At 36.2% G+C, this 57,671-nt stretch carries 51 protein-coding genes, 3 tRNA genes, 1 rRNA gene, 1 CRISPR repeat array and 1 riboswitch; of the genes, 16 read left to right on the top strand and 39 right to left on the bottom strand.

The features are described from left to right. Positions 1–307: 307 nt before the first annotated feature. From F5ESL0225_RS00540 to F5ESL0225_RS00530, 3 genes are all read right to left on the bottom strand, one after another. Positions 308–811 carry a hypothetical protein gene (locus tag F5ESL0225_RS00540; RefSeq protein ID WP_122047653.1) on the bottom strand — a complete coding sequence of 168 codons (504 nt, stop codon included), beginning with the start codon at positions 809–811 and terminating at the stop codon, positions 308–310. Continuing rightward, positions 792–1,025: a hypothetical protein gene (locus tag F5ESL0225_RS00535; RefSeq protein WP_122047652.1), complete on the bottom strand. Its 234-nt coding sequence runs from the start codon at positions 1,023–1,025 to the stop codon at positions 792–794. The genes F5ESL0225_RS00540 and F5ESL0225_RS00535 overlap by 20 nt, the downstream gene beginning before the upstream one ends. Before the next feature lie 817 nt (positions 1,026–1,842). Continuing rightward, entirely contained in the window at positions 1,843–2,346 is a 504-nt protein-coding gene (locus tag F5ESL0225_RS00530; RefSeq protein WP_122021158.1) for a thioredoxin family protein, read from the bottom strand. Between the two features lie 151 nt (positions 2,347–2,497). On the opposite strand from F5ESL0225_RS00530, the gene F5ESL0225_RS00525 reads away from it, so the two are divergent. After that, complete coding sequence (locus tag F5ESL0225_RS00525; RefSeq protein ID WP_122047651.1) at positions 2,498–3,028, top strand: hypothetical protein; 531 nt, start codon at positions 2,498–2,500, stop codon at positions 3,026–3,028. A gap of 1,669 nt (positions 3,029–4,697) precedes the next feature. After that, positions 4,698–6,312: a CRISPR direct-repeat array (repeat unit 28 nt; unit sequence GGATCACCCCCACATACGTGGGGAACAC). 29 nt (positions 6,313–6,341) lie between these two features. Here F5ESL0225_RS00525 and cas2e read toward each other — a convergent pair. From cas2e to cas3, 8 genes are read right to left on the bottom strand one after another with little or no spacing between them, the layout of a single operon-like run. Then, on the bottom strand, positions 6,342–7,238 hold the full coding sequence (gene cas2e / locus F5ESL0225_RS00520) for a type I-E CRISPR-associated endoribonuclease Cas2e (RefSeq protein WP_122047650.1): 897 nt from the start codon (positions 7,236–7,238) through the stop codon (positions 6,342–6,344). Beyond that, positions 7,235–8,188, bottom strand: coding sequence for a type I-E CRISPR-associated endonuclease Cas1e (gene cas1e, locus F5ESL0225_RS00515; protein ID WP_122021154.1), 954 nt, complete (start codon positions 8,186–8,188; stop codon positions 7,235–7,237). The genes cas2e and cas1e overlap by 4 nt, the downstream gene beginning before the upstream one ends. Then, positions 8,181–8,837 (bottom strand): type I-E CRISPR-associated protein Cas6/Cse3/CasE, encoded by a 657-nt coding sequence (cas6e, locus tag F5ESL0225_RS00510; protein ID WP_122047649.1) that lies wholly within the window; start codon positions 8,835–8,837, stop codon positions 8,181–8,183. Before cas6e ends, cas1e begins: the two co-directional genes overlap by 8 nt. Positions 8,838–8,849: 12 nt before the next feature. After that, on the bottom strand, positions 8,850–9,548 hold the full coding sequence (gene cas5e, locus F5ESL0225_RS00505) for a type I-E CRISPR-associated protein Cas5/CasD (protein ID WP_122047648.1): 699 nt from the start codon (positions 9,546–9,548) through the stop codon (positions 8,850–8,852). Beyond that, positions 9,529–10,638 (bottom strand): type I-E CRISPR-associated protein Cas7/Cse4/CasC, encoded by a 1,110-nt coding sequence (gene cas7e / locus F5ESL0225_RS00500; RefSeq protein WP_122021151.1) that lies wholly within the window; start codon positions 10,636–10,638, stop codon positions 9,529–9,531. The genes cas5e and cas7e overlap by 20 nt, the downstream gene beginning before the upstream one ends. 5 nt (positions 10,639–10,643) lie before the next feature. Beyond that, positions 10,644–11,240: a type I-E CRISPR-associated protein Cse2/CasB gene (gene casB, locus F5ESL0225_RS00495; RefSeq protein ID WP_122021150.1), complete on the bottom strand. Its 597-nt coding sequence runs from the start codon at positions 11,238–11,240 to the stop codon at positions 10,644–10,646. A gap of 9 nt (positions 11,241–11,249) precedes the next feature. Further along, positions 11,250–12,962 carry a type I-E CRISPR-associated protein Cse1/CasA gene (locus tag F5ESL0225_RS00490; protein WP_122047647.1) on the bottom strand — a complete coding sequence of 571 codons (1,713 nt, stop codon included), beginning with the start codon at positions 12,960–12,962 and terminating at the stop codon, positions 11,250–11,252. Then, positions 12,955–15,693 (bottom strand): CRISPR-associated helicase Cas3', encoded by a 2,739-nt coding sequence (gene cas3 / locus F5ESL0225_RS00485; protein ID WP_122047646.1) that lies wholly within the window; start codon positions 15,691–15,693, stop codon positions 12,955–12,957. The genes F5ESL0225_RS00490 and cas3 overlap by 8 nt, the downstream gene beginning before the upstream one ends. A 648-nt stretch (positions 15,694–16,341) precedes the next feature. Between cas3 and F5ESL0225_RS00480 the strand changes: the two genes are divergently transcribed. Beyond that, the gene (locus F5ESL0225_RS00480; protein ID WP_122047645.1) at positions 16,342–17,829 is read left to right on the top strand and encodes an SLAP domain-containing protein; all 1,488 of its coding nucleotides are present in this window, start codon (positions 16,342–16,344) and stop codon (positions 17,827–17,829) included. Between the two features lie 58 nt (positions 17,830–17,887). Here the strand turns inward: F5ESL0225_RS00480 and F5ESL0225_RS00475 are convergent, their stop codons facing one another. The 4 genes from F5ESL0225_RS00475 to F5ESL0225_RS00460 all read right to left on the bottom strand — a co-directional run bounded on the left by F5ESL0225_RS00475 (position 17,888) and on the right by F5ESL0225_RS00460 (position 21,459). Further along, positions 17,888–19,714, bottom strand: coding sequence for a BspA family leucine-rich repeat surface protein (locus F5ESL0225_RS00475; protein WP_122047644.1), 1,827 nt, complete (start codon positions 19,712–19,714; stop codon positions 17,888–17,890). A 44-nt stretch (positions 19,715–19,758) separates the two neighbouring features. Further along, complete coding sequence (locus tag F5ESL0225_RS00470) at positions 19,759–20,676, bottom strand: HNH endonuclease (RefSeq protein ID WP_122021145.1); 918 nt, start codon at positions 20,674–20,676, stop codon at positions 19,759–19,761. 123 nt (positions 20,677–20,799) lie between these two features. Next, complete coding sequence (locus F5ESL0225_RS00465; RefSeq protein WP_122021144.1) at positions 20,800–20,940, bottom strand: hypothetical protein; 141 nt, start codon at positions 20,938–20,940, stop codon at positions 20,800–20,802. Positions 20,941–21,096: 156 nt separating this feature from the next. Beyond that, positions 21,097–21,459 (bottom strand): iron-sulfur cluster biosynthesis family protein, encoded by a 363-nt coding sequence (locus F5ESL0225_RS00460; protein ID WP_118895811.1) that lies wholly within the window; start codon positions 21,457–21,459, stop codon positions 21,097–21,099. A 184-nt stretch (positions 21,460–21,643) separates the two neighbouring features. On the opposite strand from F5ESL0225_RS00460, the gene F5ESL0225_RS00455 reads away from it, so the two are divergent. The 3 genes from F5ESL0225_RS00455 to htpX all read left to right on the top strand — a co-directional run bounded on the left by F5ESL0225_RS00455 (position 21,644) and on the right by htpX (position 24,310). Beyond that, on the top strand, positions 21,644–22,744 hold the full coding sequence (locus F5ESL0225_RS00455) for an SLC13 family permease (RefSeq protein WP_122047643.1): 1,101 nt from the start codon (positions 21,644–21,646) through the stop codon (positions 22,742–22,744). Between the two features lie 92 nt (positions 22,745–22,836). Continuing rightward, the gene (locus tag F5ESL0225_RS00450; protein WP_122047642.1) at positions 22,837–23,397 is read left to right on the top strand and encodes a LemA family protein; all 561 of its coding nucleotides are present in this window, start codon (positions 22,837–22,839) and stop codon (positions 23,395–23,397) included. Between the two features lie 16 nt (positions 23,398–23,413). Continuing rightward, a complete protein-coding gene (gene htpX / locus F5ESL0225_RS00445) occupies positions 23,414–24,310 on the top strand; it encodes a zinc metalloprotease HtpX (protein WP_090094097.1) in 897 nt (298 codons plus the stop codon). Between the two features lie 61 nt (positions 24,311–24,371). Here the strand turns inward: htpX and F5ESL0225_RS00440 are convergent, their stop codons facing one another. Further along, complete coding sequence (locus F5ESL0225_RS00440; protein WP_122047641.1) at positions 24,372–25,298, bottom strand: MucBP domain-containing protein; 927 nt, start codon at positions 25,296–25,298, stop codon at positions 24,372–24,374. A 166-nt stretch (positions 25,299–25,464) separates the two neighbouring features. Beyond that, on the bottom strand, positions 25,465–26,394 hold the full coding sequence (locus F5ESL0225_RS00435; RefSeq protein ID WP_122047640.1) for a helix-turn-helix transcriptional regulator: 930 nt from the start codon (positions 26,392–26,394) through the stop codon (positions 25,465–25,467). A gap of 138 nt (positions 26,395–26,532) precedes the next feature. Next, positions 26,533–26,622, top strand: a riboswitch (TPP riboswitch). A 51-nt stretch (positions 26,623–26,673) separates the two neighbouring features. Between F5ESL0225_RS00435 and F5ESL0225_RS00430 the strand changes: the two genes are divergently transcribed. Both F5ESL0225_RS00430 and F5ESL0225_RS00425 read left to right on the top strand, forming a co-directional pair. Continuing rightward, positions 26,674–28,029 carry an ATP-binding cassette domain-containing protein gene (locus tag F5ESL0225_RS00430; protein WP_122024324.1) on the top strand — a complete coding sequence of 452 codons (1,356 nt, stop codon included), beginning with the start codon at positions 26,674–26,676 and terminating at the stop codon, positions 28,027–28,029. A 10-nt stretch (positions 28,030–28,039) separates the two neighbouring features. Then, positions 28,040–28,693, top strand: a complete 654-nt coding sequence (locus F5ESL0225_RS00425; RefSeq protein ID WP_122047639.1) for an energy-coupling factor transporter transmembrane protein EcfT — start codon at positions 28,040–28,042, stop codon at positions 28,691–28,693. Between the two features lie 70 nt (positions 28,694–28,763). Here the strand turns inward: F5ESL0225_RS00425 and F5ESL0225_RS00420 are convergent, their stop codons facing one another. The 8 genes from F5ESL0225_RS00420 to yycF form a co-directional block, all read right to left on the bottom strand. Then, positions 28,764–28,898: an IS3 family transposase gene (locus tag F5ESL0225_RS00420; protein ID WP_158592370.1), complete on the bottom strand. Its 135-nt coding sequence runs from the start codon at positions 28,896–28,898 to the stop codon at positions 28,764–28,766. A gap of 258 nt (positions 28,899–29,156) precedes the next feature. Then, positions 29,157–29,636 (bottom strand): 23S rRNA (pseudouridine(1915)-N(3))-methyltransferase RlmH, encoded by a 480-nt coding sequence (gene rlmH, locus F5ESL0225_RS00415; protein WP_122021138.1) that lies wholly within the window; start codon positions 29,634–29,636, stop codon positions 29,157–29,159. Positions 29,637–30,122: 486 nt separating this feature from the next. Then, positions 30,123–31,307, bottom strand: a complete 1,185-nt coding sequence (locus F5ESL0225_RS00410; protein WP_118897563.1) for a S1C family serine protease — start codon at positions 31,305–31,307, stop codon at positions 30,123–30,125. A 68-nt stretch (positions 31,308–31,375) separates the two neighbouring features. Beyond that, the gene (locus F5ESL0225_RS00405; protein ID WP_122047637.1) at positions 31,376–32,173 is read right to left on the bottom strand and encodes an MBL fold metallo-hydrolase; all 798 of its coding nucleotides are present in this window, start codon (positions 32,171–32,173) and stop codon (positions 31,376–31,378) included. Between the two features lie 13 nt (positions 32,174–32,186). Continuing rightward, entirely contained in the window at positions 32,187–33,005 is an 819-nt protein-coding gene (locus F5ESL0225_RS00400; RefSeq protein ID WP_090094107.1) for a two-component system regulatory protein YycI, read from the bottom strand. 1 nt (position 33,006) lies between these two features. Continuing rightward, positions 33,007–34,329 carry a hypothetical protein gene (locus F5ESL0225_RS00395; RefSeq protein WP_122047636.1) on the bottom strand — a complete coding sequence of 441 codons (1,323 nt, stop codon included), beginning with the start codon at positions 34,327–34,329 and terminating at the stop codon, positions 33,007–33,009. Further along, entirely contained in the window at positions 34,319–36,175 is a 1,857-nt protein-coding gene (gene walK / locus F5ESL0225_RS00390) for a cell wall metabolism sensor histidine kinase WalK (RefSeq protein WP_090094114.1), read from the bottom strand. Before walK ends, F5ESL0225_RS00395 begins: the two co-directional genes overlap by 11 nt. Before the next feature lie 60 nt (positions 36,176–36,235). Next, positions 36,236–36,952, bottom strand: a complete 717-nt coding sequence (gene yycF / locus F5ESL0225_RS00385; RefSeq protein ID WP_122024319.1) for a response regulator YycF — start codon at positions 36,950–36,952, stop codon at positions 36,236–36,238. Positions 36,953–37,093: 141 nt separating this feature from the next. Here yycF and F5ESL0225_RS00380 point away from each other — a divergent pair. The 6 genes from F5ESL0225_RS00380 to F5ESL0225_RS00355 all read left to right on the top strand — a co-directional run bounded on the left by F5ESL0225_RS00380 (position 37,094) and on the right by F5ESL0225_RS00355 (position 39,900). Continuing rightward, positions 37,094–37,166 (top strand) — tRNA-Lys (locus F5ESL0225_RS00380). A 147-nt stretch (positions 37,167–37,313) separates the two neighbouring features. After that, positions 37,314–37,386 (top strand) — tRNA-Lys (locus tag F5ESL0225_RS00375). Between the two features lie 360 nt (positions 37,387–37,746). Next, on the top strand, positions 37,747–38,613 hold the full coding sequence (locus tag F5ESL0225_RS00370; protein ID WP_122047635.1) for a DUF4097 family beta strand repeat-containing protein: 867 nt from the start codon (positions 37,747–37,749) through the stop codon (positions 38,611–38,613). Between the two features lie 104 nt (positions 38,614–38,717). Beyond that, positions 38,718–38,939: a hypothetical protein gene (locus F5ESL0225_RS00365; protein WP_122047634.1), complete on the top strand. Its 222-nt coding sequence runs from the start codon at positions 38,718–38,720 to the stop codon at positions 38,937–38,939. Beyond that, positions 38,940–39,497, top strand: coding sequence for a DUF4097 family beta strand repeat-containing protein (locus F5ESL0225_RS00360; protein WP_122047633.1), 558 nt, complete (start codon positions 38,940–38,942; stop codon positions 39,495–39,497). 172 nt (positions 39,498–39,669) lie between these two features. Further along, positions 39,670–39,900, top strand: a complete 231-nt coding sequence (locus F5ESL0225_RS00355) for a cytochrome b5 domain-containing protein (RefSeq protein ID WP_090094244.1) — start codon at positions 39,670–39,672, stop codon at positions 39,898–39,900. A 58-nt stretch (positions 39,901–39,958) separates the two neighbouring features. Here F5ESL0225_RS00355 and aroD read toward each other — a convergent pair whose 3' ends face one another. The 11 genes from aroD to F5ESL0225_RS00300 form a co-directional block, all read right to left on the bottom strand. Then, positions 39,959–40,720: a type I 3-dehydroquinate dehydratase gene (gene aroD, locus F5ESL0225_RS00350; protein ID WP_122047632.1), complete on the bottom strand. Its 762-nt coding sequence runs from the start codon at positions 40,718–40,720 to the stop codon at positions 39,959–39,961. 18 nt (positions 40,721–40,738) lie between these two features. Next, on the bottom strand, positions 40,739–41,647 hold the full coding sequence (locus F5ESL0225_RS00345) for a shikimate dehydrogenase (protein WP_118897567.1): 909 nt from the start codon (positions 41,645–41,647) through the stop codon (positions 40,739–40,741). A 39-nt stretch (positions 41,648–41,686) separates the two neighbouring features. Beyond that, a complete protein-coding gene (locus F5ESL0225_RS00340) occupies positions 41,687–43,453 on the bottom strand; it encodes an FAD-dependent oxidoreductase (protein WP_122047631.1) in 1,767 nt (588 codons plus the stop codon). Between the two features lie 18 nt (positions 43,454–43,471). Further along, positions 43,472–44,668 carry an MFS transporter gene (locus tag F5ESL0225_RS00335; RefSeq protein WP_122047630.1) on the bottom strand — a complete coding sequence of 399 codons (1,197 nt, stop codon included), beginning with the start codon at positions 44,666–44,668 and terminating at the stop codon, positions 43,472–43,474. Positions 44,669–44,954: 286 nt separating this feature from the next. Further along, entirely contained in the window at positions 44,955–45,401 is a 447-nt protein-coding gene (locus F5ESL0225_RS00330; RefSeq protein WP_122047629.1) for an acyl-CoA thioesterase, read from the bottom strand. Then, entirely contained in the window at positions 45,382–46,884 is a 1,503-nt protein-coding gene (locus tag F5ESL0225_RS00325; protein ID WP_158592369.1) for a class I adenylate-forming enzyme family protein, read from the bottom strand. The genes F5ESL0225_RS00330 and F5ESL0225_RS00325 overlap by 20 nt, the downstream gene beginning before the upstream one ends. A 41-nt stretch (positions 46,885–46,925) precedes the next feature. Continuing rightward, positions 46,926–47,858, bottom strand: a complete 933-nt coding sequence (locus F5ESL0225_RS00320) for an electron transfer flavoprotein subunit alpha/FixB family protein (protein ID WP_122021125.1) — start codon at positions 47,856–47,858, stop codon at positions 46,926–46,928. 4 nt (positions 47,859–47,862) lie between these two features. Next, complete coding sequence (locus tag F5ESL0225_RS00315; protein WP_122021124.1) at positions 47,863–48,600, bottom strand: hypothetical protein; 738 nt, start codon at positions 48,598–48,600, stop codon at positions 47,863–47,865. Between the two features lie 14 nt (positions 48,601–48,614). Next, complete coding sequence (locus F5ESL0225_RS00310) at positions 48,615–49,760, bottom strand: acyl-CoA dehydrogenase family protein (RefSeq protein ID WP_122021123.1); 1,146 nt, start codon at positions 49,758–49,760, stop codon at positions 48,615–48,617. Positions 49,761–49,768: 8 nt separating this feature from the next. Then, positions 49,769–51,013 (bottom strand): CaiB/BaiF CoA-transferase family protein, encoded by a 1,245-nt coding sequence (locus F5ESL0225_RS00305; protein WP_122047627.1) that lies wholly within the window; start codon positions 51,011–51,013, stop codon positions 49,769–49,771. Between the two features lie 86 nt (positions 51,014–51,099). Further along, positions 51,100–52,350 carry an acyl-CoA dehydrogenase family protein gene (locus tag F5ESL0225_RS00300; RefSeq protein ID WP_199692491.1) on the bottom strand — a complete coding sequence of 417 codons (1,251 nt, stop codon included), beginning with the start codon at positions 52,348–52,350 and terminating at the stop codon, positions 51,100–51,102. 339 nt (positions 52,351–52,689) lie between these two features. On the opposite strand from F5ESL0225_RS00300, the gene F5ESL0225_RS00295 reads away from it, so the two are divergent. After that, positions 52,690–53,604: a LysR family transcriptional regulator gene (locus tag F5ESL0225_RS00295; RefSeq protein WP_118907216.1), complete on the top strand. Its 915-nt coding sequence runs from the start codon at positions 52,690–52,692 to the stop codon at positions 53,602–53,604. Positions 53,605–53,624: 20 nt separating this feature from the next. Further along, positions 53,625–54,455 (top strand): triphosphoribosyl-dephospho-CoA synthase, encoded by an 831-nt coding sequence (locus F5ESL0225_RS00290; protein WP_122021120.1) that lies wholly within the window; start codon positions 53,625–53,627, stop codon positions 54,453–54,455. Positions 54,456–54,485: 30 nt separating this feature from the next. On the opposite strand, the gene F5ESL0225_RS00285 is transcribed toward F5ESL0225_RS00290, so the two are convergent. Continuing rightward, positions 54,486–56,360, bottom strand: coding sequence for a flavocytochrome c (locus tag F5ESL0225_RS00285; protein WP_122047677.1), 1,875 nt, complete (start codon positions 56,358–56,360; stop codon positions 54,486–54,488). Between the two features lie 119 nt (positions 56,361–56,479). On the opposite strand from F5ESL0225_RS00285, the gene F5ESL0225_RS00280 reads away from it, so the two are divergent. Then, positions 56,480–57,406 carry a LysR family transcriptional regulator gene (locus F5ESL0225_RS00280; protein WP_122021119.1) on the top strand — a complete coding sequence of 309 codons (927 nt, stop codon included), beginning with the start codon at positions 56,480–56,482 and terminating at the stop codon, positions 57,404–57,406. Between the two features lie 55 nt (positions 57,407–57,461). On the opposite strand, the gene F5ESL0225_RS00275 is transcribed toward F5ESL0225_RS00280, so the two are convergent. After that, a tRNA-Asn gene (locus F5ESL0225_RS00275) sits at positions 57,462–57,534 on the bottom strand. A gap of 12 nt (positions 57,535–57,546) precedes the next feature. Beyond that, positions 57,547–57,663, bottom strand: a 5S ribosomal RNA gene (gene rrf, locus F5ESL0225_RS00270). Positions 57,664–57,671 lie beyond the last annotated feature (8 nt).

Below are 57,671 nucleotides of genomic sequence, written 5' to 3'. Positions count from 1 at the left end.
ATAATATGATTTCTTTCACGGAAAAATAATAATGATTGGTAAGCGACGTAACAAATCATCCATGATCGGTAACCTCCTAATTCAATTGCACATTTCTATTCGTTTATGAATTTAGTATATGTTTAAAAAACAAGTAAAATAAAAAATGGCGTACTCGACAATTTTCAGTCAAATAGGTCATTTTTAGTTTTTTGTATAAATTCTTTTAATTGTTCACTATATTCTTCCATACCAATCAAATTAAAAAAATCAATTATAATCTGACAATCTTCCTTCCCATTTTTTTGTGGCTGATAATGACTAGTAATTAAGCTCTTAAAAAAGCTATCGCACCTCGGTAAAATGTCAGATCGGGATTTATATCAATTTGCTGAGCAGCTTCAATAAAAAATATTGTTTCATCATATCTATCTGCTTTAATGCAAAACATTAGTAAATTACTGATAATACTCAAAATCGCCTTTTGAACGGCTATGTCACTATCATTTTTAAAATGATTAATTAATCTTTTTGAAAGCATTAAATTGCTATCGAGATCATAAAAACTCATGAAATTGCAGTAAAGATATAAATTATCTCGATCAAAGTCTGAAATATTAAACAGGCGATTCTTAATTTGGGCTTTAGTTTGCTCATCTAAACCTGTAAAATCGTCATCTAGCAGTGCTATATAACCTGTAATAAAAGCAAGTTGCTCATCCTTATCAGGCAAGTCACTGCTGCTTATTGTTTGACGGACTTGTTTCAGTTCTACCTTTGAATGAAGATAGAATGCTTCTATATTTGACCAATTATTTCTTTTTGAATTCATAATTAGTTTTATCTTTTTTATCCAGCTTATTAAAAAAATCTATTGCTAATATTTTATTGTAATGAAGTAACGCAAGTAAATCTTCTACAGTTATCCGATGGATATTTTTCTCAACTTTGGCATAAAAGGAAGGACTTATTATATTTCCTACCCACTGCTTCTGTGTTTTCATTTGTGCTACCCGATACTTTTTCAGCAGTTCACCAATACTCATTTTTATTACCTCTTTATGATTGCTATCTCAAATATATTTTACTCCGCTTTAATCCACCATACCAAAGCAACTTAACCTAATGTACATTAAACGCAGTAGCGCCAAAAGGCGGTTGCAGAGGACTGAAAAATGCGCGTTAAAATACCTTGTGAATTTTAATAGCAAAAAGAAAGACTGAATTAATAGTCTTCCTTTTTTCCTGGCTAGCTAATTTCACAATTATACCAATTCAAAAACAGCTCAGAAATTCCGAGCTGCCTCTGCTATTCTACTTGAGTAATTTATCAAGTATGACAATAATGTCGCTTAATACTTGCTCTGTCTTAGTTAAGACTAAGTAAAATAATACTAAGGTAAATATGTCTAACACGCTTTTTCACCTCCTTTACGGAAAGCCAGTCAACTTTCCCAGATGGTGCACATAACGTGCTTATTCATTTTACCAGAATTGGCAATCATGTTATACTTAGGTCACTAAGGTAGTATGTTTAACATGCAACATGACGTGCAAAGCAAGTTCAGTCACTTGCAAGACGTCTGAGCGATCCCAAAAGGATTGCTTTTTTTGTTTCTTTTTTTAAAAGAAAATCGTAGCCCACAAGGCTACGACCAGACGATAAAAAATAAGCATTAGTCCCGCCGACTTTTGCTTATTTTTTTCGTTGCTAATTTCAATTAAACATCCAACAATCTAAGCTTTAGCTTGTATCAAAAACGGTATCGCTTATACGACCGTATAAGCAATCATGATTTTACCTAAGGCTAAAGTCAGAAGGCTGTATATCTTAGTCAAAAATGGGGTAAAAAAGCACATGTATCAATAATACTTTGTCAAAAATTGGTTTAAAGTCCCTTTCATACGATTCAGCACTTTAAAGTGCTTTTTATCTTTAATTTTTATTAATGTCGGAACACTTTCAACCTTATATTTTTTTCGTTCCTTTTTTAAAAAATTATTACTATCTGTTTTTTCAGTATTAATGTAATAAATATTTATTCCCCTTTTTTTACTAAGCTCTGCTAATCCTGGGACGAAAGCTCTGCAATAAGGACAAGAAGCTTTTCCCCAAAATACATAAATGATTCTTTTGTTTTTTTTATCAAGTAATTTATTTATTTTTTTAGGAGAAATTTTAATAAAAGTTTTGGTAGCCTTTTGATACTCTGTATTTTGATATCGTAACACTAATTCACTGTTATCTCTATATCCAGCATTTTCAGTATCATCAATTTCAGTTGCCTTCGTATTTTGAAAATTACAATTAAGCACAGATAGGCATAACTGTATCAAAATAACTATATTGATAAATGCCCTTTTCATAATTATTGCCCCTTTATATATTTTTATATTAATTTATATTGATTTTATTACAAACCTGTACTATATTATAATCAGAAAGAGGTTAAAGTTTCAAACTTTCAAACGTTCAAACGTTCAAACTTTTATTTTAATTATAGAAAGAAGAATAAATATGAAGCATTTAATAACCTTACTGTCATCAGCTGCTGTGTGCGTTTCGATGCTCGCAGTACCAGCTACAACAGTATCTGCAGCAACAACTACCCCTGCTCAATCAACAGCAACGAGCAATCAGCTATCTAAAGCAGAAACTGAAACTCTTAATGCTGCTATTAAAGGGTCTCTAATTACTTATCCAGATTCATCCGGCGTTGCCCAAGTCAAAATTGTAGATAAAAATTATTTAGCACAATCCTTAAAGCAAACAAATCTTAAAGTGACTGTAGAAGATGTACAATCTGCATTAGATAAAGTTAATGAATATGCTAAAAATCATCCAGACGAATTTACTTATGAAAATCCACTTTTAAGAAAGAAAGTTAAGCATCATAAGGCTTGTTCATGGACAATGGCTGGAGCAGGTACAGCTACCAGTATTGGATGGGCAGTTGGATCTGTGGTTGCAGGAGCTACTGGTATGGGAGCAGCATTAATTGGTGTTGGTCTAGGAGCTATTTGGACAGGAGCAGGTCTTGCCTGCTAATATAGTATAAGCAATGAAAAAGTTAATTAATAAATATTATTTAACGATAATGTTTTTCCTGATAACATCAATCACTACCCTCAGTCCGATTTTCATTCGTTCAAGGTCTGGCAGAATTTGGAGGCTATGGTTTATTATACTTTCTACATTTACAATGTTTGCTAACGAATATTTAGCTAATAATGCTAAAGTTAACATTAGTAAAAGAAAGTTGAAAGTTACAGCCGGTATTGTATCGTTAATTATTATTTTGGCAGTTTTTTTATTCTTTGGATTTTGGACTGATTGGAGTTACCTTTAAAGTTCTCTAAAAGCATACAAAAAAAGCACTGGGATTAATTCCTAGTGCTTTTTTATATAATACTTTAAGTTCTATTTTTCGAAAATTGCTACTAAAAACAGTATGGGGAAAGCTAATAAAATGAAAAAACAAATAACTTCTATACCAAATACGAAGCTTATCACCATCTCTGTACTACTCAACACAATTTTTACGATTTCGCGTTTCAATCTCAATTTAATTATAATATGGAAGTTGATTTTTTTAGTCAATCTTCTAATCGATAATTATGCTAATCGTGCTGAAACGCCTGTATTAACCAGAAAGAGAAGAATTTGGGACTATATTTAGTTACGCTCTTTTGAAATATATAAAAAAGCATTGAAACCTATGATTCAATGCTTCTCGTGTATCTACTTAAACAATTTTACTAATTCTTTCAAAATGCCTGTTACAGCATTTAAAAGCTTAGTTGCTTGATTAAGTATGATACAAATGAAAACTAACTAACTAGATTTCTAGCAGTTAAACGTGCAAACAAGCTGATTACTTGTTAGCCGTCTGAGCGATCCCCAAAAGGGTCGCTTTTTTGTTTCTTTTTTTAAAAGAAAATCGTGGCCAAAAAGGCCACGACTAGACGATAAAAAATAAGCATTAGTCCCACCGACTTTTGCTTATTTTTTTCGTCATGAAATTTTAGGCATTACGCAGTTTTGCCAAAATTTAATTAAGCAGAAATTGTGCTAGCTTTTTCTGCTTCTCACCCTGCGTAAAGGCGTTTGATGTAGCGATATAAACTTAACGCATGTCACATATCCAAAAATTGGCAAGCTGCCAAAAAGATTTTGAACAAAATAACCTTAATTTGCAGGTTTACAATGCGATGATACACATGGACGAACTGGGTTCGAGCATTCAAAATGCGCACAGCAGGGAGTAACCGTTAAGCCGAGCCGTCTAACTGAACTAGCACGTAAATATGACATTGAACGTGAACCAAGCTTAGCCTATCAATTAAAAAACGTCCACGAATACCAGCAGGCTATGCGTGCCGTTGAATAAGCTCAAACCTTAGCTCTGCAACAAAAAAATAAAAGTGTTGCATTAGCAGTTGAATTAACTAATCAAAAAATCGTTAACCAAGAATTAGACCACCAAATCTAGCACATACCCAAAAAATACTTAATCTAAAGTTGTAGAGCATATTAGGCAACATTTTTACCAACAATAACCTAACTCAAGTCGCCTTGAACACCACTAAGTTCATCAATACGTTTTGACCGTTGTGGGGAACACTTCCTTAGGTTCAAATTGACTTAAGGTATTTTTCTGGAACACCCACACACATAGGGAACACTGGGCGGAAAATGACTATGCGCCCAGTCGTTAAGGATCACCCCCACATACGTGGGGAACACTTGATATTACCGACAAGGAAGGTACGACAGCCAGGATCACCCCCACATACGTGGGGAACACTCTTCAAGTAACATATCAATAAACCTCTTTATAGGATCACCCCCACATACGTGGGGAACACAGCGCAGTTAGTGATAGCTGATATCCCTTATAAGGATCACCCCCACATACGTGGGGAACACTAAATAGTTGTGCTATAGTTTATTTGGATTACAGGATCACCCCCACATACGTGGGGAACACTTACTTGGTAATCCTCATAATTTCGATAGTCCGGGATCACCCCCACATACGTGGGGAACACATGAAAAAACTTGGGGGCGTTTATCTAAAGATAGGATCACCCCCACATACGTGGGGAACACCAAAATTCGCCGTTCATATTATCAAACTGATAAGGATCACCCCCACATACGTGGGGAACACGCAATTGCACCACCAGAGGCTTCTGAGGCTTCAGGATCACCCCCACATACGTGGGGAACACAATCACTTAAAGCGTAGTTAAAATTTCTTTTCAGGATCACCCCCACATACGTGGGGAACACTGAGTTTTTTCGTTACTCCAATTTTGCCCTGAAGGATCACCCCCACATACGTGGGGAACACATAGGCTGATCTGGGTCAATTACCCAAATATCAGGATCACCCCCACATACGTGGGGAACACGTATTTAGACATGAGTAAATATGCTAACTATAAGGATCACCCCCACATACGTGGGGAACACTAATTCCAATCGGCGCCAATAAGCGACCTTTAGGGATCACCCCCACATACGTGGGGAACACTTCCTACAGAGGGTATGAAGATAAGATGCGATAGGATCACCCCCACATACGTGGGGAACACAGTTTTGCAACTTCAAACTACGGGGACGAAAAAGGATCACCCCCACATACGTGGGGAACACAACAGCTTAAAACACCGTGTTCACTAACAATAAGGATCACCCCCACATACGTGGGGAACACTTTTACGCTTAAAACACCAGGCGAAGTAACAGAGGATCACCCCCACATACGTGGGGAACACCGGATTATAATAACACAAGATATTATAGACGTAGGATCACCCCCACATACGTGGGGAACACATCCCAAATCATTGGAAATGAAATTGGCTTATAGGATCACCCCCACATACGTGGGGAACACAGACGGACAACGCTAAAAAATAATCGTGTGATGGGATCACCCCCACATACGTGGGGAACACTGTCTGGGCGTAAACAAAAACGGGTCTTTGGCAGGATCACCCCCACATACGTGGGGAACACCTGGGTTTACTTTCAATTAAAACAGAGAGGATAGGATCACCCCCACATACGTGGGGAACACAAGTCTTACCTTGACCACGGGCAACACTGACAAGGATCACCCCCACATACGTGGGGAACACTTAATCAAACATCAACACGCATTGGTGATCAGAGGATCACCCCCACATACGTGGGGAACACGAAACATAGCTTCCGTGATTTAAATCAATTGTAGGATCACCCCCACATACGTGGGGAACACCTATTATTCTTGTCTGGTGCAGCGATAGCATTAGGATCACCCCCACATACGTGGGGAACACAGTAAAAGATCCTTGTTATACCCTTATTTTTAAACTTTGATATTGCCATTTTCCATTAGTTTGTATAACAACTGCAACGTAGCCTTAGCATCAGATAGTGCATTATGTGGCTTGGAATTCTTAATATTATAAAAATTTAAAATAGTTGCCAAACGATAATTATCAATAAATTTTTCTGCTTTTTTAACTACAGGTAATAAATCTAAAGTTTCATTATCCGGTTCTTTTAAATTTACAGATCTATAGCCGGACATGAGAAAGGATAAATCAAACTGTAAATTATAGCCAATAATCGTGGCAGAACTAATAAACTCAGTTAGTTCTCTAAGAGCTCTATCTAAAGTAACCCCCTCTTTTTTCAATAATTCTAATGTTATGTCGGTTAATTCAGTTATCGTCTTTGGCACCGCAGTATCAACTTTAATTAATCTATAAAAACTATCATACTTTTTATCATTAATTTTTTTAACTGCTCCAATAGAAATAATTTGATTTTTATCTGGGTTTAGACCTGTTGTTTCGACATCAAGGGAGACAAAGTGTTTATTGGTTTTAGTTACTCTTGGCTTTTCAGACTTTTGTGCCACCATTCTAGCACGATGAAATTTAGCCGCATTGCTAAACCCATGTTTTTCAAAACCTGATACAGCAGTAGAATTAAGATGCATCATTAATGGAATGCCATCGAAATCAACAACTTTATACATTTTTCGTGTTGTCTTAATCTGATAACCTAATTCATTATTTGTATTATAAACCATTGTAGCTTCGCCATTGCCTATATTTTGAACTACTCTGTCCCATAGTAAATCACGAATTCTTGCACTCACATTGCCCACATAAACTCCAGTTTGAATTTCTTGATACCACTTAGTTAAATCTCCTCTCAAGGATGCTGGTACTTTGGTTAAAGTAATCACTATCATGTGTCATCTTCCTGATCTAGTTCATGATATTGAACCCCGAATTTTTGTAAGCCTAATTTGTCATCCCAAAGATTTATAACATCAATATTATTAATCTCATCAGTTACATTCAAAAGATTTTGTAAATCTTTTACCATTCTTACCAATAATTTACCATCTGTAAATGCATCCCGCATTGCCAATCTTGTTTTTGCAGCGATATCTTTATCATTGCCATATTTGGCCGTAATTTTAAACGCTACTGGAATTGAAAAATCTGCCTTGTACAGATCAGCAAAGTCATACACAAACGCTAAGTCGTGTCCCGTATGCACAAAACCTAAACCAGCAGAAGCACCCATTGCTACAATAACACTATAGCTTAAACCATACAAAGCCTGGTGCGCTTCTGTTAAAGCTTTATTAATTGGTGTCCCAGCTTCAAAATTATCAGGATTATATTCTCTTCTGGTCCATAAAACTCCCGTTGCCTGGGATTGCTCACGATAAATTTTTCGCACTCTACTGCCCTCTTTACCTCGCAATTCCTGCATCGTTAATCCTGATACATCTTCATTAGGGAAACGCATTTGATACATTTTTCGAGCTACCGCAATTCTTGATCGTGTATTAGAAACTAATTTTGCTTGTGCTTCAAGAAGTCTTGATGAATGATTCAAAGAACGCCCGTGAGCATATTGTCTTACACCTCGTTCTCCTACCCAAACAACAGCCATACCAGCAGTACCAATTAATTCCATGGCACGGTGTGTAATATCTACCCCAGGTCCGAGCATTAAGACACTCACGATTGCTGCGGGAACAAAAGCTGTTCCGCGACTATCAGTTATCATGAGTGCACTATCCTGCCGATTCAGCTTTGCATGTTCAAAATAAAGAAAAGTTAATCGATCCTTTACTCTCGCTAGCTCAGGTAAATCAGGTTTTCTGGCACCAAACTTTTCAGTCATTATTCTTCCCAGGTATCACTGTCATCAGACCCATACCAAATGCTTTTTCACGGCCAATGCCCTTTATTAATGCCTGTTTAAATTGATCTGCATCTTCTACACGTAAACGACCTTCAAAAGTTACTCTGCTAAGTCGCAGTCTACGTCCACTTTTATAAGATAATATTGGCCAATCGCGACTAACAATATCAAAAGTCGATTTATCAGTTGTAGTTCCCAATTGAAAACCTAATTTTTGAGAACGCTCAATTAACCATTTTCGTTGGTAATCTACCGTAATATGCGGAACAACTCGTCCCTGCTTTATACCTGGTTGAAGCACAGTATGAGTAGGATTAGCCGTTAATCTAAATTGCAGTAGTTGTCCCTGTTTTATGCTATTAAGCAGGCGATCATAACTCTTAATCATGACTGTATCATGAACACCATAGCGTAAAAGTTGTCGTTTGTCGGGCATATTTTCACTTAATAATAATAGGTACTTTTTGCCTTGTAGCTGATCAATTCGCCATAAATGCCGTAATTTTTTGCCATTGTTAATTTCATCAGGAAAACTTTGCTCTACCCAATTGTGAAAAGCAGAAAGTTGCGTTAAATCTTTCGTTTTTTGCCGATTAGCAATATCAATTTCAACTCTTGATAAATACATTTCTGCTCCTTTCTATAACGGCGACATCGCATCATGCTGCGTATTTTGCTTAAAAAGCGGATTACGTAATTCAACCTGTGTTGTGGTAATAGGGCGTGACTTATACTGGCGCGCTTTTGAATCAAGTGAAAGTACGTGATCCTTGACCAAACTTGTTCTGTTAGTAGACAGCAGATTAGCATCAGCAACGACTTGAATTTTTATCAATTCATCAGCACTATGTCTTCTTTGATACCAATTAGAAGCATGCCAAGGTAAAGCTTTTAATGCCGTAACAGGATCTTTATCAGGAAATTCAGTTATCTGTAATACTCCTGCTGGTGAATTTGCACGACGTCCTAAAAATAAGGCATAACGAGGATGTTTTAGAGCATATTTAATGCGATCAATATCGTCTGGGTCTCCGCCAATGGCCACCACAAAAACAGCATCCTGAAGATATTCGCGATAGGTAATTTTTCGTGTACCAGTTTTCCATTCAACGGTTTGGAAATCCGTTAATATTTTACCTGGCTGGTCAATGCGTACGGCAAATTGTAATTTATTTAATTCTTGCACTCGTTCGTCATCACGGCTATATCCTAAAGCGGCAGCAATCATGCCGATTATTGCACTTTTTGAAGGATAATCACCTGATGTACGTCTTTCAAAGGTTGCTTCATTGCCATAAGACTGCAATGGTGCCGTTAGTCTAATTGTTAATGTTTTCATCTGCTATTGCCTTTGTTAAAGCGGTAGTAATCTGCTCAATTAACTCAGTCAACTTATCAACTTGGTTGAATTTTTTATCTTTTGCTAAGTCAACTTGCGATAACGTGATGTTAAATAAGGGTTCATCGACTAGTTGGTTAGCAGACTTATATGCATTTTGCAATTTTTCAATTGACTTTTTGACATAACCATTTTGCGTAGTTACCGGTTCTTCAAATGCGGATATTAAATTCACCGGCGTATCCGTACGTAAAGTCAGCATAATATAATTTGGCAAGGTTTTGTTAGCAAAGGTATTTTGCTTTCCCGTTGGCATTGCCAAAATAAAGGCTTTAATAAACGCTGCGATGCTTTCAAGAGCATCTTTTTGGTCAAGATTCTTAATTAAGTCTTTAACATTAATGTTGGCATAGCGATACAAAGTAGCCGAATCATATTCAATCGTCCCCAGCATTGCCGCACCACTGGTGTCATCTGCTTGTAAGTCATCAAGGGCGGTAAAGTAATCATATTCTGGCACGATTTCGTGGGTTGAGATTACATGCGCTACTTGAGCTGATGCATCAACATTTAGCTCCGGATTATCTGCCACCATACGACCAAACAAGGCTAAATCTAATGAATTATCTTCCTTGAAAATTTGCTTGATTGCTTGTTTATCATCTTTATTGTCAATTTTATCATGATTAAGGGCATATTCTGCTAATTTATTAATCTGTCCCGGACTAACAAATAACAAAGCACCAGTTGCCATTTTACCAGTATCTTTATCTTTTTTAACTTTAATACCAGCAGCAGTCAAAATAGCAACAGCTTTATCCATAGCCGTTTTTTCATCTAGACTAGTGTCTAATTTTTGGATTTGCTTTGCTAGATATACAGCAATTTCTTTGGTTCTAGTTCCAATAGTGACCTTTTCTTTTTTAAAGTAATTACGCATTGCTCTTTTCCAGCTTTGAGATGAAACACGAGCACGTGTAACTCCACCATAAAACGCTGTTTTAGGTGCGCCGGTATCATCACGGTTAATATTGGATGATGGTACTGTCTGTAGCACATTAAAATCTAAAAATAAATTCTTTTCATTCATTATAATTACTTCCCTTCACTTAAATCATTATTATGGCCAAAATATTCTTCACCCCATGCTAATCTGACCTCATTAGCACAATGATAATTCCATTGAAATTTATATAAATCTTGCGCGAGCATGGGAAAATCAATCTCTAATGTCTTATTATCATTACTCTTTAGTATTTCTACTAGATGAACTAAAGAATTCAATACGCTGTCAATATTTGTTGTTGCCAGCAACACCTGTACACGCCGATCTAATGCTTGTTTTACTTTCTCGTCTTGTCTTAGTTTGGCAAGCGCCGTAAAGAAGCTAACACCAGCCGATGTGTTTTCTTCTTTTACTGAAACAAACTTATCTTGGCCCTGTTGAAAAATCGCATAAAAACGTATATCAGCATAAACAGCAACTTCACCTGCTGTTGGTTTACCATTTTGACTCAAGTATTTGTGGGGTAAATAATCCATTATGATTGGCCAGGCCTTTTGTGCCTTAGGACTAGTAAGCTTAGAAGCCCCCCTTAATGCCGCCAGAGTTGCTTTATCAAGATCACCGTTATTATAAAGCCGCTCAATAATTTTATTAGTTACTGCTTTAATTTTATAATCATCTGCCATAAATTATTTCTACCTACCTTTCTTTAAATCTAAATTCACATTAAATTTAAATTGATCCATGAGTATAAAAATATTTTGTAACCCATGTTCGGTAATGATACCTTTGATATCTCGAGATGAACTAGTATCAACTACTTTTTGCCCTGCATTAAAAGCGTAATTGCGTAATTGGTTTTGCCAAGCAATTATTTTCGGGTCACGTTCATCTTCATCAGTTAAGCTGGCTAGCCAATTTTTAAATGGTTCATTCAAACCATAGTAAAATTGTGCACTTAATTGATTAGCAAATCCTGTGAGACCATCTTTTTGAAATCCGCGCATTTTACCAAGATTACGGGCAAATATCCAAAAATCCTGCCCAATTTTCTGGGTAAGATCAATTACTTGTTCGATCCTTGCCGGCCAATAGTAAACATTATTTGTATCAAATAAAACACCGATATCAATACTCATATCATCATAAAGCTCTGCAGTTGGCGACTGCGATGTTGCATTGCCATCATCAATTAAGTCGATTGATACTAAAGTTAGCAATCTATTGCGGGTAATTAGTTGATTTTCTTTAAGTAGCCGCAGCCACTTAATAACGCCGGGTTCTTGGGTATCATTAGCGGTCTGAACATTGACATAATTACTAAAATTACGCCACATTGACTTACTTAAAGTCTTTAAGCTTCTAGCTGCTGGTCGATATTTACCCGTTTTGTCGTCTTGATGCCAGACAGTCATTGGTTCAATAAAAGCATTGGTACTGTCAATTTTGGGTAATCCTGCACTAAAAATTGTTGGTTGCACATCTTCGCTCCACTCAAAATGCAAAACTCGCGCCCAGCTCGTATAAAGTTCTGCAAGATTATCGGGCAGGTTCCCTGTTTGCCGCTCAGAAATATACGCTTTGGCACTGGCAAATTCCCAGACAGGTCTTTCTAAAGCAATTTTTTGTTCACCTTGATTATAGAGAACCAAGTTAAGCATTAATGTCTCAAAAATACTTTTCCCACTGATCAGAACTGGATTTAACTTATAAAGCCAACCGGGAGAAACGGAAAACTTCTCACTAGCAGTAATCTTAGTTTTATCAGTTACCCCAGTGTAGTTCTGATAGGTAATAACCCACCGAACTAATTCATCAATTGGCATTTCATTTTTATATTCACCAGCTTTGGGTGAGAACAAGGCAGGCGAATTATTACTTTCAGAAACTCGTCGATTAATTTGTTTAATTGCTACCGTGCCTTTACCCTTAGCTACTGACTTATTTGCTGGCACCAAACTGTCGTATTCTTCTTTGGTTGCTTGGTAAAAAGGATGTTTACCAAAAAAGTCAAACCGATCTGAATAATATTTTAAGTACTCAATTACCAAATCAGAAAATTGTCCCTTTTGGTATAATTCGTGCCAAGTTGTTAATGTATCTTCCTCGATGTCTTCTTCATCATAATCTTCATCAAATTTAGCGTCAGAGCCAAATTGATCAGTACCTTCTATTAGCCAATCATATAGCTGGCCAGCTGCATCAAAACGCGAATAAACGGTTGTTAAAATTGCTAATAATAAGCGCATAATTGCTAAATTTTGGACACGCATCTCTCCTGCTAATTGCCGATATTGATGTGCATTTTTAAATAAATCTATTAACGAAACTTTTAATTCTTGATTGGTGTCGCTGACAATTACCTTAATCCAAGGATCAGTAGTCAAATTAAATTTTCTTTCAATCATGGTCATCCTCCCTTGTATAACTCAAGCCAAACTTTTTAGAATATTCCATATTCCACTTACCAACCTTAGCCGACAGCTTATCATCTAATGGGAGTACTAAGGCTCCATTTAGCCAAACACTATTGTTCCAATTATCATGATAATGCTTGGTTTTATTCTCAAGCGTCCCGATTAATTGTTCAACTTCTTTTGGATATGTAGTTAAGGCTGACGGTAATTTGATTACTTGTTCAGCAATTTCATAATCTGGTACTGTATCTAACTTACGTCCATCTAATAGGAAATCGCCCTGAGAGGTATGTTTAATTAAGACTACCTCAATTGTTTCTTGAATATCACGGACAGCAGCGCTTGCCTTTTGCTCATCTTTATCAACATTTCCTTGTTTACGATCAAGCCAGCCAGTAATTGCTTCTTTTTTGGGCTTACCAATTTGAAATCTTGTTGCTTTGCCTTGCTCATTTGCAATATAATGGTCAAAGTTAGCTTTAGGTGTTTTGATTTCCTTGATTTCAGCATCTGTTTCAGCGTCATAAACTTTTTGGACAAGATCAGATATATCATTAGGTAAAATAATCTGGTTCTTTAAAAAATAATCGGTCTTCAGCAATAGATACTGCTGATAAATACTTTGATTAGCCTTGCCATAATCACCCAAACAATTAATTCCCATCACAAATAACTGGGGCGTTGCTAGTAACTTGGGCCGTTTAATGTTGTGCCGGTGCAACCGTCCTGCACGTTGCAACAGCAAATCCATCGGGGCGATATCGGTATAAAGAACATCAAAGTCAATATCAAGTGATTGCTCTAACACCTGTGTTCCGATTACAACCAATTTTTTAGGGCGCACAGCATTTTTTCCAATTGTTTGTTGCAATCTTTCTTCCTGCTTGCCTCGCTCGGCCGCTAAAAATGCAGAATGAAGCACGAAGTATTTGGTTCCCTTTTGCTCCAATACTTTAGCAAGTGCTTGCGCCCGCTTAACCGTATTTACAATTATTCCGGCAACTCCGCCGCCGTTTATTTTGTCTAAAACATGATTGATCAGTTCTTCATCAGCCAAATTAAGCCTACTTACCTGTAATTCTTTTTGTTTCTGATCATTTTGACCGGGAAAATCAGAAAATTGCTTTAATTGGCCGCTGTCTAAAATACTCAGCAATGGATAAGCTTGATTCTTTTTCCAATCGATTGGTGCCTTAAAAGTACGTTTATATGTTCTGCCATACTTTCCGTCTAAATAAGCTTCAATTAATTTTTGTCTTTTTTTTTTCGGTAGAGTTGCCGACAAAATCACCAGTGGTACATGATAGGCTCCCAGCCATGTAATTGCCTTATACAAATACTGGCTCATATAAGTATCATAAGCATGGACTTCATCAATAATCACCACTTTACCGCTAAAACCCAGATGCTTTAAGAAAAGGTGGCGCTGCTTTAGCGCCATTGACAGCAAGTTATCAATTGTTCCAACCGTAAACTTAGTTAAAATTGATTTTTTTCCTGAAAACCACGAATTAACTGTTACAGCCCCCGCTGTATTAACATTTTCCGCATCCGGCAATTGTCTATACGCTTTATTGAATTGGGCCTTACTATGCATTAATTTAATCGGAAAATTTTCTTTTTGCTTTTCAGCTAATTTTTCTATCCATTGATCAACCCGGTTAAACATGGCATTACTTGTAGCTTGTGTTGGCAAGCCGATAAAGACGCCATCTTCTTTACAAAGATAGGCTAATTGTTCCGCCGCCACTAAGGCCAGTTCTGTTTTACCCAAACCCATTGGAGCTTCAATAATGATCATTTCTGGATCTATAGTTTCACCAATTGCTTTTGTTGCTACTTTTTGGACAGGACGTGCGTTAAACCCCCAGCGTTCTTGATATGGATCCGTCATTTTATTTATTTTTTGCGGTTGCCATGTACCATTTAATAACCAATTATGCATTGCCTTCGTAAACCGCTGCTCCATATCCAAATCAGCCCATGATTGTTCCAGACTGATTAAGGGAAAGAGTTCCTTCCCATTTCTGGTATATTCACTTGAAGCTAACCAATCGGCTGTAATAAGCAAGCCCTCTAAAATAACTGCTTCTGGCTGAGTAATCGTAGGAATCTCGCTAACATCACTGTAACCGGAACTTACTAAAGCATAATCAAATAACTCTCTTTGTACCTGCTTCCACGGCTGTTTCAAAGTTTCATCTTGATCGCTTTGATAATAATTTGATGTATTGGCAGTCAAATCATTACTTGGCGAATCAGTTTCAGGCTTTCCATGATGACCACCAATTAAAGTTGCAACCGTGTCAGGAACTTGAAACTTCAGTAAAAGGGCTTCTCCAGCCCTATTATGAGGTGATAGATTGCGTGAAGCCAATTCCAACTGATCCAATTTAGAAAAACCACTTCTAACTAAATTTTCGATTAAATCGTTATCTAAAGTCTGAGCTCGATCATATGATTCTTTAGTTTGAAAAGCCGGTGTAGCCTTGCCAATGTCGTGGGTAAATCCCAAAAACTTAATCAATTTATGAATTTCCTCATCAGTCAAGTTTTGGGTTAAAAATTCTTGTTGTCCTTGGCTAAGCCATTGATTATAGAGAAAATTAATAACCTTTTGGGTATCAGTTAAATGGGCAACTAAAGGCAACCACAATAGTTGTCCATCTTTAACTTTCTTCTTACCCCATAAAGACAAACACCTTTTAGATAACTTTTCCATTTTACTTAATCCATTTCTTATTTTAATCATTACACTTGTTTGTATAAAACATATAGTATGATATGCATATCAGCATAAAATAATTTTATTCTTAATTAGAAAACGTTGTCAATGTTATTTACGACATAATTATTAATTTACTTAACAGGCTTGTTTCATAAACAATACCATTAAAAGAATTTAGCCAGATTATGAAGAAGCAATCAGAAAATATAGTAACTTCTACAATAACAAAAGACTCAAATGAAACTTAAAAGGGCTGACCTCGATTGCATATCGAAAACCAGCCCTAAATTAAAATTTAATAATTGCTCCTAATTTTGGCCTCCATATCATTTGATAGTAATGACCTTCTGTCTTTTTAAATTTCATTAGCTCTGCAACAAAAAAATAAAAGTGTTGAATTAACAGTTGAATTAACTAATCAAAAAATTATGCAACAAAAACAGCAATTACATAATAGCCGAGATAAAAGTTGATCGGCTTAAAAAGATTTCTGATACTTCTAACTAAAAAAATCACCATAAAACCTGGTGGTCAAAGTTATTCCTACAGATGATATAATATCTTCAAGCTTGTTTAGGCATTAAATATACTATAATACAATTAAATACATCAATTTAATTATTAGTTGAAAAGGGGTTTCTAATGAAAATTACGAAAAAATTTAGTATTGGACTTGCTGTCGTTTCTTTGATTGCAAGTCACTTTTTAGTAAATATTAATCAACCACAATCCATACAAGCAGCAAAACAAGTATCTAAAGGGAAAATCACTTTTATCAAAAATGATTATCTTTATGACAAATTTGGCCATAAAATTAAAGTTAAAAGGAATACATCACCTGATCCTTTTATGACCGATCAGCAAGGTTACAAAATAATTTATACCTATGAAGATTCAGACTTTAATTACTATGCAATAAACAAAATTAACGGTCAAAAATATTATGATCTTGGCGGTGGCAATTACGTCAACGCCGCAGTTGTTAAGGACGTTAACCAAAAAGATACTAAAAAAGGTAAGCTTGTATTGGCAAACAAGTCATTAATTTATACTGCCAAGGGTAAACCTACCGGACAGAGTCTTGCACAAAATGCAATTGTTACTTATTATGGCAAAGTCAGACCAACCACAACGATGCCTAAATATTTCTTTTATGATGAAGATCTTAATAAGCAAAAACAAATATTTTATTTACCGACTAAAACGATTAGTAATAAGCAATATTATGCTTTAGGACACAATCGTTATCTTCGTGCAGATAATATTGCTAGTATTGATGGTCATATTGCTCGGTATAACGGGGTTAGCTCAGCAACTCTCCTTGCGACAGTCAAAACAAGTACGCTTTCTCAACATCAAACCCATCATCTGCTTAAAAAAGGACAAAAGATCAAAATTGATCTTGCGGTTATTCCTCTCTATCTAGACGGCTTTGAGGGATATAGCTATCGGCTACACGATTATCCCGACGAATACATTGATGAAACAGATATTACTTTTCGAAATGACTTACCAATTGTTGACTATACAGCGTTAGCTTTTAACCCCGTTACTCCAGTAACAGGAAATTCTATTAAGCTCTTTGATTTTACAGGTAATCCTAGTGGTATAAGCATTCAAACTACAAACAATAACTCAATTTTAATAGATGGTCTCTTTTATCTCTGGCTACCTAATGAACACAAAACAGAATTATTTTACCATTTCCTTAACTATGATAATCCCAAATTAATTAATGACCAAACACAACAACCACTGAAACAGAATGATTTACCAAATAATGTAGCGGCTAACTATAGTAACTATTTTATCAAAGCCAGTGATGTTCAGTTTAATAATCAAAATAAACTACAAATTCAAAACACAAAACAGCAAGCTCAAAATGATCAAGTTATTGCAACCAATGCTGATAAAAGTGAGCTACAAAAATTATTTATGAGTTTTGAAAATACTAATAAGGTAATTACCCGATATAGTAATTTAGAAGCTAATTATCGTAATGCTTTAACTAATGCTTCCCAAGTTTTACGTTCAAACAAGGCAACAATTGCCCAAGTTAATGAAGCAACTTGGCTGTTAGAAGCGACTAGTAAGCAATTAATTTCATTGGATTTCCCATTAGGTGATTAGAATTACTTAAATAACCAAAATAGGTTAACTTCTAATAAGTTAACCTATTTTTCTTTAATTATTTAATTCCTAGTTGTTTAGCAAAACTTGGTTTTTTACCGTTATACATCACATAGATTGCCACTGGACTTTTTTTAGCCGAATGATTATACAACCTAAAGAGTTGCTCTGCTGTATATTTTTTTCCCTGAGGGTGATTGAGCTTTCCTTTACCTACTGCTTGAATATGCTTAAAACTTTGCCCCACGCCTGAACTCTTACGCAAACGATAATGACCCAATTTAACTGCAAAGCCATTTGGATTCCCTGCATGATCTAAAATGTTACTATTATGGATGTTAAAGTGACTCAAATCAATACCAGCTAACTTATAGTCATACTGAAACATTAGTGTAGAGTCTTTTAATTTGGGAGTATGAAAACCACTGAGGTCAACGTAAACTAACTGGGGACAATGCCTAAACATACTGCTCATTGTGGTTACCTTTTGGGTATTCCACCCCCTTAAATTTACACTTTCAAGCTTAGAATCATATTCAAATAAATCATCCATGATTTGGACTTGATTGGTCTTAAAGTTGTGCAAATCTAGGTCAACCAGATTTGTATCTTTTCTAAACATTGCCTGCATATTAATTAATCTACTGGTATCAAAATGGCTTAAATCTAAGCTAGTTAAAGCCGGATCAGCTTCAAACATATAATGCATATCAGTTACTTTAGACGTATCTAAGCCGCTGAGATTTAAGTGATTCAAAGCGGTATCATTGGTAAACATATAGGACATATCAGTAACATTAGATGTATCTAAATGGTTTAAGTCAAGGCTAGTTAAGTTTGTATTATATGAAAACATCCCTGACATATTAGTAACGTGACTAGTATCAAAATGGCTTAAATCAAGACTATTTACGCGAGAATGTGCAAACATATCGCGCATATTAGTCACATGACTAGTATCAAGATTGTTTAAAACAATCTGTGCATATTTAGTAGCAGCAAATAATTCCGACATATCAGTTACTTTACTAGTATTAAAGTGACTACTTAAAGTGAATTTTTCACCTGAAGTTCCAGTGCCTTGAAACATACCTCTCATACTTGTTAAGCTGTTAGTATCAAAATGGCTTAAATCAAGATTTGTAATTCTACTAGAGGCAAACATATTGCTCATATTGGTTACATTTCTGGTATCAAAATGACTTAGATCAAGGTTAGTAATTCCACTATAGGCAAACATATTGCTCATATTGATTACATTTCTGGTATCAAAATGACTTAGATCAAGATTATTCAGTTTTCTAGTTTGAAAAAACATACCAGACATATCTGTAACACTTTTGGTATCTAAATGACTTAAATCAAGATTAGTAATTCCACTATAGGCAAACATATTGCTCATATTGGTTACATTTTTGGTATCAAAATGACTCAAGTCAAGACTAGTTAAATTTAGATCATTATCGAAAAGACTTGCCATATTGTTTGTCGAACTTGTATCCATTTTATTTAATCCGCTAATGGCCTTTAGACTAGTTAAATTAGCAAATTTGTTTGCCACATTAGCAGGTAACTCTATCTGACCGTCAAAATTAAGATACTCAATTTCATTTGCCCACGACAACTCTTTGGTAAGCGGAATAGATGATAATTGACCATTTTCAATAGTCAATGTTTTAGTAACTACATCATAATTCCAGTTGCAGTCACCATCTTTTCCAGTCCAAATTCCCAATCCTAAGCTCGGATTACTTACTACTGTTTCTAGTGTTTTGGCTGATCCTTGAACAGTTGCAGCAGACTCCACGATACTAGCTAATAAAGCAAACATTATTCCTAACTTAACTAGTTTTGAAAAATGACCTCTTATCTTTTTAAATTTCATTATTAAACTCCCCTTCCTATATCTCAATTATAATATTTGATCACTTAAATGATATCCTCTTTAGCATTCTCCTTTAATAACTTCCAGCCAACATTAAAGTGTTGCTCACGCAATTGGCGCAATTCAGTATAATCACTACTTAAACTATCAATCGCATCTTGTAATTTTTTATTTTGCTTTCGCATTTGCGTTAATTCCGAATCGTTAACAACACCTTTAAGGTGCATTGTGGCAGCTATACTGCGCCTTCTTTGTTCAAATTCACCGCTAAAGGTTGCTAGAGCATTTTCATACTTAACTAATTTTTGATTAAGTTGGGCGATTTGTGCATTTAACTTGATAAAAAGTTCATAGGGCATATTAGATTTAATCCGATTGCATTCCTGACAAGACAAGATCAAATTGTCAAAATCATTATTATGTGATAAAGATACCGGATGCTTGTGGTCCACGCTATGCCCTCGCCGGCCGCAATATTGACAGCGATAATGGTATTTAGCCCGGATACGTTCACGATCAATAAAGTCGACTTCATTTAACTTAAAATCAACATTTAGCCCTAATTTATTTAAATTTTCAGCAAAAGTAAGATTTAATTGTGGAATAAATTCAATTTCCCCCACCTCACTAGCGATGAGCGCTTGATTAAACTCTTGCCGACTAAGTTGCTGCTGTGCTAATTCATTACTATCATAATCTTGAATAAAAGACTCGTAGCGCTTACGTTTATCTTTTGAATGCACTAAAAAATTTAGTTCTTGATCTTCATTATCTCGACCAACAAACCCATAGAGCAAAGCTTGAGCAAAAATAGCAATTGGTACATTACCAAAGTCCTCGGCTTTTGCTCCCCGTTGCAGACATTGATCACAAATACTAGTTAATTGCAGGTTCTTTGCTTCTTGATACTTGAAATGATTGGAATTAAGGCGCAGACCGCAGGCGCTACATTGAAATTTCACTTTAAGATATCTCCTTTAAGGCAAATAATGTCATTAATCTTAGCTCCATTTTAACCAACTTATGGCCATAAAAAAAGGATGGGTTACAAATGTAATCCACCCTTTTAGTTTATTTAATGCACACTACTTATTTTCGTCTGCTTTAGCCTTGTTCAAGAAAGCAACAACTGCTGCCACATGAGCAACGCGCTTTTTACCATTCTTCTTGTTTTTAGGTCTTTGGCTTGGTTCACAACCAGTGTTGTAATTTTCACCTTTACGCATAGTACTATACTTCCTTTCAGATTTCCGAAAATCTTTTACAGTTTACCACGAAAAGCCTAATCAAGCAAGGTTTGTCGCCAAGTACACTATGGATCAGTGCGTGACTAGTTAGTTATATATAAAAAAGCAGCCAGTGACTGCTCTTTATATTACTTATTAGTTATTTTTACTTACATTAATTGTAACAGCACCATCGATTACACCACTATCATCAGCCAAACTTAATGCTGCATCCTTTTGACTGACAATCAATCCTCCATCCAAATATTGCAATTCAGCTGAACTAGTATACATATCTAAGTCAGCATTATTGTCCACTTTAATTGGAAAATCCGGATCTGGTTGATTTAAAATTACAAATTGAAAATTGGCACCGATTGTACAACTACCGCCAATATCCGAATATTTATTGGAGCCGTCATTAAGTGCCAAAAGCACCACTTGCCCAGCAGCTTGTGCCTTTATTTTATCAGCTGCTTCAGGTTTAATATTGATTTTAATTGATTTAGAGTTATTCATGTTATCTTCCTCCTAATCCTTAATCATTTTCCTAAGTATAGGCTATCTTTTAACTGGAAGTCAAAGTTTATGTTTACGTGAATCCAATTGCTAATGAAAAGTTTTTATTGCGAACAAAGAAAAAAAGGCTCAAAATGTATATAGCAATATGATAGATGATTATAACTGTGAAAGGGGACATTTTATGTCCATCTTAAAAAAGATTTTTAGTGATAGAATCTTACAAATTACTATCGTGGTAACGATTATAAGTCTTTTCTTTGCTAGACCACGCTTAGAAGATATTAATTTACATACAATATTTTCTATCGCTACAATGCTAATCATCATTCAAATTTACGCTTACTTACATGTACTCGACGTCTTAGCGTATAAGTTGACTAGCATAACTGACAACATGAAAAAGTTAAACACATTGTTTACACTGCTTTCGATTATTTCTGGTATGTTTTTGGGTAACGATATTACTGCATTAACTCTAATTCCGTTATACTTAAATATTGCTAAAAGATGTGATTTACCGCAGATTTTACCAGTAACCCTAATCGGAATGGGCGCAAATATTGGAGCTGCTTTTACTCCTTGGGGTAACCCCCATAATATTTTTTTAGTTAGTAAATATTCGGTTAATGCAATTGAGTTCTTTTCTTGGTCATTACCTTATCTACTAGCTGCGTTAATAATTACCTTTGTTATTCTATATTTTATTCCCAAAACAAAAATACCAATGCAAAGTGCTAAACAAATTAATATTAGTATTCGGCCAACTGTAATTACTACAGCTGTATTCGCGCTATTCTTTTTAGGTGTTTTTAAAGTTATTAACATTATTATTCCGATGGTTGTCGCAATTATACTTGCTTTAATAATTAATCCAAAAATCTTACTAAAACTTGATTATGCACTACTTTTAACTTTTACGTGCTTTTTTATTTTTATCAGTGACATCCAACAAATTCCCTTAGTTGTTACCTTAATTCACACAATGATTAATTCAGAAAGTTCAACTTACTTTATATCAATTTTATCTAGTCAAATGATCAGTAACGTCCCAGCCACTATATTAGTTGGTAAATTCACACCATATGCTAAAGCACTATTTTTAGGATCAAATATTGGGGGCTTCGGATCACCAATTGGCTCTATGGCAAATATGCTAGTTTTGAAAACATTTACACAAAATGCAACTGTTTCTCGCAGTGAATTTTTCAAAAAATGGTCTATTATGCAATTTATTAGTTTAATTATTCTTACAGTTGTTGGTTGGATACTACTAATAGTTTAAGAAAACTTTCTTAATCCTTGGATTTAACTTATTATTATTAAAATCAGGTATAGTAAGTTATAATTAATAATAACTTATTAGGAGGAAAAATAATGTTCAATTTAACTTTAATTGCTATTATTGTTATCATATTATTAATTGCAATTTATATTACACTTTATAACGGCTTACAAAAAGCCAAAGTCTATACTGAAGAATCCTGGAGTCAAATTGATGTCCAATTAAAACGGCGTAATGACCTAATCCCTAACTTAGTCGAAACAACTAAGGGATACGCTAAACATGAACAAGAAACATTAGAACGCGTTGTTCAGTTACGCAATCAATTAACTAATGTACCTAGTGATGATCACGCTCAAACAATGAAAGTTTCAAATCAAATTTCAGATTCGTTAAAAACAATTTTTGCATTATCCGAAAACTATCCCGACCTAAAGGCAAATCAAAATTTCTTGAAGTTACAGGAAGAATTAACTAATACTGAAAATAAAATTTCTTATTCCAGACAACTTTATAATTCATCTGCTGCATCATATGACCAGAAACTCTTGACTTTCCCATCAAATATTGTTGCAAAAATACATGGATTCCAAAAAGTTGATTACTTGCAAACAAATGAAACTGAAAAAGAAGTACCTAAAGTAAAATTTTAAACAATAGGTTAGTGTTATGCTATTTGAACAAATCGCTCGCAACAAACGAAAAACAATAGTTATTATGACTTTGTTTATAATTATTTTAGCTTTAGTTGGCGCTGGTTTAGGCTATATTTTCGGTAATCGACCACTTTTAGGTTTGATTGTTGCCATTATCTTTAGCGTTATTTATATGCTAATTGTCTTACCTAATCCAGCCAATATGGTTATGAGCCTCAACCATGCGCAAGAAATAGATGAACAAAGTAATCCCCAATTATGGCATATTGTTCAAGATATGGCTTTAGTCGGTCGTGTACCAATGCCACGTGTTTTTATTATAAATGATCAAAGTCCTAATGCCTTTGCGACAGGTCGTGATCCTAATCATTCAGCAGTTGCAGTTACACAAGGGCTACTGGATATGATGAATCGTGAAGAACTAGAAGGCGTTTTAGGTCACGAAATTTCGCATATTCGAAATTACGATATAATGGTTTCTACTATTGCAGCTGTCTTAGTTGGTGTTATCTCTTTTCTATCAGGGATAGCCAGTAGATACATCTGGTGGATTGACGACGATGACCATGATAATAATGATAGCAACAATAGTTTGAACTTAATTTTTAAAGTTATTGCTATCTTGTTCGTCTTAATCCTCGGACCCATTTGTGCAAGTTTAGCCCAAATGGCATTGTCGCGAAATCGTGAATATTTGGCTGATGCTTCATCAGTAGAATTAACGCGTAATCCACAAGGTTTAATTTCTGCACTTAAAAAAATTGAAAATTCAGAGCCTATGAAAAAAGCAGACCCTAGTAGTGCCGGAATGTATATTGAAAATCCTCTACATCAACAGCATGGATTGACACATTTATTTGACACTCATCCCCCAACAGCAGATCGAATTGTTCGTTTAGAAAAAATGTAATTTTAAAAGGCACCTTTTAAAAGGCACCTTTTTAAAAGGTGCCTTTTAAATAACTATAAAATTAATTTTTCTTCTTAGACTTAAGACTAGTTAAACTAATCCCAGTTAATAATAAAACAATTCCCGCTACTAAAAGTGATAACTGGGATTGCTTATTTATACCAGTTTGCGGCAACTTGCCTGCAGAGTGATCGTTATTGGGATCATTAAGTCCCTTACCCCTAGTAGAATTGCTTGTAATCTTAGTCTTACTATCAGTCGGTTTTTTACCAGTCGGTAAACAATTTTGAGAATGTCCCTGCTGTTTATTACTTGACTTATCGTCTTTTGGAGGAATTACAGATTCATTACCCGTAGAATTAGTTTGTCCGTTCTTAGTATAAATATAAGTTACAATCTGTTCTACACTATCAAAAAATCCAACGGCATTAGTCGGTCGTGTCTTAAGTGTATAACCTGGAATTTCTTTAGCAGTTGAAATATAACCATCACCCAGATTTCCACTTAAAACTTCTTCAGCGGCAAGTGTGTTGCCATCTTCAGCTTGATATTTTACTATGACATTTGCACCTTTAATTGGTTCGCGTTTATCAACTACCGTATCTTTAGTATAAGTTAAAATTAAAATTCCATCTGCAACAGGAGTTGTAATTTCAATTAAATTATCTTTAGAATCGATTGGCTGATCAGCATATTGCGCTGACTTAAATGTATAACCTGGAATTTGGGGTACTTTAATTTTAGATGTCGAAATTACCTCATCCTTGAACGACGCAATTGGATTACCTTTATCGTCTTGATATTTTACCTTAACTGAATTAGTAGCAGTAGCACCTTCGTATACAGCTACAGCCGGTTTGGGGCTAGATGACAAAGAAGCTGCTGCAGCAACTTTAGTATTAGCAGTTAAAAAACTTAACGCTATAAAGGTAACAGCTCCCAATATTCTTTTTTTACCATCTTTAAAAATGCCTTTTCTTTTGCTCATATCTTGTGTCCTTTCGGCTACACCTATGTGATTTCAATTTAAAGTCATTAACAACCAATTATGCTATAAATATAACTTTGAAAGCGATTGTAGCATATGTATCCAGCAAGCAGAAGTTTATATATATATAATATAACAATAGTTATATAATAAAATTAACATACCGCTATTTTAAGTTGATATTCGCCTGTCTAAATAATTCTGTCCGCATTTGAACTGGCGTTTCATGATAATACTCGTTAAATTTTTTATAAAAAAAAGATTTACCACTATATCCTACTTGAGCAATAATATCTCTAACCGAAATATCAGGGCGTGCTAGTAAGGTACGTGCTTCCTGCATGCGTCTTTCATCAACATGCTCAACAAAACTTTTTCCAGTTTTTTGCTTAACTAAAGTTGAAAAATAATTAGGATTTAAACCAAAATGCTTTGCAGTTTGTTCCAAAGTAATATGAGCAAAGTTTTCATCAATATATTGATCTAGAGCTGTCTCAGCAAATTCATAGTTAACCAGTGGTAGAGCTGATAGCTTTTGATTTCTAATCGTTGTTAAAAATGCCATCATTAATTCTGCTCTAATCATTTCACTAGTAAACAAATTTTGGTTTAAATACTCATCAACGATTCTTCTCATCAGTTGGGTGGGTTTGGCTAATTTTGAATTTTTTAAATATAACAACCGCTCCGTCTTAAGAGATAACTTTATTTGGCTAACTATTTTCTGCTCGTCATCATTAAATTTAGCTATAGCATTGAGAAAATTTAAATGATTAGTAAATTCAAATTTAACGATTATATCTTCTTTAGTTTGCCTAGGAACATCATATTCACATTTTGGTTCTAAAAAAACGCTATTTCCTGTTGCTAAACGAATATTTTTTCCATTGATTTTTATGTTTATTGTTCCTGCCACCATAAAAATAATAGTTTGACGAGCAGTTTGATAGCGATGTAGACCAGTATTATGATTTTCAAGATAAATCGTAAATAGATCAAAAGTGCTATTAACTGGTTTGAGACATACCTCATTTGTATCAGTACTTATTGCTTGTAAAACACTCGCTAAATATTGTTCCAGCCTAGCTGCTGTCATACCTTCACCTTCTCAATGATTTTATATTATACTTTAATTATATATCAAAAGATTTGTTACTTATAAATTTTTAAAGCAAAAAAGTTTACTTTAATATCATGATCAAGATAGACAGCAAACCATCTTTTAGGTATAATGACACTAATCTTGGGGTGCCGATAAGGCTGAGAACATACCCACTGAACCTGCATGGATAATGCCAACGAAGGGAAAATCACTTGAATTTTACGTCATCTGGTATGAAGCCATGATGACTTTTTTTATACTTAGGAAATAAAATTGATTACTATTAAAAATTTAACTTTTACATATGACCTGCAGAATAAAATTTTAGATAACCTTAGTTTAACCATACCTACAAAAGAATTTTCATTATTAGTAGGACCTTCAGGCTGCGGCAAATCTACCCTACTAAAAATACTTGCAGCACTTTATCCCAAATATGCTGGTCAACTCACTGGGGAAGTTGATTTAAATGGCTTACGAGCTGCGATGCTGTTCCAAAATGCTAGTGAACAATTTACAATGTCTACTCCGCGAGAAGAAATTATCTTCGCTTTAGAAAACCTCCAAGTTGACCGTGAACAATATGCCCAACGTCTTAAATTGGCCGTTAAATTTACCCAGATTGACCATCTACTTGATCAAAAAATTAATACAATGTCTGGTGGTGAACAGCAACGAGTCGCACTAGCTGTTCTAGTAGCAATGGATGTAGATCTTTATTTACTTGATGAGCCATTTGCCAGTTGTGACCCAGATACTCGGCACTTTTTAATTAACAAATTAGCAGCTTTAAAAAAACAAGGGAAAACTATTCTCATTAGTGATCATCTTTTAAGCAATTATCAAAATATTTGTGACAATATATTTCAATTTCAAAAAAAAGTAATCACTAAGCTAAGTGCAGCAGCCAAAGATAACTTATTGCAAAAAAATAAAGATAAAAAAAATTATCATTTTGCTCTCCCTCAAAGTGAGCAACCCTGTTTTACTTTAACTAATACAAAAATTAGTGAAAATCGATTACTTTTAAACCAAAAGCACTTACAAATTATGGCTGGTAAAACCACCCTCATTACGGGAGCTAATGGCATTGGTAAAACTTCACTTTTTAATGCCCTTAGTAAAATGTTATCCTACGATGGTAGCTTGACTTATTATGACCATGAAATTAGCCAACTATCCGCGCGTAAATATTTGTGGCAAGTTGGGCAAGTTTTCCAAAAAGCTAGTGACCAATTTATTAATATTTCAGTTGCAGATGAGCTTAACTTGAGTAAAAAAAGTCCTAACAACCATTTCTTTACTGACCCAGAAATTAATAAAGCTTTAATTGCCTTGGAATTAGATCAAACCTTAGATCAAGCTGTCTATTCCCTTTCTGGTGGTCAACAAAAGAAATTGCAAATTTTATTGATGATCATTGCTAGTCAAGCTGTGCTCTTACTTGATGAACCGCTAAGTGGCTTAGATGATCATTCTGCTAAACAAATCATAAATTTATTAAAGGAGAACCAAGCTCGACAAGGGCAAACATTAGTAATTATTACCCACGACCTTACTAACATTGCGGAGTGGTGTGATTATCATCTTGTTTTTAAAAACCAACAATTAACCTATGTAACGAAATGAGGTGCTCGCATTGAATCCTGGTTTTAAGTTCTTTTTAGCAGTAATAGTTTCTTTAGAGATATCATTGACAACCAGCTTACCTACAAATTTAATCATTATTGGAATAGCAGTAGTTTATTTACTTTTTAATCATGTCAAAATCAAAAATTTACTTTTAACATTACTTTTACCATTAGTAGCAGCAACGACCATCTTTGCTACTCTGTACTGGTTTACACCTGAACCCAATTTACAGAACGCTCTTTGTTTAGCTAGTAGAATTTATGTCTACACTCTGACCATCTACTGCGTTTTTATTGGAACTACGACCACAGAATTTGCTCGTTGCTTTGAACAAAATTTTCATCTACCAAGTAAATTCGCATATGGCATTTTAGCAGCACTTAATCTTATTCCCCAAATGAAACAAGCAATTAAAAAAGTCCAAACCGCTGCAATGATGCGGGGAGTTTATTTAAGTTTTTGGTCACCTACACTCTACTTCAAAGCAATCTTAATTGCCCTCAATTCAGCCGAAAATTTAGCCCAAGCAATGGAGTCACATGGCTATGTTGAAGATGCGCCACGGACAACGATCGTGGCAATTCCAATAAAAATAAGTGATTGGATATATAGCAGTATTATTCTATTATTTGTTAACCTTGCACTACTTACTTTAAATTAAATAAAAAATAGCCATATAGATGATGCGAACCAAAATTAGGGCGCTTTATTAATTATTAACTGAGGACTAATTACCGGTATTTAATCGGAGTTGGTCCTTTTAGTTTGCTTTTAATTCTTTTCTGGTTGTAATACTCAATGTAGTCTCTGATTGCATCTTCTAGTTCATTAAGATTTTTAACTTGATTTTCAAAGCCGTAAAACATTACCCACTTGAGGGTTAAAGTCATTACTATAAATAGTGTAAAGTTAAGCCAAAATAGTTAGGCCGTGACATGCAAGAAACGCCAGCAAGTAATCAATATTAGATCTAACCTGATAACGCCAACTTAATTCAGGAGGAACAATTTAATATTCATGGCAAAGCCGATAGCTTGTAATTTTATCTTACTTAGATAATTTAGCCATAAAAATAACCCCCAAATTTGGGGGCACTTCATAGTTGATTGTTTTTTATTATCTTCTTATTTATGGTAAGGACTACCATTATTAATCATAAAACCGCGATAAATTTGTTCGATTAGCACCACCCGCATCAATTGATGCGGTAAAGTTAATTTGCCGAAGCTAAGTAAATCATCTGCCCGCTGATTTACAGCAGAACTAGTGCCCAGACTACCACCAATTACGAAAGTAAGATCTGAATGACCATAAGTCCCCAGTTTTTCTAATTCTAAAGCAAATTCTTCACTACTACGTTCCTTACCCTTAATCGCTGTAACATACACATATTCTTTACTTTTAATTTTAGCTAAAATCCTTTGTCCTTCAATTTCCTTAACTTGATTTTGTTCAGCTAAACTTAATTTTTCAGGCGCTTGCTCATCAGCTACTTGGATTAATTCTATTTTAGCAAATCGATTAAGTCGTTTTTGATACTCCGCAATTGCGTCCTTAAAATATTTTTCTTTTAACTTACCCACACAAATAATTTTTATCTTCATAATTTTTACTTTATCCCCAAATACCCATTCTTTCCACTGACTTTGTCCACAGCTGTGTACAAGCAAAATCTACATTTTGTGGTTATCAGACTAACTTTTATCATAACTTGTGTTAGCTGCTTTTTTTTTATTTTTTATTTTTAAATTACGCACATCTATTCATGGATAGTTGAAATTTACAAACTTTCTAGATAAGAATGGCGCTATCACCGTTTTTTTAGCTTTATTAGCCAAAAAATAAACTATAATATTTACACACAATTCACAAGTTTTCCACAAAGCTTATACGAAATTTTTGCTAATTTATGCACAATCCACAAAGTTTTCCACAGTTATCAACAAGATTTTAGCTCCCATTTAAAACTTGACAAAGATAAAAGACGAATATTACGATGTTCCGCATATTGATTATTAACAAAAAAGCTGTATTACCATCCAAATCAGTGTAGTACAGCTTTTAATAACTAATACATTTATTTTTCGAACTTAATCAGCCTGCAACTTTATATTTAACTTCATTTCATTACCATTACGATTAATCGTTACACTAACACGATCACCAACTTTATGATTATACAAAATACTGTGTAACGAAGCGACATCTGAAATAGATTGGTTGTCAACCTTAATAATAACATCACCAACTTTGATACCAGCTACACTAGCTGCACCTCTTTTAGTAACTTCTGCAATGTAAATTCCATCTTTTAAGTTAGACTTAATATTAAGCTGTTTACGATAGCTAGCTGGCATCCCTTGTAACGCAATAACTTTGACTCCTAATTGTGGTCGTACAATTTTACCCTTCTTAACTAGCTGATTAACAATTGTAACTACCTCATTTGAAGGAATGGCAAAACCCATTCCTTCAACAGATGTCCCATCACCAGATTGTGATAACTTCATTGAATTAATCCCAATAACCTGACCCGCAGAATTAACCAAGGCTCCACCAGAGTTACCTGGATTGATGGCTGCATCAGTTTGAATGACTGTCTGTTGATTAGCTGAAGAGGTGGTAATGCTTCGCGCTGGTGCGGAAATTATTCCTTGGGTGACGGTTGAAGCATATTCACTACCAAGAGGTGAGCCAACGGCTATTACCGTTTGCCCTGCCTGCAAACTCTTAGAATCGCCAAATTCAGCAATTTGTGTAGCGTAGCTAGCATCAATTGACAAAACTGCTAAATCAGTTGTTGCATCAGTACCAACAATGCGGGCATTAACTGTTTTTCCATTTGAGAGCATTACTTGAACTTTATCACTCCCAGAAACAACATGGTTGTTAGTTACAATATAACCTTTATTTCCTGACTTGGTGTAAATAACCCCAGATCCCTCACTATAAGTCTGCAACTTACCTTTATCCTTATTAGGATTATCGTCACCAAAAATATCAAACAAAGAATTACTACGTGTATTTTGTCGTTTCATATTAATTACCGAAACAACCGCTCCTCTAACACTGTTGTAGGCGGGCGTCATTGCCCCACTATTTCGGGCACTATTTTTTGAAGTTTTAGCACTACTGGAACTAATACTAGTTTGCGCATTATTGTTATAATTAGCATTATTAATTTGGTCAAGTGCCACATATGAGGCACCTCCCCCAATTAAACCCGCTACTATCCCAACAATAGCAGTTTTAAAAATACTATTTTGTTTTTCCATTATTTAGTTCTCCTTTAGTTATGTTTTAAATAATACTAATAAAGCTTGAACAAATATAAATAATTTAATTAAATTTGTATTAAGCTTGTTGGTGCACTCGCATTGGTCATGACAATTTTAACATCACTTGGTAAATTGGCATCACCGTTAACCATTATCTCTTTTGCTGCATCATAAGCTAATTTAGCTGTATTATTGTGCTGACTTAGGTGGGCCAAAAAGATATGCTTAGTTCTACTAGTAACCACGTCTAATAGCGCTTGACCCGCATCAAGATTAGATAGGTGTCCAACGTCTGACAAAATTCTTTGCTTTAATGACCAAGAATAAGGACCGTTACGCAGCATCAGATCATCATAATTAAATTCCATTAAGTAAGCATCACAATCAGCAATTACCGCTTTTATTCGCTGCGAAACATATCCTGTATCGGTTAAAAAGGCAATCCTTTTGCCGCCACTAGTAAAAACGTAATATTGTGGCTTAGCTGCATCATGACTAGTAGCAAAAGCTGTGATATCAAGATCACCAAACGTTTTAGTTTGACCAGATTCAATTACATTAATCTGGTCAACTGGTAGCTTACCGATTTTTTGACTTTCATTCAAATATTTCCATGTCCCATCATTTGCAAAAGCAGCTAATTTAGGATAGCGGCGCATCAATATGCCTAATCCTTTACTATGATCTGAATGATCATGGCTTAAAAAAACCATATCAATGTCATGGATATCAACTCCTATATCTTTTAATAGTTGCTTTGTTTTTTTCCCTGACAAGCCTGCATCCATTAATATTTTATGCTGCTTGGTCTCAATTAGACTAGTATTTCCCGTAGATCCGCTAGCTAAAACAGAAACACGCACATTAATTTCCTTCCTAATTTTTCTGAACATTGTACGAGCTACTTTGCAAAATTTGGGCAGTAAATGCATTAACTCGTTTTACAGTTATATTTTTGGTTGTTTTATTTTCTACTAAAATAAGCCATGTGGGTAACATAATCGTGTTGCCCCGAACTTCAGTCAATTTCGAGTATCCTAAATTAACCTTTAACACGCGTGAATTATTAGCAATTTCACGATCAGTATACATTGCTTTAACCGCATGCCAGGCACTAATAATTAACTGCGGTTCTCTTACTGCACTAATTGGTCCCATATAAGAAATTGTATAATCGATAATTTGATTATTCCGTACATTAATTGTTAATTGAGCATCATTATCATAGACTTGACCGTAATCCGTTTTTTGTACATAACAATAAGCATTTTCGCCAGACATACTTGGCTCATATTTAAAATTTTTACCATATGGTACACAAGTAGGATCGTTCTTAAAATCATCTAGTTGCTCAAGCATTTTTTTCCGATTACCTGAAAGTAAAATTGCCGATTGCGGTGTTGCAGATAGGCTGTTATCACTTTTTGAATAGTGAGTTGTCACTTGCGTTAAAGTACTTTCTTTATGCGAAAGATAATCGCGATTTTTAGCCGCCAAATAATAACCAGATTGTTGCTTACGCGAAATATGTAATGGAATATCAATCCCATCTGCCCGCATTTCAGACCGAATACTAGTTGTCGTTCCGGCCGTATTGCTTAGACTAATTGGTGAGCGCCACATTTCAATTCCAAGATACAAATCAATTAACAAAAATATAATTAAGATTAACCATTCGATTCTTTTTCGATCCATCCTAATTCCCCTTCACTAACTGGTTTTGGTTAACTCCACTTGAGCCATATTTTTCCCACTCTGCGGCACTTCTCCACTGATTATATGCTTTAACATAATATACTGGGATCAAATTAATTAAATTGTCATGGCTATGATCTTTTTCTACACGATACGCCACAATTACCCGTTGGATTGCCGTTTTCTTTAGTCCCGCATTAACTAAATTATGCACTACGGTCTCACTTGGAGGCAAAGTTCGCGTTTGTCCATCAAACGGAATTGGAATTTGTAAATCAGTATTATTAAACGCAACCTCTATTGCATCTTGCGCAAAACGCGTCGTTATTTGCGGGTTTTTACTACTCAAAAAAACTGGTAAGCCTTCAATATAATTAGCGTAACTAATTGATCCATTACTATAATCAAAATAACGCAAATCTTGTTCACTTAGACCTAACTTATGAACATATTCAACACTATCGAGTAAGCGCTCATTAGTAGACATAACTTTACTCTTTTCATAGCGAGAATATAAAAAATCTGCTTCTTTTAGTTCAGTATTTGGTGCTCGCAATTTTGTGTAGTAATTCAGCGAATAAGTGGTCCAGCCCTTTTTACTTGAACGAGCAGTTACATTGGCTGTACCGAGCAGCCGGGTAACGAAGTAAGAATCTGGCTGACTATTAGTTAAATAACTATAAACCCGCCAATGTTCTGTTTGGGTATAAAATACTTCATAACTATCATTTAATCGGACAAATTTAACCGGCTGACGTCCATGGGCATTTCGAGCATAACTGCGTAAACGCGAAAAGTCAGCCTTAATTAATCCCACACGATAAATTGTTGTACTCTTATCACTACCTAAATAAAAATAAAAATTGCTCGGTGATATAAAAATACGGCGAAATTTCTGGTCATTTTTAGTGACATCCTTTTTAGTAAGCAAATTTACACTTACTTCATTAGGAAAAGTTAATTGCACATATGCAGAATTATTAAGCATTTGCTCATACTTGTGCCGACTTGAGCTGATTTTTTCGATGTTACCATATTTGACATCCTTAAGTTCATTACTAAATTCTAACGGCAAATTCTTTTTAGCATCATATAAGTTATATAATTGACCATTCTGAAAGCCATAAGAACTGGTTGGTACAAATAGATTTGAAATAATTCGGTTGCGACTATGTGACTGCTCAGTTACATTACTAGTTTGATTAATGTGGCTAAAGTATTGATTATTCGTCATGATAAAAATCCACAGAATAATCGACAAAATAACTGCTGCTAATGTTCCAATTAGTAACAATATATCGCCTAATTTAAATTTAAGCTTCATCCCACTCATCTCCCTCGCTCATTGGTTCATAAGGTAAGGCAATATAAAAAGTTGAGCCTCTATTTTCACTACTAGTAGCCCAAATTTGACCGCGATGTTGCTCTACAATTTCTTTAGCAATTGCTAGCCCTAGGCCAGTCCCGCCTTGAGCACGCGAGCGTGCCTTATCAACCCGGTAAAAGCGATCAAAAATTTTACTTAAATCTTCTCGAGGAATTCCTAAACCTTGGTCAGCAATACTTAAAATAATGCGATGATCATCATGAGTTAAACTTGCAGTAATCACTCCACCATTAGGTGAATATTTAATGGCATTATTCATAATATTATCAATTACTTGCGCTATTTTATCAGTATCAATTTCAACCCATAAGGCCTGTGTACCTAATTGGCGCTTAATTGTATATTTCTTTTTACCCTCTTTTTGATTATTTTTTACAATCATATCGAAGCGGTCTAAGATATGGGCAACAAAATCATTAAAATTAACCCACTCAAAATTGATTTTGACTGCACCCCGATCCATCCTGGACAAACTTAATAATTCACTGATCATACGGATCATTCGTTCAGTTTCTTCTTGGGTAACTTGTAAAAATTTAGGAGCTACATTGGGATCTTTCCAAGCCCCTTCATTTAAGGTCTCAATATAGGCGTGCATACTTGTAAGCGGGGTACGCAATTCATGGGAAACATTTGAAACAAACTGTTTTTGAGAGTTTTCATTTTTTTGTTGCTCAGTAATATCGTGTAACACACACACACTACCTGAAACAAAACCGGTCACTCTTTTAATTAGTGAAAAACTAGCATGTAAAATAACTTCATCACGACTACCTTCGTTAACTGTAAGTACAATTCCTTTCTGATTAGCAATCAAGTCTTGGGAAGATTCTTTTAAACCTAAAATTGTCGCAATTGGCTTATTGGTGATTTTTTCTTCAGTTGTATTCAAAAAGTTAAGTGCCATTTGATTAACCACATTAACATTACCATGCCGGTCCGTTGCCAGAACCCCATCACTCATATGTGACAAAATGCTATCTAATCTTCGCTGCTCACTTTCAGATTCTTCTTGTGAACGTTCAATTCTAACTGACAAAGTATTAAATGCTTGGCCTAGCTGACCTAATTCATCATTAGAATAAATTTTTACTTGACTAGAATAATCTCCGTCAGCAATATTTAGAGCTTGACTTTGCATTTCCTCAATAGGTTTAGTAATTGCATGTGAAACTACTAATGATAAAATAGCACCCATTACTGCTGCCACTAATGAGGTCACTAAAAACATTAAAGAAATATTTCGTAAATCATTAAAAACACCCTGCATTGATGCTTTAACGTAAATTGCGCCCACAATATTGGTAGAACCATTGCCTGCATTCAGAGGTGTCACCTGAATCATATAGTCACCATGATCATTAACTACCTTTGTAGCTTGTCTACCCGTTGAAGTTACTTGCTTAACAATAGTGTTATTGACTCTTTGTCCAATACGATTTTTATCATTTAACCTAGAAACAGCCCGAATGATATCCTTATTATCAACAACAATAATTTCACTAATCGTACCAATTCCGTTGCTATAATCATTGACTATACGATTCAAGTTACTGTTAGTGTGCTTATTATCTCTGACTAACTGCAGTGATAACTGATTGGTTACAATTGGTAGTACTTGAATTGACGATTGAAAATTATCAATGCTATTTTGTTCTAATTGTCTAGTGAAATATACCCCAATGACCTCAATTGTCGCAATAATCATTGCCATAAAAACAGTTGCTAATGTAGTGTTAATTGAAATAGTTAAATGTTTAAATTTATTTTTTATTCTATTCATAATTATCCAAATATGTAAAAAGAAAGCCACGCAAAAAATCATTCTGCAGGCTTTCTTTAATTAGTCTTCTGTTGGCTGTTTCACATAATAGCCAACACCGCGACGAGTTACTAAAATCTGCGGCTGAATCGGATTATCCTCGATTTTTTCCCGCAAACGATGGACTGTTACATCAACGGTACGAACATCGCCAAAATAATCATAGCCCCAAACTGTTTGCAATAAATGTTCCCTAGTCATTACTTGTTCCATATGTTGCGCTAAATAATAAAGCAACTCAAACTCACGATGTGTGAGTTCAATTTTTTTGCCTTCTTTTTCAACAATATAGGCATCAGGCATAATCACCAGATTACCAATAGTTATATTCTTGGTTGAAGTATCATCACTATCATTTTCCACTTTTTTAGCAATACTACGGCGCCGTAAATTAGCTTTAACTCGCGCTACAAGTTCACGATTAGAAAATGGCTTAGTAACATAATCATCCGCTCCCATTTCCAGCCCGAGTACTTTATCAATTTCCGTATCTTTAGCTGTTACCATAATAATCGGTAAATCATGAGTTTGTCTAACTTCACGTGCCACTTCTAAACCATCTTTTTTGGGTAACATCAAGTCCAAAATCATCAAATCTGGATTATATTCATCAACTTTTTTAATAGCTTCTTCCCCATCATAGGCAGTGTCGACGTCGAAGCCTTCCTTCGTCAAATTAAATTTGATAATATCAGAAATTGGTTTTTCGTCATCGACAACGAGAATCTTCTTTGGCATCGAAAGCCCCCCTTTGCTTAACATTATACTGTTTTTTAACTATTTAGCCAAAAAAAGCACAAAAATTTAACAAAAAAGCTTGCATTTCATTTAAAATAATAGCATAATAATTTTTGTTGGTTATTTAAGATAACATTTTTTGGGTGGCTAGCTCAGCTGGCAGAGCAACGGACTCTTAATCCGTGGGTCCAGGGTTCGAACCCCTGGCCACCCATTAAAAAGAAGCACTGCGAGAAGGCGGTGCTTTTTTGCTAGTTAATGGTTAAAGACGCCATAACTAACTATCCTAATTTTTTTGCAAAAATGACTTGCCAAAACTAGAAATACTTGCTAATATATTTAACTGTCAACAGAAATAAATGGGTGGCTAGCTCAGCTGGCAGAGCAACGGACTCTTAATCCGTGGGTCCAGGGTTCGAACCCCTGGCCACCCATCATAAATAAAAAGCACTGTAAGTAACAGTGCTTTTTTGTTATCTCAAAAATTCATCTTTCCTAGCTATGTTTTTATCTGAATAATAATTTGCTAATTCCCCCATATTATTTTTTTAATAAAAAGGCATTAATTTAATCTTGTTAATTATAAACATCTAAATTAAAATGTTATATATTAGGAACAAAAAACACGACAACATCTCCCCACTATTGCCAGGGAAAATTTCCATTTGTCTTGGTAGTGTTTTATTTTTATTGTCCAACTTTTTAATCGCTACATATGCCAACTTTACTTTTGGCATATACTACAAGAAAAACTACTCGCAAATCAATTTAAGCAAGCTGAAGGATTAGTATAAATGAAAAAGTTTTATAAAATATGTGCTCTAGTACTTGTCGTCTTCTTTTTGGCTATCGGTCTAAATATCTACCATGACATACATACAACATCTCAAACAATGAGTCATTTTAACAAACCAAACCAGTTCAGCAACCAAACTAAAAGAAAGACAATTGTTTTTAAAAAATTTACCAAAATCAAACTTGACACCTACCTCCCAGACATCCAAGTTATTCCTGGTAAGAAATATCAAGTAACTATTATAGGCAATTATGGCGCCGATATTAGTAAAATTAAAACTTCCATTAAAGATAACCAGTTAACCATTTTTGACAAGCCCGAACCCCATTATAATAATGGAAACTATCACGTTGAAATTAGGGTCCCAAAGAGCCACTCCCTATTAGAAATATCTGGTTCATGTTATGCGTGCACCCTACTTTTAAAAAACTTAATTATTCCAAGAATAAACATTAAAGTCGATGATAGTGATGCTATTTTAAAAAATACCATCGTTAAAAAATTGAATTTAATCTTAAGTGATGGCGAGTTTAAAGTCAGCAATTCGACTTTATCAAGTGCAAAATTAGCTTTAAGTGATAGCGACTGTAAAATTACAGACAGTCAGTGCAAAATTACCGCAACCTTAAATGATGGTGATGCGTTAATCAAAAATTCTAAAATTACTGGCAATAGTTCGTTCAACCTAAATGACGGTGATTTTATAATGAACAAGGCACCTAAAATTAGTTACGACCTTACAGCTGATTCAGAGGATACCATTAAATTTGACAATACTTATCACACTAGCCACCTAGTTAAAAGGCTTAATGGCACGCCTCTTCTTAAAGTAGTCAGTGCCGACGGCGATATTGCAATCAATTAAAGGAACATTTAACAATGAAAAAGTTCTATCAAATCATTGGTATCATTGCAGTTATTGGTCTTGTTTTATTACTAATTATTAAATTTAATACTAGCAAATAAAATATGCAAGAAGTACATCATGAAATAACTAATGGTAGCTTTTTTAGTGACCATGAGCACAAGCATTCTGTAAGTAGTAAAACAAACAACCTGAAGAAATTTTCCAAAATTAAAATCAGGGTTAACGAAGCCGACATTAACATTGCTAAGGGTGACCAATTTCAAGTAAAAATTACAAGTCGCAACATTAAAGCAGTCAAGATTGGAGTAACAAATCATCGTTAGATGCTTGCTAATGACCACCAAGCATCTAACGATGATTGCAAACTTTTAATTACTGTTCCTGATAAAAACGCTGTAAGCAACATTTCAGGATTGGTCAATGAAGGAAACGTTAGTTTAAATGACTTAACTATCGCTGACATTGACCTGCAAATGGATGATGGTGACCTTGGTATCAACAATATCAAGGCCTTGAAGACGTCTTTCACCTTAGATGAAGGTGACATTAAGGTAACAAATTCCACCCTAAAAGCAGACACTTCTAACTGCAATGATGGAGATTTAACAATTTTTGCTAGCCAATTTAAAACCTCTGTTTCTCTTACTGATGGCGATATTTCAATCAGCAATTCCAAAATTCTTGGTAGCAGTTCATTCAATTTACATGATGGTAGTTTTCAAATGAGCGAGGCACCGATGATTAGTTACTTACTTTCAACTCATTCTGGTAATGAAATCAACTTCCGCCATAACAATTATTCTGGTCATTTTTCTAAAGTCAGGCAACATACACCTCTTCTAAGAGTTACTTGTGGCAATGGCGATATTAATATTAACTAGATAAATTGGCTTAAAGTTGCAGGCATAAATATAAAAGTTAGTCATTCAATAAAAAAGTTTAGTTTTACCACCATAAAATTTTTTAAAGCGTATAATTAGACATCTAACCTTTTTAGGATTATGTTATATTTTAGATAGGTTTTATTCTATTTATTGAAAGGAGTGTGCTTCAATGGAGAAGTTCACAAAAGAATCTTTAGCAAAATATGATGGTAAAAATGGAAATCCAGCTTATGTAGCAATTGATGGCGATGTTTACGATGTTACTGGCAATGCTCACTGGACTGATGGCGAACACCATGGTAATTTAGCTGGACAAGACTTGACAGTTGCAATTGGTCAATCACCTCACGGTAAAAGTGTTTTAGGCAACTTGAAAAAAGTTGGTACTTACGAAGCTTAGTTACTATTTGACAACAAAAAACAGGTACACAATGTGTACCTGTTTTTTGATTGCTAAATTAGTCATATAAAGCCAAATAATTTTCTGCATTGCGTAAATCTTTAAGTGAAAGCTGTCCTGGTGCCGAAGTTTGACTTACCGCCCCAAAAGATAAGCTTGAACCAAAAATCTGACCAGCAATTCGCGTAACTTTACCCAAATCACCCATTGCCATTGTAATTAAAGGATTAGGAATTGCTTTATGCACTACCTGAGTAGCTTCTAATAAGGTTAAAACATCCTGCGGAGTATGCGGCATGCAGGCTAATTTAGGAATATCTGCCCCCAATTGTGCCATCTTTTTAAGGCGAAATTCAATGACATCTTGGGCGGGTACCTTATCAAAATCATGGTTACTCATAATTACTACGATATTGTAATCATGGGCTAAGGAAACGAGCTGCTTAATCCGCTCTTCATCATGAAACAGTTCTATATCAACTGCATCGCCTAAGCGCTTGGTAATAATTAATTCCACTAAGTCCAAATAAGCATCATCTGCTAATGCAGCAACGCCACCTTCATTTTGCGTTCTAAAGGTTACTAAAAGCGGCAAGTCGCCCACCGTTTGTCGTAATTTTTGGGCAGTTGCAATTAAGGCGGCCTGGTCAGCAATTCCAGCTGCATAGTAATCGAGCCGCCATTCCATTAAATCTAGCTGGGCAGCAACAATTGTTTCCGCTGCAGTTAAAATTTCTGTTTCCGTTCGTCCAACATTTGGAACAGCAATTTTAGGTAGCCCTGTTCCCAAAACAATATTTCTAATCTTAATAGTTGCCATTGTCTACCTCAACTTTTCTTACTTATCGGTAAACATAATTTCCCGAATATAGTCAGTTGGCATATCTTGACCCGTCCAGAGTTTAAATGAGGCGGCCCCTTGTTCAATCATCATGCCAATTCCGTTAAAAACATGTTCAACCCCTGCTGCTTGAGCTACTTCCATTAGTTTAGTAGTTCTAGGAGCATAAACTGTATCAAAAACGACCATCTCTTTATGGAACCAGGATGGATCTGAAACCAAAGTTTTATCTTCTAACGGTTTCATGCCGACACTCGTAGCATCACAGTAAATATCACTCTCAGCAATTGCCTGTTTAAATGCAGCTTGATTGCTTAAATCAGTTAATGAAACTTTGCAAGCCGTCTTTTCTTGAATTGTTTGCACATTTTTTTCAGCTTGGGCCCATTTATCATCTTGAATGTTGAACATTTTTATTTCCTTAGCACCATCCAAAGCCGACTGAACTGCAATCGGAGTCGCAGCACCACCAGCTCCAGTTAGAGTAATTATCTTATCTTTGATTTCGATGCCTTCAGCTTTAAGTGCCTGAACAAAGCCAATGCCATCTGTCGTATAACCAGTCAAAACACCCTGATCATTAACAATGGTATTAACAGCATCACACATTTCTGAAGCTGGTGATAGTTTATCAAGATATTTAATCACTTCTTTTTTATTTGGCATCGATACATTTGAACCGCGCATATCTAAAGTCCGAATAGCATCAACTGCGCTAGCAAGTTTATCGTTACCAATTTCAAAGCAGAGATAAGTATAATTTAGACCTAATTTGGCAAAAGCGTTATTGTGCATTGTAGGTGACATTGAATGCCGAATCGGATAAGCCATTAAACCAATTAAATAAGTGTGGCCATCCAGCCAACCAGTAATTGGACCATTCACGCCTGTAATTTGATTTGTCATTATTTTAGCTCCTTACTTTTAAAAAAATAATATCTATACTTATTTAGTAGATGCACCCGATACCACATTTACTGTTTCACGTGAAACCAAATGTGATTGGCTAAAATTAGCATTATCAGCAGCTTCAGTTCCTGCTATAAAGCCAGAAGCATAACTCCATGAATTCATCATACTTGGCATTGAATCATGACCATTGGCACCACCAATTATTTCACCTGCAGCATAAAAATTAGGAACGGGATTAAAATCAGTGGTCAAAAGCTGTAAATGCTTGTTAGTCTCATATCCACCCAAAGTAGTGCAAAAACGTAATTTTTGTTCAATTACGTAGTAAGTATCGCCTTCATATTTATGCATAAATTGTGCTGGACGTTCAAATTCAGAGTCTTTGCCAACTTTAACTGCTTCTTCATACTCTGCTAACGTCTTTTGTAAATTAGCATAATTAATACCCACTTTTTGAGCAACCACTTTGAGATTACCAGAAACCAAAATTGGACTCTTCTTACCATCCAAATCAAAGAAGCCTTGCACTTCATCTTGAGTGAAACCATACTTGAGTAACAATTCATAGAATCTATCCCACATTCTTTGATCCATTATTACAAAAGCAAGCTTATCCTTTTGAGCCGCAATTGCATCACGGAAGTGGGTATATGGCGCCGATTCATTAACAATTCGCTGACCATTCGTATTAACAAAAATTGCCCCCATATCGCTGGCTTCCTTAGTGGAATAAGTCGTCAATTTGGCAATACCTGGTTCAACTTCAAGTCCATGTGGATAAACTTTATACCAATCAAGATTGCGTGCAACTAAATCCATATTTTTGGCAAAATCAAAGTAGTCACCAGTTGAAGTCATTGGACCATAATATGGTATCGTAGTTTTATGTTCCTGATAGTCACGTGCCCCCCAACCTCCAGCTGCTAGCACTAATGACTTGAAGTTAACTTTAGTAGTCTGATACTTACTTTCCGCAATTAATGAAACTAGCTCACCTTTTTCATTCTTATTTAGCTTTTCTACCCGAGTTTCCTGTAGAATTTGCCCTCCTTTTTGGGTAAAGGCCTCAGCAACCTTGGTAATCAATTCATATGAACTGGCGGTTGGCATTTCAATTTGGCGGTCAACTGAATGTTCAATCGTTTGCGTTTCTGCTTTTTGATAGGTCAAAGTAGCAAACTCGGTAATAAAATCAACTGCCTTACCAATATTTTCAGCTAATAGATTAGATAACCCAGCATCATTAGTGCCTCGACATTCACGCCTAATATCTTGCACCAGTAATTCAGGTGTGTCCCTTTTAGCTTCTTCACCAAATATACTAACTGATAATTTTGATCCTGTGCCCACTACATTGGACCCATTCAAAATCGTTGCACCACCAAGATACCCATTTTTTTCAAGTACAAGTACCTTTTTACCTAAAGAAAGGGCCCGACAAGCAGCCATTAATCCGGCCATGCCAGAACCAATAACAGCTACATCAACATCAAGGGTAACGTTTTGATGCTCTTTGGCTTTGCTAGTGGTTGTAGTATCTACTCCATTTTCTGTGAGTGCCTTTTTACCAGCATCCAGCATGGCTTGCGTCATAATTGAAGCACCCGAAATTGCATCAACATCAAAGCTTTGCTCATTAATAACTTGAGTTTTTAATTTATCAACAACTTGGTTAAAAATTCCAGGTGTTTCCACATTTTTAGTTACCTCTAAGTCATCAATATGGTTACCCGTTAACTTAATTTCAAAATCAATCTGTCCATTACGCCCAGTAGCTTGGGTCTTTATTATTTTAGTCATAAATTTGCCTTTCTCTAACTAATCTGCAATATCAAAATTCTTACTGCGCACAATCAAAATTGCGGCAAGAATAGTTGAAGTTATTGCAAAAATTGCCGTAATCCAGAAAACCATCAAGGTACTTGTACCATTAGCTTTTAAGACAAAAGCTGCTACTAATGGTGCAACAAAGTAAACCATGGCAGGGGCAAAGCTATAATATGATGTGATCTTGCCATGACTTTGTGGAAAATAAGAAGTCAAAACAGATAAGCCAACTTGCCATACGCCACCAGCGGTGAAGAACCCGACTGCTAACGCGCCAGTTTCACCCGCTAATGGTGAAGGAGACAAAACCATGAATAAAAGTCCCACTGCAGTAATAGCTGAATAAACCATAATCAAGGTCAAACGCTTTACTTTTGTTACTAAAACTGAAGTCACAAAGACCGAGATCAATGACGCAATTGAATACCACGAAACTAGTTGATTAGCATTAGCAGCAGGTTCGTTGAGTACATATTGACCATAATAGGGCGCATATAAGGAAAAAATATAAAAAGTAAAACAAAGTGTAAATCCTAAAGCAATAATCATTAATCCATCAACTGCTAGTTTTGGCTGATTGCTACTAGTTTGCATTGTAGCCGTTGCCTGCTCAATTTTAGTCTCTTGAGCTTGCGCTTGCGGTGCATAAGCTGTTTTTATAGTTAAAAAAACATCAATTAAAATCAACGCAACTAAAATACAAGCAGTAATTCGCGGATTACTGATCAATTTGACACAAAATGGAAACAGCATCTGCATTACCTGCATGGCTGCTTTCACAAAAGAATTCATCGTGGCCGTTTTAGTCGGAAAGGCATCGGCTAGAGCCGGATAACCAGCTGTATCACCAAAAGAGTTAGTAGCGCCAAAAAACATCGCCGCTATTCCAGCCACCCAAATATTATTAGCAAAAGCTGCTCCCAACAAAAAAATAGCATCACTAGTAAGTGCAATCAACAAGGCCTTCTTGCGACCAATCTTATCTGAAATCGCACCTGCAAACAAAATAGTAATAATCCGCCCGAGGCCAACCATCGCCATCACCAACGAGATTTGAGTTTCAGTTGCATGCCATGACTGTGCTAAAACTTGGCGATACTGACTAATAAACAGTGTCGCCGCCCCCACAACCGCAAAGTGCATATAAACGGAGGTGGCAACACCTGCATAATTATTCTTTCTTTCCATCTCTTCACCTTTCAAAATTATTGGTAATTAATTACCCAATAATATAACCCATTTAATTAAATAAAAATAATGATTTATTATGGTACAAGTATGAGTATTAGCTATAAGCAATAACCTTGTCATTATTGACTTTGTCGCCATCATCGCAAAGATTGCTGTTTATCTTCGTCTAGCCAGCATAGCCATTGACGTCTAGTTTTAACCTTTTTTTAGCCAATTACCCAATTGATTTTAATAATAGATTTTTTCAATAATTTAATAAAAAAATTAAATAATTAGCGTATTGCTAAAGACCTAAACGATCTTTAAGGCTATGAATGAACTCTTCTTCAGTCTTATCACTTACTTGGTATGGCTCAATCCGACCCTGAATTGGTCTTAATTGCGCGTCAACTGCGACATAAGTCAGCACAGCCTCACCAATTAATTCTGTTTGCCTATTATCCAGTGAAAGGCGATTAATTGCAGCATAAATTGTCATGGTCCGCTTAGTTGTTTTAAGCAATGTGAGACAAAAACTAAGATGATCACCTACTGAACTTGGCCGATAAAAACTAACGCGATCAATGCGACCGGTTAAAGTTTGGGTCTTAGCATATGAATTAGCAAATAATCCCATTGCCGAATCAAGCCGAGTTAAAATCGTCCCACCATGGGTGATGTTCATGTGGTTGAGCATCTGCGGAGTAACAAAATAATCTGCCATTGAGTGCTTAAAAAATTTGTTGTACATTACTTGCTTGATCCCTCAAATATTCTGTTAATTGATATTTTTTAATCTTGCCATTAACTGTGCGGGGTAAAGCAGTTAACTGCCAAATTTTTTCGGGCCAATATTTTTTATCAACTCCGTATTTACTCAATTCTGCAAGAAGTTCAGCTTTAGTAATTTTTTTCTGCTGGTCTCTTGGAACAATAAAGGCGCCAATGCGTTGTCCAAGACGCATATCAGGGATGCCTATAACAGCAATTTCCTGAATATTTGAGCAAACTTGCAGTTTTTCCTCAACAAGGCAAGCTGCAATTTTTTCACCACCGCGAATAATGCGGTCACCACTGCGGCCCTCAATTTCTAATAAACCAGCTTGGTTATAGTGTGCTAGGTCACCAGTCTTCAACCATTCACCATCAAAAGTAGCCGCAGTTTTTTCTGGTTCGCCTAAATATTCTTTAAAGATAACGGGTCCCTTGACTTCAACTAAGCCAGTGACATTTGCTCGATTAATGACCTGCTGGTCGTTGACTAACCGGACTTTAATACCAGCCATTGGCGTTACCGCAGTCGTCAGGCCCTGTTGCTGCTGATAATAAGCCCTGGGCGTGTAGCTAAATGGGACAGCTTCCGTTAAGCCATAGCAGTTATACAGCGGCAGATTTCTTTTTTGGGCCTGCTGAAGAAGTTCGCGCTTAATTTGATCCCCGCCGCAAATTAACTGTCGTAATTGGCCTAAATCAGCCACTTTAAATAAAAGATCATACATGACCGTAGGCAAACTATCGATGAAGGTAATCGGTTCTTCTTGTAATAGCTTCGCTACTTCGGCAATAGCATAGTGTTTAAGAAGTACCATTTTACTGCCCGCTAATATAGTAGCAATTAAGCCGTGATGAAAACCAATTGCATGATACATCCCAGATAAGAGCAGCGTCAGATCACTCTTGGTAATGCTAAAAGCTTGCAGATAAGCGGCTTCGGCAACTAAAAGATTAGTATTCGTTAACACAACCCCCTTTGGAGCGCTACTAGTGCCAGATGTATTTAAAATAACAACAGCGCCTGCTGGTCCCTCATTTGCTTTAAAAACTGTTGCCAGCCGATCTTGGCGGATAAACATTTTTAAATCACCCGTACAGGTGAGCTGGTAGTTGGGCAAGTGCTGAAAAGTACTAATTGTATCTCGACCGCGCACTGATTTTTGCGAAATAATAGCATAGGGTTTAAAGCGCTTGATCAATGCTGTAACTTCATCCCGGTCAAAATGGGGATTTAAAGGATTAATAACTGCTCCTACTTCAATGCAGGCCAGCAGCAGCACAATATTTTCGAGGTCTAATTCAAATTGCAAGGCAACAATGTCGCCACTTTGAACGCCCCAGGCTGTTAAGCGCTTAGCCGCCTGCTCAACCAGCTGGCCAATCTGCCCATAACTGTACCGCTGGCCCGCTTCAATGACAAAGAGGTCATCAGGGTTTTGCTTCAGGCGCTCATGCCACAATGCCTTTACCGTGGTCAGTTTCTGTTCAACACCCATTTGAATTACTCCGTTAAAAGCTGATTGAGCTGTTCAATGACCGTGTTGGCATCACCCACAATACCGTAGTTGGCCAGTTTGAAAATGGGGGCCGCAGGATCAGTATTCACGGCAATTACCTGCTTGGCTTTCTTCATACCAATCGTATGCTGCACTGCTCCAGAAATGCCAAAAGCATAATAGACTGTGGGTGAAATAATCAAATTCGAAATACCAATCATTCGCGTAGCATCAAGCCAGCCTTGGTCGGTGACGGCTTTAGTTGCTCCTACACTAGCATTTAAGTGCTGCGCTAACTGCTGCAAAGGCTGCAATTTTTCTGCAGCGCCTAAGCCTTTGCCAGCAGCCACAACAACCTTAGCGTATGCCAAATCATTTGCAGACTGCTTTTGGGCAACATACTGATAAGCTACCCCTTTTTGCTGCATGTTCCAATCAAGCACTTCTACTTCAGTATTAGCCTTTCCTGCCACGCCAGTGCAAGATGTAGTGATTATACTTTTAGCAGCTAAAGGCACCTGCCGACACACATGTGTTTGACCAAGCGATTGGTTAGCAATGCGCGTTGCGCCTTCCTGCTGCACTTCTTGAACATTAGCGACAAAATCGACCCCTAAAGCGGCTGCCAAGCGGCTGCCTAGACTGCTCCCCACTTGATCATTATCACAAATAATCAGGTATTCTTTTTCTGCAGTAAAGCGCGCAACTAGAGTGGTCACAACGCTGGTCAAATTTGTCAAAGTATAATGCTCATTTTGATAAATAATGGTTGGGATTCCAGCTTGCCGATATTTCGTTTGGATTTGCATAGCCTGATTACTAAAAACTAAAACGGACTTCGGTCCGGTAAAACTGTTTTTGAGTCCGGCTAAAGTATTACTGCTATTGCCTTCGGCAATCTTTTGATCTTCCAGTTGAATATAATAAATTGGTGTCATTTGTTCACCTCAGAATTCCGTCTTGCTTTAATTGAGCAACCAATTTAGCAGTTGCATCTGGTTCTTGTGCCAAATTAAAAATTACCTTGTCAGTTTGCTCTTGCATCGCGACTAAAGTGCTCGGTTTGCTCTTAATGGGTAAATCGATGGTTGTTATCGCGGCTGCCATTGCGGTCTTTAAGGCCGCAAAAGTTGCCAGTTCAGGTACCTGAATCAAATCATCAGTTGTAATAACTGCTGGCAGTTGGCATTGGCCCAGCAATTTACCTTTTGCAAGACTAATTTCAAAGTTAAACGCTGAATCAAGCGCAGTTACATGCTCATAACAGTACGCTGCTAATTCTTGGGCAAGGATAGCTACAAAACCTGAATCAGCAGTATCGCCTGTCAACCACAAATCATAGTGCTGGCCTTGTTTAATCAGTCTTTGAACAAATCGCTGAATAAGTTCTCTTTGCTGCAAAGGATCAGCCAAATCACCGCCGACAATTTTAGTCGCAGTCGTTGCCCCTAAAGCTAAAGCTTCATGTAAAATTCGATCAGCAGCTGCTGCATCAGGTTCAAATGTATAAGCATCGATAGTTCCGCCTCGAGTGTGAACAACTTGCTGTGCAAAGGTCAAAATAGCGCGGTCAGCCAAACTTAAAAATAAATTTTCTGGTTTAACAATTACCCGCTGTTTGTCAACCGTGTAAGCTTGCGGATCAGCCCAAGCAGCCCTAGCAATTAATGCAATTTTCATGATGGCCTTCCTCCTTAACCGTAATATTTTTTGCTAACTTCGCGCGCAATCGTCATACGCTGAATTTCATTAGTACCCTCAAGAATTTGAAATCCTTTGGCATCGCGCATTAATTTTTCAACGGGATATGCTCGGGTGTAACCGTAACCACCAAGAATTTGAACGGCTTGCGAAGTTACTTTTTGAGCTACATCAGTGACGTACAATTTGGTCATTGCACCTTCTTGCCGCACCGCTAAATTTTGGTCCATCATCTTCATCGTATTATTAACTAATAAACGAGCTGTTTCGACGCTAGTAGCCATATCAGCGAGCATGTTTTGTACCGATTGAAATTGCGCAATTGGTTGGTTGAATTGTTCACGTTCATTGGCATATTTAGCTGCTTCATCAAGGGCTCTCTGCATAATTCCAACCGTAAGAGTAGAAACGTACGCCCGTGATAAATTAAGACTTTCAAGGGCAATATTGAGCCCACGTCCTTCTTGACCCAGTAAATTAGCAGCTGGAACACGCACATTTTTAAAACTCAAAGGAACTGTATCGGACAAACGTAAACCCATCTTATCTTCATGTTGACCCGCCCAAATTCCAGGTGTCTTTTTATCAATCATAAAAGCTGATAAACCATGATTACCTGCATCCGAGGTGCGAAAAATACCAATTAAAATATCAGCAAGACCGCCATTAGTGGCAAAGGCTTTATTACCATTCAAGATGTACTCATCACCTTGCCGCACCGCCGTTGCCTTAACTGCTCCTGCATCTGAACCCGCATCAGCCTCTGACATAGTAAAGGCTGCAAAATGACCAGGTGCTAAAACTTGAGCAAACCTAGTTGCCTGCTCCTTAGTACCTGCCAGCAAAACGCAGCGCAAGGCGACAAATGAAGTAATCAAAGTCAAAGCATAGCCAGCATCATACTCAGCTAGTTTTTCAAAGACAATCGCTGAATCTTCATATGAAAGACCTGCCCCACCATATTCAGTTGGAATTTCCAACATGTGTAACCCTAATTTAATCGCTGGCTTAAAAAGTTCTAGGGGGCAAGCACCATTTTGGTCATACTTTTTAATCATTTCAGAAGTCAAGTAATGCTCACCAAATTCTTGGGCTAAATGACGATATTCTTTTTGTTGTTGTGTGTATTGTAATACCATTTTGTCACCTATTTAATCGGTTCACCTAAATGGCGAACACCGCTAGCTGCACCGCTAGCAAGCATTGTTGCAATTTGCTCGTCGCTATATCCTAAATCATGTTTGAGCACCTCCAGAGTATCTGAGCCCTGTGCGCGTGAAGGCTTAAGCGTTGGATTTCCTTGCGAAGCAAAACGAACTGGATTAGTTGGAATATAGCGCTTAGCACCTGAAGGAAATTCCATCAGTCGAATTTCATCATTGTCAATGGCCTCAGAATCTTGATAAATTTCTGTCGGTACTTGACAAGCCTCTAAAGGCAAATCTTCTTGACTGAAGAGCTTTAACCAATAGGTTAGCGGTTGTTTCTTAAAAGCCGCTTCCAAAACGGCAATTACTTCACTACTATTTCCTTGAGTATTGAGGATATCCATATGGCTGTAGCGCGGGTCACCTTTAAGATCATCACGGCCAATAAGGTGCATTACCTTATCAAAATCACGGTCATATTCAGGTACACATAAAACAAACCAGCGGTCATCACCTGTCTTATAAGTATCATTGAAAGGATTGGTTACTTCTCGGCGACTCTTAGGATACTCATTTCCATATTGCGCTGAAACCATTGCAATATTCTGCATAAAGATTGCTGCATGATTTAAGTTAACAACAACTTTATCTCCCTTACCAGTTCTAGCTACTTGAACTAAAGCCGCACAAATACCTGCTGCCAGAGTCATTGAAACTTGAAAGTCGCCGTAACCGTTCACTGGATTATAAGGATTGCCACCTTTATCAACTGTTGTTCCTTGTACGCCACCACGAGCTTGATATGCCGTAGCATCATAACCGGCAGCATCTTTCTTAGGACCAAATTCTCCATAACCGCGATCCTGAGCAAACACTAATTTAGGAAATTCTTGATGCAATTCCGGCCAAGATAATCCCATCTTTGCTAAACTTTTTGTTCTCACTGATGTTAAAAATACATCAGCCGTTTTTAATAAGTCTTTAAACGCTTGTAATCCAGCAGGAATTTTCATATTCAACGTAATAAAGCGCTTATTCATATTGGACACATCAAAACCTAAGTTCTCATCGTCCTCATACTTCATACCAAAAACTGCACCTTGGGTTCGCCCAGCATCGCCTTTAGGGGCTTCCACTTTAATAACATCTGCACCCCATTCACCTAAAACGCGCCCCACAGTTGGAGCTGCTAGAAATTGTGTTAAATCAACTACTCTAATGCCCTTTAAAATTTCATTAGCCATTTTTCTGATCTCCAAGCTATCAATAATTAAAGCGGGCTAAATCATCTCTTCCCCCCTAATAATTTGGTCCGCTTCATTAATTTGATTTACAAACTGGTAATTGGGGTTTGACCACCGTCATTAATCAACAACCGCCCCGCGGTTAAACGTTGAACAGAACGTGGCCCCTCCTCAAGCCACATTGCCCGACAATCACGGTACAAACGTTCAGCTGGACCATAAGGATTATCTTGGAAATAACCAATACCACCAAAAATTTCCAGCATATAATCAGAAACTAATTTAACAGTATTAATACTTTCTAATTTTGCCATCGAAGCCTTTTTAGTGATATCTTTACCTGCATCGTAATCTTCAGCTAAATCCCAGAGCATCAACCTTAAAGCGTGAATTCGTGAACCCATATCAGCAATTTCAAAAATAACTGATTGTCGCTTACATAAAGGCTTACCAAAGGTAGTGCGATCCTTAGCATAAGCAATGGACATTTCCAGCATCCGTTGAGCCATCCCTAAATTAGAATCGGCAATATGTGCACGTGAAAGTGATAAAGCTGAAATAGCAACTTTCATTCCTTCTCCACGTTTACCTAACATATATTTTTCAGGAATTCGCATATCAGTAAATTTCAAATCTGCGTGCCCCGCACCACGACAACCCATCATGAGTGGCATTTCCATTGCTTCAAAACCAGGCGTATTAGTTGGTACAAAAAAAGCTGACAGGCGCTCATCACCTTGCTTATCAGGATCAGTGACAACAATTAAATAGGTAAAATCAGCTACATCAGCATGAGAAATAAGTGTTTTTTCGCCGTTAATAACCCATTCATCACCGTCTTTAACCGCTAATGTATGCAAGTCTGCTCCTGTTCCACCACTTTTTTCAGTAAGGGCAAAATTAGCATAGATTGACTTATCTTGAAACTTATTCATATACTTATCTTTGAGTTCTTGGCTACCAAAGCCAGCTAAAATACGCCAGTTCATATCGGAAGCATGGTGTAAATGCATGCGAATACCGCCTTGAGTACGGGAAAATTCTTCCTGAACCTGTAAGATTTGTTTTTCACTAAGGCCCCAACCACCATACTCTCGCGGTAAAGCAAAGCGATAAAGATCGTGTTTAATGGCTAACGGAAAAAAGTCATCAGGAAATTTACGCTGCTCCTCAATAAAATTCGTCATTTGATCGAACTCGTTTTGGGCCAAATGGCGAATTTCCTTTAAATAATTAGTAAAATCTTCTTGCGCCATTGCTTCACCTGGTTTAGCATGGTGCATAATTGGTGTTGTTTCAAATGGTGGTAAGACGTGTAAGTTATTTTGTTCAGACATAATTTAATCTCCTCTACTCCTTGGAAATATTATATTTTGCCTGTATTATGTTTAAAAAAATAAACTTTGTAAAATTGATATCAAAGTTTAAATTATTAATTTTAAATATAATCAACAATGTTTTCAGAGTATTTTACTGGTCTTAGGCAACTCTTTCACCTCCATTTTGCTTATTAATTCACTAATTATTACCGACCTAAAACAGCATGTGAACAACTTTTCAAGGCACATATTAATTTTCCCAATACACCTATAAACAATTATAGAAAGCGCTTCACTAAAATTTGGTATAGCATTTAAAGCGCAATTGATATGGTAATTACTATTGAGGTATTCAACATGAATTTAAATCAACTTTACTATTTTCAAGAGTTGGCAGACCAAAAACAATATACAAAAGCTGCCGAAAATCTTTTTATCAGTCAGCCCACCTTATCAGTTTCCATTAAGCAACTAGAGACCGAATTGCATTGCAAACTGTTCAAACATAATGGGCGCTATGTCCAGTTAACCGAATATGGCCGTATTTTTTATGACACGGTCACCAAAACGTTAGCTTCATTGGAATATGGTAAAAAAAAGATTGCTCAAAAAATTAGTCAAGATCAAGGCAATATTCATATTGCTGGCATCCCTACTGCAATTGGTATCTTTTTGCCTTATTTAACCAAAAAATACCAACAAGAAAGTGCGATTTCCCCGCATTTTATTTATCATGATAATCCCTCTTATCAAATATGCGAGGGCATTAAAAATGGATGGTATGATATCGGTATCTGCTCTTACGTACCCGAATTTAATTACCTAACTTATATTCCGCTTTATACCGAAGAAATTATTGCAATTGTTGCACCCGATAATAATTTAGCTCAAATTAATCGCATGTCGCCCAGTGAATTACAAGGCGAATCCATCATGACCTACTCCACTAAAATTCAAATTGGTCGCGATATCACCAACGCTTTGCTTGCAGTTGCTTCTGATTTGCATATCATCAATCGTTTACATGATGAATTGGCAATTGCTGGTCAAGTACTGACCAACGATATTGTGGGCGTTGTTGCCAAAACCATTTATCTCAGTGGCTTTGATATTCATCAAATTCAACTTGATTTACCTAAAAATATCCGGCAAGTTTATCTTGTTTATGATCCTAACCAGCATTTTTCAGCTGGAATTATTGACTTTATTGACTTTATTAAAAGTAACAAACAAGAAATTCAAACTTTAGTCGACAATTTAGCAATTAAGTAGTAATCACAATTAAGGAACTTATGACTAATTCAATCACTCAAAATGCGCTACGCGCTCTTTTATATGAAGTCACTACCTTGCCTAAACCTGGCTTAGTTGATCCCGCTAATCCTGGACCACATCCTGATATGAATATTTATACCTTTATTGACAGTAGCTTAAGCCTAGAGCATTACTTCAATAAAGCTACACAAATTGGGCAAACCTTCACTGGAACAGACCTCTCCACCATGTTCACTCAATTAAGACAAGAAGGTCTATTAGCTGAAGAAGAAATGCTAGCAGCTACAAACGGAGTCAATACCCATAAAGGGGCAATTTTTGCTCTAGGTATTTTTGTTTGCGCTCAAAGTTATTGTAAGAAAAATCAGGCTGAATTGTTTACAACTATCGCTAGAATGTGCCATGGTTTAGTTGAACATGACCTAGAAAAAAATAACCAATTACAAACAGCTGGTGAACGTGAATTTCAACAATACAGCATTGGTGGCGCACGTGCACAAGCTGAACAAGGTTATCCCATTGTAAAAAAATATGCCCTGCCTTTCTTAAAGCAGAGCACCGGTACGCTCCAGTGCCGATTACTAGATACCTTAATGAAAATTGCTACAGTAACGGTTGACAGTAATCTTATTAAGCGCGCAGGTAATTATGATGTGATTAATTGGCTACACAGCTGTGCTAACCATTATCTTGCTCTAGGAGGTTATGCTACAGTCTCAGGAAAAAAATATCTCCTCAAGATTAGCCAAATATGTTTAGACCATAATTATAGTTTGGGGGGCTGTGCCGATTTATTAATCGTCACCATTTTTGTAGCTTTAGAACAAGGACAATTAATCAAAAAATAGCCTGAAGACTGGCTATTTTTTGATTAATTTTTAATTTTGTGGTGAGCTATTGGTAGTATCTGATATAAGTTGACTACAAGCAGTATCTGCAGCAATTCTGCCAAAAGTAAAAATATCAGCTAATGAATTGCCGCCAAGGCGGTTCCCAGCATGAAGACCACCCGCAACTTCACCAGCAGCAAATAGACCAGTAATAACTTGATCATCTTGATTAAGCACTTGCCCCTTAGAATTAATTTTCAACCCACCCATAGTATGGTGAATTGCTGGCTTACGTGGTGTTGCATAAAATGGGGCAACTTCACATTTTAAATTAAAGGCACTCTTATTAAATTCAGGATCATAACCGGCATCTACATACGAATTGTATTTATTAATTGTATTAACTAAAGTAGCAGGCTCTGCCCCTATTTTTTCAGCTAGTTCTGCTAAAGTATCGGCCTTAAACAGTGTCCCAGCCTTAACTTGTGCTGCCAAAGACTCCTCAGTTGTGTTATAGGCTGTTGCTTTGATTTTATTATCAGCAATTAAATAAAATAAAGTACCATTAGCAATTGCTGCTTTAGCCAAAGTATCCCGTTCTGCAAATTCATTGACAAAACGTTCTCCTTTTTGATTAACCATGATGAAGTTTTCAGGTGGTGTCTGAATGCCTGTAAATAATTCACCCGTTTCTGGATCAGATACTGGCATTAGTTGAATAAAACCCATACCCACTAAAGCAGCGCCTGCTTCTTGTCCCAAAGCAATTCCATCACCGGTTATTGCTGGTGAATTAGTAGTTGCAATATTATCAGCAATCTGTGCCCAATAAGTGTTATACTTTTGGACCATCTTTGTGTTCGCACCAAACCCACCTGAAGTTAAAATGACTTTTGGTGCGTGAACAGTCACTTGTTTGCCATTATTTTCGGCAATCACACCTTTAACTTGCCCATTTTCAATAATTAAATGTTTTGCTCGGGTTTCAGTTAAAATAGTTGCGCCATGATTTCTGAGCCATTCACCCAAAACTTTGATAAAAGCATAGCCCATTGGCTCAACTGGTTTATGGCCTCTACGCCACAAAGCACCAACAGGCATTGCTACATCATCACGATTAAACTCTACACCTAAATTAGTCAACCATTGCACTGAAGCGAATGCGTTATTAACAAGCTTATTGACTAACTCGTAGTTACCATGAATTTCATTTCCATTTAAATCAATTCTCTTACCACCCAAGTAAGTTTGAATTTCATGTAGTAAGGTGGAGTCAAATAAATAATTTGCCCCCGATTCAAGGTATGCATTAATCTGTTTTTGTAATTTTTGAAAATCAAGCCGATATTCTAAATCAATTTGATCAATTGGTAGCGCAGCTAATTTTGCCAAACTTTCTTTTTCACCTGCTAAGGCCTTAAATTTGTCCTGCCATTCTGGTTCAGCCGCATTTAAAGGTCCACCAGCCCGCGCAGTATTGCCACCAATTTGTGGATATTTTTCTAAAATTATCACTTTTTGGTCATTTTGGATTGTTCTAGTTGCTGCAGCAAGCCCAGCACCTCCAGCACCAATTACAACCACATCTACATTATATTCTTCATCTTTATCGCTTTTAGCAATGGGTTTAGCCCGCTGTTTCCATTTATTTGCCTCACCGCCAGCCTCATCGATGGCTTGAGCAACTCCATCGATAACACCGCGGCTAGAGATTGTAGCACCACTAATCACATCAACATTTAGTGTTTGATTAGCAATAATCTGCTGGGGTAGCCGCCTAAAAACTTCATCAGCAATCCCTTTAGTTTCAGCACTAGAATCAATGCTTATATTTTCAATAGCGGTCGCAGAAAGAGTAACCTTCATTGGCATAAAACTTGAGCCATGCCCTTTTGCTTTTACATTATATGTACCTGGCTTCATCATTGAAATAATTCCTCTCTGTAAAATCTTTAATAACTAAATTTTACTAACTTTATTTAACAAAATGAAATAGTTTTCTAGCAAATAGACTATAATAAAAGTGTTATTGGAGGAAACAGATGAAAGATCCAGAAATACTCTTACACTACATTGACGTTTTACTAAAAGAAAGCAATTTTACCCGAGCCGCCCAAGAACTATATATCTCACAGCCTTATTTAACTCAACTACTTAAACGCATCGAACATAAATTAGGGACCAAAATAATTAATCGAAAAACTACTCCGTTTACATTAACTAAAGCCGGCGTAATCTATTACAAATACCTTGAAACAACCACTGCCAATAACCAAAATTTAGCCAAAAAGTTGATTCGATACGCCTCACCCAAAAAAGAAATAATTAGAATTGGGGTCTTAGAAAGCCTCGGAACTTTTTTAATACCAGAATTACTACCCGATTTTCTGGCTGAAAACCCAAATATTGAGATTCAATTATCTGAAACCTTTCCTAGAAATAGCGAAACGCAGCTTTTGAATGAGCAAATTGATTGTTACATTGGACAAACACCTGAATCACTCAACACTGAGCTCGATTTTTTCGTTAATGGGGAAGAAAACTACTATGTGATTATTTCACCTCAATCATCATATTTTAAAAAAGACCGGTTTATTCTTAATCAAGATGAATACAATCTTAAGGAAATATTGCAACAACCATTTGTAGTTAGTTTTAGCAATTCCGCTATTCGTCATCAAGTGAATGGTATATTTCATAAATTCAACGTCAAGCCAAACATTGTTCTTGAAAGTAAAAGTATATTAACTGCAACAAATTTAGCAATTAAGGGAGTGGGATTAACCATTTCAGCTGCTAGTATTATCAAAAGAATGAATCGAACTCCAATTAATCTTCTTCCACTTGATCACACTTTAATTCAAATTAAGTATTTTATTGCAGTTAAACACAAGAAAAGGCTTGATCCTGGTCTTAAAAAACTAATTACAAAATTCACACAACTAAGAATACAGCCCAGCATTAAATAAAATAAATTTTCATAAACAAAAAAAGAAGGTTATTAAACCTTCTCTTTTAACCTTGCTCCGGCTGTCAGACTCGAACTGACGACATCTTGATTAACAGTCAAGCGCTCTACCAACTGAGCTAAGCCGGAATATTAAAAAAAGCACGGCAACGTCCTACCCTCGCAGGCAGTCTCCCACCAACTACTCTCGGCGTTAAGAAGCTTAACTTCTGTGTTCGGCATGGTTACAGGTGTTTCCTTCTTGCTCTTGCCACCGTACTTCTTTT

The sequence above is a fragment of the Lactobacillus sp. ESL0225 genome (genome assembly GCF_003692905.1).
GTDB lineage: Bacteria > Bacillota > Bacilli > Lactobacillales > Lactobacillaceae > Lactobacillus > Lactobacillus bombicola.
Note: the sequence above shows the minus strand (reverse complement) of the source record. Positions and strands in the feature narration are given on the sequence as shown.

Bases quoted from the DNA above. Each gene is read 5' to 3' on its own strand.
- F5ESL0225_RS00410 (WP_118897563.1), bottom strand. From the start codon at position 31,307: ATGGAAAAACAAAATAGTATTTTTAAAACTGCTATTGTTGGGATAGTA.
- F5ESL0225_RS00420 (WP_158592370.1), bottom strand. From the start codon at position 28,898: ATGTTTTACGGCTTTGAAAATCAAGTTAAAAATCTTAATGAACTAGAA.
- F5ESL0225_RS00285 (WP_122047677.1), bottom strand. From the start codon at position 56,360: ATGAAGCCAGGTACATATAATGTAAAAGCAAAAGGGCATGGCTCAAGT.
- F5ESL0225_RS00465 (WP_122021144.1), bottom strand. From the start codon at position 20,940: ATGCGTAAAGGTGAAAATTACAACACTGGTTGTGAACCAAGCCAAAGA.
- F5ESL0225_RS00335 (WP_122047630.1), bottom strand. From the start codon at position 44,668: ATGGAAAGAAAGAATAATTATGCAGGTGTTGCCACCTCCGTTTATATG.
- htpX (WP_090094097.1), top strand. From the start codon at position 23,414: ATGCTATTTGAACAAATCGCTCGCAACAAACGAAAAACAATAGTTATT.
- rlmH (WP_122021138.1), bottom strand. From the start codon at position 29,636: ATGAAGATAAAAATTATTTGTGTGGGTAAGTTAAAAGAAAAATATTTT.
- cas5e (WP_122047648.1), bottom strand. From the start codon at position 9,548: ATGAAAACATTAACAATTAGACTAACGGCACCATTGCAGTCTTATGGC.
- F5ESL0225_RS00475 (WP_122047644.1), bottom strand. From the start codon at position 19,714: ATGAAATTTAAAAAGATAAGAGGTCATTTTTCAAAACTAGTTAAGTTA.
- F5ESL0225_RS00460 (WP_118895811.1), bottom strand. From the start codon at position 21,459: ATGAATAACTCTAAATCAATTAAAATCAATATTAAACCTGAAGCAGCT.
- F5ESL0225_RS00440 (WP_122047641.1), bottom strand. From the start codon at position 25,298: ATGAGCAAAAGAAAAGGCATTTTTAAAGATGGTAAAAAAAGAATATTG.
- F5ESL0225_RS00300 (WP_199692491.1), bottom strand. From the start codon at position 52,350: ATGTCTGAACAAAATAACTTACACGTCTTACCACCATTTGAAACAACA.
- walK (WP_090094114.1), bottom strand. From the start codon at position 36,175: ATGAATAGAATAAAAAATAAATTTAAACATTTAACTATTTCAATTAAC.
- F5ESL0225_RS00320 (WP_122021125.1), bottom strand. From the start codon at position 47,858: ATGACACCAATTTATTATATTCAACTGGAAGATCAAAAGATTGCCGAA.
- cas3 (WP_122047646.1), bottom strand. From the start codon at position 15,693: ATGGAAAAGTTATCTAAAAGGTGTTTGTCTTTATGGGGTAAGAAGAAA.
- F5ESL0225_RS00280 (WP_122021119.1), top strand. From the start codon at position 56,480: ATGAAAGATCCAGAAATACTCTTACACTACATTGACGTTTTACTAAAA.
- F5ESL0225_RS00480 (WP_122047645.1), top strand. From the start codon at position 16,342: ATGAAAATTACGAAAAAATTTAGTATTGGACTTGCTGTCGTTTCTTTG.
- F5ESL0225_RS00540 (WP_122047653.1), bottom strand. From the start codon at position 811: ATGAATTCAAAAAGAAATAATTGGTCAAATATAGAAGCATTCTATCTT.
- F5ESL0225_RS00455 (WP_122047643.1), top strand. From the start codon at position 21,644: ATGTCCATCTTAAAAAAGATTTTTAGTGATAGAATCTTACAAATTACT.
- F5ESL0225_RS00345 (WP_118897567.1), bottom strand. From the start codon at position 41,647: ATGACAAATCAAATTACAGGCGTGAATGGTCCAATTACTGGTTGGCTG.
- F5ESL0225_RS00310 (WP_122021123.1), bottom strand. From the start codon at position 49,760: ATGGTATTACAATACACACAACAACAAAAAGAATATCGTCATTTAGCC.
- F5ESL0225_RS00305 (WP_122047627.1), bottom strand. From the start codon at position 51,013: ATGGCTAATGAAATTTTAAAGGGCATTAGAGTAGTTGATTTAACACAA.
- F5ESL0225_RS00315 (WP_122021124.1), bottom strand. From the start codon at position 48,600: ATGAAAATTGCATTAATTGCTAGGGCTGCTTGGGCTGATCCGCAAGCT.
- F5ESL0225_RS00340 (WP_122047631.1), bottom strand. From the start codon at position 43,453: ATGACTAAAATAATAAAGACCCAAGCTACTGGGCGTAATGGACAGATT.
- F5ESL0225_RS00370 (WP_122047635.1), top strand. From the start codon at position 37,747: ATGAAAAAGTTTTATAAAATATGTGCTCTAGTACTTGTCGTCTTCTTT.
- F5ESL0225_RS00360 (WP_122047633.1), top strand. From the start codon at position 38,940: ATGCTTGCTAATGACCACCAAGCATCTAACGATGATTGCAAACTTTTA.
- F5ESL0225_RS00490 (WP_122047647.1), bottom strand. From the start codon at position 12,962: ATGATTGAAAGAAAATTTAATTTGACTACTGATCCTTGGATTAAGGTA.
- F5ESL0225_RS00365 (WP_122047634.1), top strand. From the start codon at position 38,718: ATGCAAGAAGTACATCATGAAATAACTAATGGTAGCTTTTTTAGTGAC.
- cas2e (WP_122047650.1), bottom strand. From the start codon at position 7,238: ATGATAGTGATTACTTTAACCAAAGTACCAGCATCCTTGAGAGGAGAT.
- cas1e (WP_122021154.1), bottom strand. From the start codon at position 8,188: ATGACTGAAAAGTTTGGTGCCAGAAAACCTGATTTACCTGAGCTAGCG.
- cas7e (WP_122021151.1), bottom strand. From the start codon at position 10,638: ATGAATGAAAAGAATTTATTTTTAGATTTTAATGTGCTACAGACAGTA.
- F5ESL0225_RS00330 (WP_122047629.1), bottom strand. From the start codon at position 45,401: ATGTACAACAAATTTTTTAAGCACTCAATGGCAGATTATTTTGTTACT.
- cas6e (WP_122047649.1), bottom strand. From the start codon at position 8,837: ATGTATTTATCAAGAGTTGAAATTGATATTGCTAATCGGCAAAAAACG.
- aroD (WP_122047632.1), bottom strand. From the start codon at position 40,720: ATGGCAACTATTAAGATTAGAAATATTGTTTTGGGAACAGGGCTACCT.
- F5ESL0225_RS00525 (WP_122047651.1), top strand. From the start codon at position 2,498: ATGAAGCATTTAATAACCTTACTGTCATCAGCTGCTGTGTGCGTTTCG.
- F5ESL0225_RS00295 (WP_118907216.1), top strand. From the start codon at position 52,690: ATGAATTTAAATCAACTTTACTATTTTCAAGAGTTGGCAGACCAAAAA.
- F5ESL0225_RS00530 (WP_122021158.1), bottom strand. From the start codon at position 2,346: ATGAAAAGGGCATTTATCAATATAGTTATTTTGATACAGTTATGCCTA.
- F5ESL0225_RS00435 (WP_122047640.1), bottom strand. From the start codon at position 26,394: ATGACAGCAGCTAGGCTGGAACAATATTTAGCGAGTGTTTTACAAGCA.
- F5ESL0225_RS00290 (WP_122021120.1), top strand. From the start codon at position 53,625: ATGACTAATTCAATCACTCAAAATGCGCTACGCGCTCTTTTATATGAA.
- F5ESL0225_RS00535 (WP_122047652.1), bottom strand. From the start codon at position 1,025: ATGAGTATTGGTGAACTGCTGAAAAAGTATCGGGTAGCACAAATGAAA.
- F5ESL0225_RS00355 (WP_090094244.1), top strand. From the start codon at position 39,670: ATGGAGAAGTTCACAAAAGAATCTTTAGCAAAATATGATGGTAAAAAT.
- F5ESL0225_RS00395 (WP_122047636.1), bottom strand. From the start codon at position 34,329: ATGAAGCTTAAATTTAAATTAGGCGATATATTGTTACTAATTGGAACA.
- casB (WP_122021150.1), bottom strand. From the start codon at position 11,240: ATGGCAGATGATTATAAAATTAAAGCAGTAACTAATAAAATTATTGAG.
- yycF (WP_122024319.1), bottom strand. From the start codon at position 36,952: ATGCCAAAGAAGATTCTCGTTGTCGATGACGAAAAACCAATTTCTGAT.
- F5ESL0225_RS00450 (WP_122047642.1), top strand. From the start codon at position 22,837: ATGTTCAATTTAACTTTAATTGCTATTATTGTTATCATATTATTAATT.
- F5ESL0225_RS00400 (WP_090094107.1), bottom strand. From the start codon at position 33,005: ATGGATCGAAAAAGAATCGAATGGTTAATCTTAATTATATTTTTGTTA.